The sequence below is a fragment of the Mucilaginibacter sp. UYCu711 genome (genome assembly GCF_050433825.1).
Lineage (GTDB): Bacteria > Bacteroidota > Bacteroidia > Sphingobacteriales > Sphingobacteriaceae > Mucilaginibacter.
Map to the genome: position 1 here is coordinate 57,672 of NZ_JBNPWM010000002.1, position 57,671 is coordinate 115,342.

Annotated in this window: 55 protein-coding genes (2 of these 55 cut by a window edge); 22 read left to right on the top strand and 33 right to left on the bottom strand. The window is 42.6% G+C overall.

Annotation, left to right across the window (positions count from 1 at the left end):
- Window positions 1-832: the 5' portion of an NAD(P)/FAD-dependent oxidoreductase gene (locus tag ABIB50_RS04260; protein WP_429377545.1), read on the bottom strand. The gene continues 311 nt to the left of window position 1, outside the view; 832 of the gene's 1,143 nt are visible here — the first part of the coding sequence; it begins with the start codon at window positions 830-832; its stop codon lies beyond the left edge, outside the window.
- A gap of 136 nt (window positions 833-968) precedes the next feature.
- Here ABIB50_RS04260 and ABIB50_RS04265 point away from each other — a divergent pair, with 136 nt between their 5' ends.
- On the top strand, window positions 969-1,658 hold the full coding sequence (locus ABIB50_RS04265; RefSeq protein ID WP_429377546.1) for a zinc metallopeptidase: 690 nt from the start codon (window positions 969-971) through the stop codon (window positions 1,656-1,658).
- 65 nt (window positions 1,659-1,723) lie between these two features.
- Here ABIB50_RS04265 and ABIB50_RS04270 read toward each other — a convergent pair whose 3' ends face one another.
- The 3 genes from ABIB50_RS04270 to dusB all read right to left on the bottom strand — a co-directional run bounded on the left by ABIB50_RS04270 (window position 1,724) and on the right by dusB (window position 4,051).
- Window positions 1,724-2,428 (bottom strand): hypothetical protein, encoded by a 705-nt coding sequence (locus ABIB50_RS04270; RefSeq protein ID WP_429377548.1) that lies wholly within the window; start codon window positions 2,426-2,428, stop codon window positions 1,724-1,726.
- Between the two features lie 110 nt (window positions 2,429-2,538).
- On the bottom strand, window positions 2,539-2,925 hold the full coding sequence (gene apaG, locus ABIB50_RS04275; RefSeq protein WP_429377550.1) for a Co2+/Mg2+ efflux protein ApaG: 387 nt from the start codon (window positions 2,923-2,925) through the stop codon (window positions 2,539-2,541).
- Between the two features lie 115 nt (window positions 2,926-3,040).
- Window positions 3,041-4,051: a tRNA dihydrouridine synthase DusB gene (gene dusB, locus ABIB50_RS04280; RefSeq protein ID WP_429377551.1), complete on the bottom strand. Its 1,011-nt coding sequence runs from the start codon at window positions 4,049-4,051 to the stop codon at window positions 3,041-3,043.
- Window positions 4,052-4,093: 42 nt separating this feature from the next.
- Between dusB and ABIB50_RS04285 the strand changes: the two genes are divergently transcribed.
- The 4 genes from ABIB50_RS04285 to ABIB50_RS04300 are packed head-to-tail and all read left to right on the top strand — an operon-like array spanning window position 4,094 to window position 6,725.
- The gene (locus ABIB50_RS04285; RefSeq protein WP_429377552.1) at window positions 4,094-5,020 is read left to right on the top strand and encodes a CPBP family intramembrane glutamic endopeptidase; all 927 of its coding nucleotides are present in this window, start codon (window positions 4,094-4,096) and stop codon (window positions 5,018-5,020) included.
- Window positions 5,021-5,227 (top strand): hypothetical protein, encoded by a 207-nt coding sequence (locus ABIB50_RS04290; protein ID WP_429377554.1) that lies wholly within the window; start codon window positions 5,021-5,023, stop codon window positions 5,225-5,227. It abuts the gene before it with no gap.
- A gap of 3 nt (window positions 5,228-5,230) precedes the next feature.
- Window positions 5,231-6,043, top strand: a complete 813-nt coding sequence (locus ABIB50_RS04295; RefSeq protein ID WP_429377556.1) for a phosphatidate cytidylyltransferase — start codon at window positions 5,231-5,233, stop codon at window positions 6,041-6,043.
- Between the two features lie 19 nt (window positions 6,044-6,062).
- A complete protein-coding gene (locus ABIB50_RS04300; protein ID WP_429378461.1) occupies window positions 6,063-6,725 on the top strand; it encodes a phosphatidylserine decarboxylase family protein in 663 nt (220 codons plus the stop codon).
- An 86-nt stretch (window positions 6,726-6,811) separates the two neighbouring features.
- On the opposite strand, the gene ABIB50_RS04305 is transcribed toward ABIB50_RS04300, so the two are convergent.
- The 9 genes from ABIB50_RS04305 to ABIB50_RS04345 form a co-directional block, all read right to left on the bottom strand.
- Entirely contained in the window at window positions 6,812-7,453 is a 642-nt protein-coding gene (locus ABIB50_RS04305; protein WP_429377557.1) for a bactofilin family protein, read from the bottom strand.
- Window positions 7,454-7,481: 28 nt separating this feature from the next.
- Window positions 7,482-8,504, bottom strand: a complete 1,023-nt coding sequence (locus tag ABIB50_RS04310) for a hypothetical protein (protein ID WP_429377559.1) — start codon at window positions 8,502-8,504, stop codon at window positions 7,482-7,484.
- A 265-nt stretch (window positions 8,505-8,769) separates the two neighbouring features.
- Window positions 8,770-9,117, bottom strand: a complete 348-nt coding sequence (gene rplS / locus ABIB50_RS04315) for a 50S ribosomal protein L19 (RefSeq protein WP_175270515.1) — start codon at window positions 9,115-9,117, stop codon at window positions 8,770-8,772.
- Between the two features lie 173 nt (window positions 9,118-9,290).
- Window positions 9,291-9,968, bottom strand: coding sequence for a tRNA (guanosine(37)-N1)-methyltransferase TrmD (trmD, locus tag ABIB50_RS04320; RefSeq protein WP_429377561.1), 678 nt, complete (start codon window positions 9,966-9,968; stop codon window positions 9,291-9,293).
- Window positions 9,969-10,025: 57 nt separating this feature from the next.
- Window positions 10,026-10,484, bottom strand: coding sequence for a VOC family protein (locus tag ABIB50_RS04325; RefSeq protein WP_429377563.1), 459 nt, complete (start codon window positions 10,482-10,484; stop codon window positions 10,026-10,028).
- A gap of 45 nt (window positions 10,485-10,529) precedes the next feature.
- Window positions 10,530-10,730 carry a helix-turn-helix transcriptional regulator gene (locus ABIB50_RS04330; protein ID WP_429377565.1) on the bottom strand — a complete coding sequence of 67 codons (201 nt, stop codon included), beginning with the start codon at window positions 10,728-10,730 and terminating at the stop codon, window positions 10,530-10,532.
- Window positions 10,727-11,161, bottom strand: coding sequence for a hypothetical protein (locus tag ABIB50_RS04335; RefSeq protein ID WP_429377567.1), 435 nt, complete (start codon window positions 11,159-11,161; stop codon window positions 10,727-10,729). Before ABIB50_RS04335 ends, ABIB50_RS04330 begins: the two co-directional genes overlap by 4 nt.
- A 100-nt stretch (window positions 11,162-11,261) precedes the next feature.
- Window positions 11,262-11,786, bottom strand: coding sequence for a ribosome maturation factor RimM (gene rimM / locus ABIB50_RS04340; RefSeq protein ID WP_429377568.1), 525 nt, complete (start codon window positions 11,784-11,786; stop codon window positions 11,262-11,264).
- A gap of 75 nt (window positions 11,787-11,861) precedes the next feature.
- Window positions 11,862-12,521: a 30S ribosomal protein S16 gene (locus ABIB50_RS04345; protein ID WP_429377570.1), complete on the bottom strand. Its 660-nt coding sequence runs from the start codon at window positions 12,519-12,521 to the stop codon at window positions 11,862-11,864.
- Window positions 12,522-12,658: 137 nt separating this feature from the next.
- Between ABIB50_RS04345 and ABIB50_RS04350 the strand changes: the two genes are divergently transcribed.
- Window positions 12,659-13,186: a 5' nucleotidase, NT5C type gene (locus tag ABIB50_RS04350; protein WP_429377572.1), complete on the top strand. Its 528-nt coding sequence runs from the start codon at window positions 12,659-12,661 to the stop codon at window positions 13,184-13,186.
- Window positions 13,187-13,253: 67 nt separating this feature from the next.
- Here ABIB50_RS04350 and ABIB50_RS04355 read toward each other — a convergent pair whose 3' ends face one another.
- From ABIB50_RS04355 to ABIB50_RS04375, 5 genes are all read right to left on the bottom strand, one after another.
- Complete coding sequence (locus tag ABIB50_RS04355; RefSeq protein WP_429377573.1) at window positions 13,254-13,622, bottom strand: VOC family protein; 369 nt, start codon at window positions 13,620-13,622, stop codon at window positions 13,254-13,256.
- A 182-nt stretch (window positions 13,623-13,804) separates the two neighbouring features.
- Window positions 13,805-14,785 (bottom strand): 6-phosphofructokinase, encoded by a 981-nt coding sequence (gene pfkA / locus ABIB50_RS04360; protein WP_429377575.1) that lies wholly within the window; start codon window positions 14,783-14,785, stop codon window positions 13,805-13,807.
- Window positions 14,786-14,870: 85 nt separating this feature from the next.
- Window positions 14,871-16,580 carry a protein-disulfide reductase DsbD family protein gene (locus ABIB50_RS04365; protein WP_429377577.1) on the bottom strand — a complete coding sequence of 570 codons (1,710 nt, stop codon included), beginning with the start codon at window positions 16,578-16,580 and terminating at the stop codon, window positions 14,871-14,873.
- Window positions 16,581-16,588: 8 nt separating this feature from the next.
- Window positions 16,589-17,041 (bottom strand): protein-disulfide reductase DsbD domain-containing protein, encoded by a 453-nt coding sequence (locus tag ABIB50_RS04370; protein WP_429377579.1) that lies wholly within the window; start codon window positions 17,039-17,041, stop codon window positions 16,589-16,591.
- Between the two features lie 9 nt (window positions 17,042-17,050).
- Window positions 17,051-17,824, bottom strand: a complete 774-nt coding sequence (locus ABIB50_RS04375) for a biotin--[acetyl-CoA-carboxylase] ligase (RefSeq protein ID WP_429377580.1) — start codon at window positions 17,822-17,824, stop codon at window positions 17,051-17,053.
- A 60-nt stretch (window positions 17,825-17,884) separates the two neighbouring features.
- Between ABIB50_RS04375 and rsfS the strand changes: the two genes are divergently transcribed.
- The 4 genes from rsfS (at window position 17,885) to ABIB50_RS04395 (ending at window position 22,388) form a co-directional block, all read left to right on the top strand.
- The gene (gene rsfS / locus ABIB50_RS04380; RefSeq protein WP_429377582.1) at window positions 17,885-18,259 is read left to right on the top strand and encodes a ribosome silencing factor; all 375 of its coding nucleotides are present in this window, start codon (window positions 17,885-17,887) and stop codon (window positions 18,257-18,259) included.
- Between the two features lie 46 nt (window positions 18,260-18,305).
- Window positions 18,306-20,414: an ATP-dependent zinc metalloprotease FtsH gene (gene ftsH / locus ABIB50_RS04385; protein ID WP_429377584.1), complete on the top strand. Its 2,109-nt coding sequence runs from the start codon at window positions 18,306-18,308 to the stop codon at window positions 20,412-20,414.
- A gap of 74 nt (window positions 20,415-20,488) precedes the next feature.
- The gene (locus tag ABIB50_RS04390; protein ID WP_429377585.1) at window positions 20,489-21,127 is read left to right on the top strand and encodes a LutC/YkgG family protein; all 639 of its coding nucleotides are present in this window, start codon (window positions 20,489-20,491) and stop codon (window positions 21,125-21,127) included.
- A gap of 148 nt (window positions 21,128-21,275) precedes the next feature.
- Window positions 21,276-22,388 carry an acyltransferase family protein gene (locus tag ABIB50_RS04395; protein ID WP_429377587.1) on the top strand — a complete coding sequence of 371 codons (1,113 nt, stop codon included), beginning with the start codon at window positions 21,276-21,278 and terminating at the stop codon, window positions 22,386-22,388.
- A gap of 100 nt (window positions 22,389-22,488) precedes the next feature.
- On the opposite strand, the gene pafA is transcribed toward ABIB50_RS04395, so the two are convergent.
- The 4 genes from pafA to ABIB50_RS04415 form a co-directional block, all read right to left on the bottom strand.
- Window positions 22,489-24,177 (bottom strand): alkaline phosphatase PafA, encoded by a 1,689-nt coding sequence (gene pafA, locus ABIB50_RS04400; protein WP_429377588.1) that lies wholly within the window; start codon window positions 24,175-24,177, stop codon window positions 22,489-22,491.
- A 79-nt stretch (window positions 24,178-24,256) separates the two neighbouring features.
- Complete coding sequence (locus ABIB50_RS04405) at window positions 24,257-25,366, bottom strand: acyl-CoA dehydrogenase (RefSeq protein ID WP_429377590.1); 1,110 nt, start codon at window positions 25,364-25,366, stop codon at window positions 24,257-24,259.
- Entirely contained in the window at window positions 25,367-25,993 is a 627-nt protein-coding gene (pnuC, locus tag ABIB50_RS04410) for a nicotinamide riboside transporter PnuC (RefSeq protein WP_429377591.1), read from the bottom strand. It abuts the gene before it with no gap.
- A gap of 68 nt (window positions 25,994-26,061) precedes the next feature.
- On the bottom strand, window positions 26,062-28,455 hold the full coding sequence (locus ABIB50_RS04415) for a TonB-dependent receptor (RefSeq protein ID WP_429377593.1): 2,394 nt from the start codon (window positions 28,453-28,455) through the stop codon (window positions 26,062-26,064).
- 447 nt (window positions 28,456-28,902) lie between these two features.
- On the opposite strand from ABIB50_RS04415, the gene aspS reads away from it, so the two are divergent.
- The 3 genes from aspS (at window position 28,903) to ABIB50_RS04430 (ending at window position 31,811) form a co-directional block, all read left to right on the top strand.
- Window positions 28,903-30,648 carry an aspartate--tRNA ligase gene (aspS, locus tag ABIB50_RS04420; RefSeq protein WP_429377594.1) on the top strand — a complete coding sequence of 582 codons (1,746 nt, stop codon included), beginning with the start codon at window positions 28,903-28,905 and terminating at the stop codon, window positions 30,646-30,648.
- 182 nt (window positions 30,649-30,830) lie between these two features.
- Window positions 30,831-31,295 carry an FKBP-type peptidyl-prolyl cis-trans isomerase gene (locus tag ABIB50_RS04425; protein WP_429377595.1) on the top strand — a complete coding sequence of 155 codons (465 nt, stop codon included), beginning with the start codon at window positions 30,831-30,833 and terminating at the stop codon, window positions 31,293-31,295.
- A gap of 42 nt (window positions 31,296-31,337) precedes the next feature.
- Window positions 31,338-31,811, top strand: a complete 474-nt coding sequence (locus tag ABIB50_RS04430) for an FKBP-type peptidyl-prolyl cis-trans isomerase (RefSeq protein ID WP_429377597.1) — start codon at window positions 31,338-31,340, stop codon at window positions 31,809-31,811.
- A 5-nt stretch (window positions 31,812-31,816) separates the two neighbouring features.
- Here ABIB50_RS04430 and ABIB50_RS04435 read toward each other — a convergent pair whose 3' ends face one another.
- The 3 genes from ABIB50_RS04435 to mutY form a co-directional block, all read right to left on the bottom strand.
- A complete protein-coding gene (locus tag ABIB50_RS04435) occupies window positions 31,817-33,349 on the bottom strand; it encodes a serine hydrolase (protein ID WP_429377598.1) in 1,533 nt (510 codons plus the stop codon).
- A gap of 202 nt (window positions 33,350-33,551) precedes the next feature.
- Complete coding sequence (locus ABIB50_RS04440; protein ID WP_429377599.1) at window positions 33,552-33,959, bottom strand: single-stranded DNA-binding protein; 408 nt, start codon at window positions 33,957-33,959, stop codon at window positions 33,552-33,554.
- A gap of 52 nt (window positions 33,960-34,011) precedes the next feature.
- Window positions 34,012-35,055 carry an A/G-specific adenine glycosylase gene (gene mutY, locus ABIB50_RS04445; protein WP_429377601.1) on the bottom strand — a complete coding sequence of 348 codons (1,044 nt, stop codon included), beginning with the start codon at window positions 35,053-35,055 and terminating at the stop codon, window positions 34,012-34,014.
- A gap of 177 nt (window positions 35,056-35,232) precedes the next feature.
- Between mutY and ABIB50_RS04450 the strand changes: the two genes are divergently transcribed.
- From ABIB50_RS04450 to ABIB50_RS04465, 4 genes are all read left to right on the top strand, one after another.
- Window positions 35,233-35,529, top strand: coding sequence for an HU family DNA-binding protein (locus ABIB50_RS04450; protein ID WP_429377602.1), 297 nt, complete (start codon window positions 35,233-35,235; stop codon window positions 35,527-35,529).
- A gap of 8 nt (window positions 35,530-35,537) precedes the next feature.
- Window positions 35,538-36,383, top strand: coding sequence for a tetratricopeptide repeat protein (locus ABIB50_RS04455; RefSeq protein ID WP_429377603.1), 846 nt, complete (start codon window positions 35,538-35,540; stop codon window positions 36,381-36,383).
- A 241-nt stretch (window positions 36,384-36,624) separates the two neighbouring features.
- Window positions 36,625-38,178 (top strand): Rne/Rng family ribonuclease, encoded by a 1,554-nt coding sequence (locus tag ABIB50_RS04460; RefSeq protein ID WP_429377604.1) that lies wholly within the window; start codon window positions 36,625-36,627, stop codon window positions 38,176-38,178.
- A 495-nt stretch (window positions 38,179-38,673) separates the two neighbouring features.
- Entirely contained in the window at window positions 38,674-42,333 is a 3,660-nt protein-coding gene (locus ABIB50_RS04465) for an ABC transporter permease (RefSeq protein WP_429377606.1), read from the top strand.
- Between the two features lie 27 nt (window positions 42,334-42,360).
- Here ABIB50_RS04465 and ABIB50_RS04470 read toward each other — a convergent pair whose 3' ends face one another.
- On the bottom strand, window positions 42,361-42,801 hold the full coding sequence (locus ABIB50_RS04470; RefSeq protein ID WP_429377607.1) for a helix-hairpin-helix domain-containing protein: 441 nt from the start codon (window positions 42,799-42,801) through the stop codon (window positions 42,361-42,363).
- Between the two features lie 100 nt (window positions 42,802-42,901).
- Here ABIB50_RS04470 and radA point away from each other — a divergent pair, with 100 nt between their 5' ends.
- Complete coding sequence (gene radA / locus ABIB50_RS04475) at window positions 42,902-44,347, top strand: DNA repair protein RadA (RefSeq protein ID WP_429377608.1); 1,446 nt, start codon at window positions 42,902-42,904, stop codon at window positions 44,345-44,347.
- Between the two features lie 204 nt (window positions 44,348-44,551).
- On the opposite strand, the gene ABIB50_RS04480 is transcribed toward radA, so the two are convergent.
- A complete protein-coding gene (locus ABIB50_RS04480) occupies window positions 44,552-45,946 on the bottom strand; it encodes a hypothetical protein (RefSeq protein ID WP_429377609.1) in 1,395 nt (464 codons plus the stop codon).
- Between the two features lie 251 nt (window positions 45,947-46,197).
- Between ABIB50_RS04480 and ABIB50_RS04485 the strand changes: the two genes are divergently transcribed.
- Window positions 46,198-46,662 carry a DUF4920 domain-containing protein gene (locus ABIB50_RS04485; protein WP_429377610.1) on the top strand — a complete coding sequence of 155 codons (465 nt, stop codon included), beginning with the start codon at window positions 46,198-46,200 and terminating at the stop codon, window positions 46,660-46,662.
- Between the two features lie 4 nt (window positions 46,663-46,666).
- Here the strand turns inward: ABIB50_RS04485 and ABIB50_RS04490 are convergent, their stop codons facing one another.
- The 6 genes from ABIB50_RS04490 to panC form a co-directional block, all read right to left on the bottom strand.
- Window positions 46,667-47,737: an acyltransferase family protein gene (locus ABIB50_RS04490; RefSeq protein WP_429377611.1), complete on the bottom strand. Its 1,071-nt coding sequence runs from the start codon at window positions 47,735-47,737 to the stop codon at window positions 46,667-46,669.
- Between the two features lie 3 nt (window positions 47,738-47,740).
- Entirely contained in the window at window positions 47,741-50,560 is a 2,820-nt protein-coding gene (gene carB, locus ABIB50_RS04495; protein ID WP_429377613.1) for a carbamoyl-phosphate synthase large subunit, read from the bottom strand.
- A 240-nt stretch (window positions 50,561-50,800) separates the two neighbouring features.
- Complete coding sequence (locus ABIB50_RS04500; protein ID WP_429377615.1) at window positions 50,801-51,460, bottom strand: DUF4397 domain-containing protein; 660 nt, start codon at window positions 51,458-51,460, stop codon at window positions 50,801-50,803.
- Between the two features lie 168 nt (window positions 51,461-51,628).
- Window positions 51,629-52,531, bottom strand: a complete 903-nt coding sequence (locus ABIB50_RS04505) for an energy transducer TonB (protein ID WP_429377617.1) — start codon at window positions 52,529-52,531, stop codon at window positions 51,629-51,631.
- Window positions 52,532-52,594: 63 nt separating this feature from the next.
- Complete coding sequence (gene panD / locus ABIB50_RS04510; RefSeq protein ID WP_429377619.1) at window positions 52,595-52,942, bottom strand: aspartate 1-decarboxylase; 348 nt, start codon at window positions 52,940-52,942, stop codon at window positions 52,595-52,597.
- A gap of 111 nt (window positions 52,943-53,053) precedes the next feature.
- Window positions 53,054-53,893, bottom strand: a complete 840-nt coding sequence (gene panC, locus ABIB50_RS04515) for a pantoate--beta-alanine ligase (RefSeq protein ID WP_429377621.1) — start codon at window positions 53,891-53,893, stop codon at window positions 53,054-53,056.
- 151 nt (window positions 53,894-54,044) lie between these two features.
- Between panC and ABIB50_RS04520 the strand changes: the two genes are divergently transcribed.
- The 3 genes from ABIB50_RS04520 to glmS all read left to right on the top strand — a co-directional run.
- The gene (locus ABIB50_RS04520; protein ID WP_429377623.1) at window positions 54,045-54,869 is read left to right on the top strand and encodes a glycogen/starch synthase; all 825 of its coding nucleotides are present in this window, start codon (window positions 54,045-54,047) and stop codon (window positions 54,867-54,869) included.
- An 18-nt stretch (window positions 54,870-54,887) separates the two neighbouring features.
- Window positions 54,888-56,270, top strand: coding sequence for a DUF4270 family protein (locus ABIB50_RS04525; protein ID WP_429377625.1), 1,383 nt, complete (start codon window positions 54,888-54,890; stop codon window positions 56,268-56,270).
- A 102-nt stretch (window positions 56,271-56,372) separates the two neighbouring features.
- Window positions 56,373-57,671, top strand: the 5' portion of a protein-coding gene (glmS, locus tag ABIB50_RS04530) for a glutamine--fructose-6-phosphate transaminase (isomerizing) (protein WP_429377627.1). It continues 537 nt past the right edge of the window; 1,299 of the gene's 1,836 nt are visible here — the first part of the coding sequence; the start codon lies at window positions 56,373-56,375; its stop codon lies beyond the right edge, outside the window.

Below are 57,671 nucleotides of genomic sequence, written 5' to 3' on the forward strand. Positions count from 1 at the left end.
TATTGCGGAAATAGTAATAGCCTTCGTTAAAATGATAGGTGCCCTTTAGTTTGAGATTGGTGATGGGTTTGGTAACCAGTACCTGCCCACGGCCGGGGATTACTTCCAGCTCAGGATATAATTGCGATGCAAACGCGTTGGTGGCCAGTATAACTTTGCCGGCGTTAAAATGGCCTTGCGAGGTGATGAGTTGAATGTGCCCATCGTCCGGTTTAATTTCATTCACACTGCAATCGTTCAAAACCAGCACACCGGCGTTATAAATTTTTTGCAGCAGCACCCGCATCAGCTTACCGGTATTTAGCTGTCCCTCAAAGCGGTTAACTATCATCCGGCTTACACCTGATAAGCCAAAACCTGCAATTTTATCATCGGCGACTGCATAAATGTCAGGTGCGCCAATAGCTTGTTTTAATAAATTGTTAAAGTATGTTAATCGGTCGAGGGCCTGTTCAGACTGTTTTTGTTCATGGTTGCCGAATAACTCATAGCCGCCGTTTTGCTGAAAATCAATTGCTGCGTCTCCCAGGTTTTGACGCAGGCGTTGCAGTCCGCGCCATTTATAATCAACCATGCGCAGTACGTCTGCTTCTGATGATCGTTTGAGATAGCTTATTTGTTCTGAAATAGTGCCAAAGCAGGCAAATCCGGCATTTTTTGTGCTTGCGCCGCTGGGTAAAAATCCACGTTCCAATACCAATACCTTTAAGGTTGGTTGTTCTTTTTTAAGATGCAGCGCAGCACTTAAACCCACAATACCGCTACCGATGATGGTCACATCGGCATTGTTTACAAATTCGGTTTGTTCCCAGTAGGAATAGTTGTGCGGCATCAAGTCAAAAGTAAAAATTCGAAAGCCAAAACAGCGTCTTTTTAACTTTTGAATTTTTCCTTTTTAATTTACTTGGAATACTTTTTGAAATACATGTTTCATACAATTTCACATTCATTTTAAAATAGATAACAACATGGGATCAGCTTGGTTATTAATGATCATAATATTTATAGTAAGCTTAATTGTGCAATGGCGCTTTAAAAGCAAGTTCAAACAATATTCAGAGATCGGCTTATTGTCTGGCATGTCGGGCCAGGAAGTGGCCGAGCGGATGCTGCGCGATAACGGCATTTTCGATGTGCAGGTTATATCAGTTGAGGGGCAGCTAACCGACCACTATAACCCCGAAAATAAAACGGTAAACTTAAGCCCCGATGTGTTTTACAGCCGCAGTGTTGCTTCGGCGGCGGTAGCGGCGCACGAGTGCGGGCACGCGGTACAACATGCCCGGGCTTACAGTTGGCTAAGTTTACGCAGCACGTTGGTGCCGGTAACTAACGCAGCTTCAACCATCGTGCAGCTTACCCTGTTTATAGGTGTGATGCTGTTGGCGTTCGCGCATAATCCTTTAGTATTGCTTATCGGCGTAGCCGGATTGGCCATAATAACCATATTCGCCTTTATTACACTGCCGGTTGAGTTTGATGCCAGTAACCGCGCCTTAGCCTGGTTAAATAACAACTACACCGTAATGCAAACCAGCGAAGAGCACAAACAAGCTAAAGACGCCCTATGGTGGGCTGCCATGACTTACGTGGTTGCAGCATTAGGCTCATTAGCTACGTTGTTGTATTATGCGTCGATGTTGAACAGGAGGGATTGAGAGTTAAGCAGGTTCAATTAACATAAAGCTAAACTCATTTGCTTTAAAATGGGCTTAGCTTTTTTTCAATTTTTTACAAAGATTTTTTTGTTAACAAGATATCGATTTTGAGAGTCTATGCTGTCAAAAGTATATATCCATGTTTGGTGATTCGCAGTAATCGCTTTAATTATATAACTACTGCCAGATAAGGTAAAATCGCAGTCAATAACTTGTGGCGTATCAAACATCATGCATTCAGATTGCTTATAAGTATTATAATTGTTCTCGAATAACGAATTCGCAAAAATAAGATAGTTTGTCTTATCTATTGTATACGGTGTAAACTGAGTGGCATCTTTTTCTTCAGCAGTATTCATGTGAATAAAACCGTAATAAGGAATTACTACAGCACCCGCTTTTTTGAGGGCGGACTCCACAATAGTTTTTATTTTTTTATCATTAAACCCTAATTCACTCTCTTTATCAAAGCTAAAATCGACACCCAAACCTTTAGTATGCCAATCCAGCAAACCGGATGGTTTATCTTGTATCCCTGGCGCTAAACATTCAAACAATCTAATCCATCCTGCAGGTGTTTTATTTAAAATGATTACGCTTGGGTATTCACGATACGGAACCGATAGTAACAATACTTGAATATTATTTATTGGTGGTAATACTTTCTTTACAGTCGCTTTATATTTTTTCGATATCAATAATTTATTGGCGAAGTTTTGAGCTTGTTCCGGAGTAATCCCTTGAGCAAAAGCAGAAGATATTCCAGTCAAGCAAAAAGCTAACAGAAAAGTCCTGTAAACGTAAGAGCATTTAGCAATCATAATTATTTATAAATAAAAAAGCCAGGCTGTTTAGCCTGGCTTAAATATCTTATATTTTTTTAATTCATCCTATACGGGGCAATCAAATAAAACTCAGGGATCTGCACGTCAAACGTGGCGTTATCCATCAGGCGCATCATTTGGTATTCGCCTTTCATGCTGCCCATATCTGTTTTTAGGTTACAGCCTGATACATACTCGTGCGAGCTGCCCGGCTCAATTACCGGCTGCAGGCCCACCACACCTTCTCCCTCAACTTCGCGCTTGGCGCCGTTCGAATCAAAAATATACCAGTGGCGGCTCATCAGGCGTACTGCATAGCTGCTCATATTTTCAATATTCACTTTATAAGCAAACATAAAATGGTCGTTACCCGGGTTTGAATACTCGGGCTGATAAATGGTTTCGACAGAAACCTTAACCCCTTCTGTTATAAATGTAACCATGTTAATAGTATCGTTTAAGTCAAATATAACCTGCTACTTCAAAAACTAAGCCATATTAATGGCATAATTTTCAGCAATATATATCTTTTAATGAAAAAGAAAAAAAATTGAATTGTTAAATTTCTATAGTAGATACGAAATTTTCGAACCTTGGGTTGTGTTCAATCTCGTGTAATATGTCTTCCAGTTCCTCAAAAGTACCCGCTGTTACCAGCTTCATTCGGTACTCTTTAAAGTTATCAATCCCCTTAAAATAGTTAGAATAATGCCTGCGCATCTCAAAAACGCCTGTTTTAGGGCCTTTCCATTCTATTGATTTTACAAGGTGCGTACGGCAGGCATCAATGCGCTCGGCAAAGGTTGGTTTCTCCAGGTGCTCGCCGGTTTCAAAGTAATGTTTTATCTCGCGGAAAATCCAGGGGTAACCAATAGCGGCCCTGCCAATCATCATGCCATCTACGCCATATTCCATGCGCCAGGCTGCCGCTTTTTCAGGCGAGTCGATATCCCCGTTGCCAAAAATGGGGATCTGGATCTGTGGGTTACGTTTAATTTCACGGATCAGCGACCAATCTGCCGAACCTTTATACATCTGCGCTCGGGTACGGCCGTGAATAGTTAAAGCTTTTATGCCCACATCCTGCAAACGCATAGCAACTTCCTGTACATTCCTGGTATTATCATCCCAGCCTAAACGGGTTTTAACCGTTACGGGTAAGTGGGTAGCCTCCACAACCGCTTTGGTCATGGCTACCATTTTATCAATATCCTGTAATAAACTCGCTCCTGCGCCACGGCAAGCCACGTTTTTAACCGGGCAGCCGTAGTTGATGTCGATCAGATCAGGCCCTGCCTGCGATGAGATCTCGGATGCTTCGCGCATATGCTCGATATCGCTGCCGAAGATCTGGATGCCTATAGGGCGCTCGTATTCAAAAATATCCAGTTTCTTACGGCTTTTAGCGGCATCACGAATCAATCCTTCAGACGAGATAAACTCGGTATACATCATATCCGCCCCATGCTGTTTGCATACGTACCGGAAAGGCGGATCGCTCACATCTTCCATCGGTGCCAGCAGCAGCGGGAATTCTCCTAAATCAATATTTCCTATTTGTACAGACATGGCTTATCTTTAACCGCTGCAAAAATACGCATTTTAAGCCAAATGATAAAAACCACTACTACACAGGCACATCCATCCTTACAATTTTTAATATTTATAGGTATAACCATAGGCATTATTGGTGCCGGTTACTTAGTGGGCGCTGCAGCCGTTATAGGTTTATATGGGATTGATACTTTATCAGATATCTCCAAATTAAACTTTAATAATCCAAACGTGGCTAATGCTTTATGGATAATACAGATACTAAGCACTACCATTCCGCTATTTATCGCTTCGGTTGTTTTTGCAAATCTTATTGTAAAGAATCCCAGGGAATATTTAAAACCAACCGCTAAAATCCCCGGCTTGTTATGGTTAATTGTTTTTTGTGTGATGGTGATATCAACACCCTTAATTGAGTGCGTAAGCAACTTTAACCAAAAGCTGGTGTTGCCCCATTTTTTAGATGGCGTGCAACGATGGATGCGCGAAACCGAGGACCAGGCCCAAAAACTTACGGCCGTATTGCTGCAAATGAAAACCATCACCAGCATGGTATTTAAGCTGATAGTTGTTGGGTTGCTAACCGCTATTGTTGAGGAATTTATGTTTAGGGGATGCATACAAACCATATTTACCAAATGGACAAAAAACTATCACGCTGCTATTTGGGTAACGGCGGCTTTGTTTAGCGCTTTCCATATGGAGTTTTTTGGCTTTTTACCAAGGATGATGCTGGGTGTGCTGTTTGGCTATTTTGTAGTTTGGAGCGGCAGTATCTGGACAGCCGTTTGGGGCCACTTTATAAACAATGGCACCGCGGTTGTAGCAAGTTATATGTATCAGAACAAAATGGTAAAGATAAACCCTGAAGATCAGCATATATTTAATTGGGGCAGCTATCTGTTTAGCCTGATAATTGTTTTATTTTTGTTGTACTTGTACCGTAACATCGCGACGGACAAGGTAAAAATGCCTGTGGCTTAAATGGAGAAGAACTGGATCAAAATTTTTACGTCGGCTGATTTTTACAGATCAGAGATCATTAAACAGGTGCTTTGCGAGCACCAGATTGATGCGGTATTACTAAATAGACAGGCTTCTTCTCATCGCGATTTTGGCGGTGTCGAGGTTTATATACACCAACAGGATTTTAGTCACGCGATAGAATTGATGATCCTGAACCAAATTTAAAGTATGAGGATACGTGCCATAACGGGCTTCTTTTTTATTATTGTGATGCTCGGCTCTTTACTACTGGATCATTATGTATTCGGGGCGTTTTATTTATTGTTAAGCAGCTATTGTTTATGGGAGTTTTACGGGCTGATAAAAAAGGCCGGCTTTAAGCCCAACTTAACAACCGGGCTGTTAAACGGCGCTTTTATTTATGTAGTGTTTGCGCTGGTGACTTACCCGGGCAACAATGATTACCATAAGCTACTGTTCCTGCTGCCTGTTACACTTAGCACTATTTTTATCCAGGAATTGTTTACAAAAAACGCTGCACCTTTTACCAATATTGCATACACTTATTTAGGGCTGATATTTACGATTATTCCTTTTACGTTTTTCCACGCGCTGGCGTATGTTGGCGGTACATTTAATTTTCATTACCCCATGGCGTTTTTATTGATGCTTTGGGCCAATGATACCGGGGCTTATTTGGTAGGCAGCAAACTGGGTAAAACCAAGTTGTTTGAACGCCACTCGCCTAAAAAAACCTGGGAAGGATTAATTGGCGGCATCCTGATCACAGCATTAGCTGCCTGGGGCATCAGCCAGTATTTTGCTGATGTAGCTTTAGCGCACTGGATCTGGATAGGCGTGATCATCAGCTGCTTTGGCACTACCGGCGATTTGATAGAATCCATGTTTAAACGAAGCATTGATGTTAAAGACTCGGGCGGTATATTACCCGGCCATGGTGGCTTGCTTGACAGGTTTGACGGATTATTAATTGCCGCGCCAATTGCATATGCCTATCTATACTTCATTGTAAATTTGTAATTTTGCCCTTATGAAAAAAATGACTTTCCATAAAGAGGGCTATACGTCCCTTGCCTTATGCATCTTATTTATCTTTGTTTTAAACGCTGCCATGCAGTTTTATAAACCAGATGCAACCGCTTTAAAATGGATAGTTTATATACTGTCGTTTGCGCTGTTTGCAATAATTGTGCAGTTTTTCCGCAACCCGCATTTTGATATTACGCAGGATGATAAAGTTGTATTATGCCCTGCCGACGGAAAGGTAGTTGTAATTGAAGAAACAACAGAAACCGAGTTTTTAAAAGATAAGCGCATCCAGATATCTGTTTTTATGTCGCCGGTAAATGTGCATGTTAACCGCCACCCAATAAGCGGGGTTATTAAATATTTTAAATATCATCCGGGTAAATATTTGGTTGCCTGGCATCCTAAATCATCGACCGAGAATGAACGTACAACCGTTGTTACCGAAAACAAAGCCGGCACGCAAGTATTATTCAGGCAAATTGCAGGCGCTTTGGCCCGTCGTATTGTTTGGTATGTAAAAGAGGGTGATAAAGTTGAGCAGGGCGATCAGTTTGGGTTTATTAAATTTGGCTCAAGGGTTGATTTGTTTTTACCATTAGGCTCAAAAATAAACGTAGAAATTGGCGAGGTTGTTAAAGGCGGCCAAACTGTATTGGCAGAGTTGCCTGCGTAATCAGCCATATCATATATAATACTAAGCAAAAATGGTCGGTAGAAAATAAATTCTACCGACCATTTTTTTGTAATCGTTTTATTTGATTACCACCAACGCGAGTTATTAACCTCTTCGTCTTTTTTAGGTGGTGTGGCAGCGGCTAATGTTGGTTTGGCAACAGGCGTTTGCTCTTCAATTTTTCCTTCTTTAGGTGCTGCTGCTACAAGCGGCATAGGCTCGGCTGCTGTTACAACTGGTTCAGTCTTTTGTTCAGTAGCATTTGCTGCGGCGCTTATTTGAGTAAGGGTTGACAGTTCCTGATGTAATCTGGTGGTCAGGTAGTCGTCTGTACTAAACTTGGTTTTGTTCCACTGCTCGGTTAGGGCTTCTATATCCTCACCAACGGTAATATAGCCGTTAATAACAGCACCCGGCTCGATATTTACCTTAGCCGATTGAATGTTGCCCCTAACTACCGCGGTTGCTTTTATGTCCAGCAGATCAAGCGATAAAATATCACCATTTACTGTGCCGGTAACCAGGCAGGTTTTTGAAGTTATGTTACCTTTAAGTATGCCATGCAATTCAACTGCAACCTTTTCGGCACAAAATAAGTTGCCCGTAAGCTTCTCATCCAACACAATAAACTCATCCGAAAAGTAGTCATTACCGTCACGTATCAGGTTTTTGATATTACTAATTGATTCATGTACTGCTGGTGTTTCTTTTTTAAAGATGCTTAACATGGGGGGTATTATTTATTACTGATATATATTATTGATCGCTGCTGAAACGGGTTACAACGGTGGTTGCATTACCGATGTCAATACCGATTGATGATTTTTCTAAGCCGCCTGATACACGTAACGAGTTTAGGGCATAACCTTTACTCGCTAATGAAGCAGGGTCGCTTACAACCTCTAATTGTGCTATCTCACCAAACTCGGCCTTAAAGCAATCTACCAGGTCTTGGTAGTACATACCACCACCGCACAGGTAAATTTTATTAGTTTTCATCAGGTTCTTATCAGTAATAACGTTCCTTAAGTTAGGCGATATCACCTCGGCATAATATGATTTTAAAGCCGCCTTGCGGATCTCTCTGACATCAATGTTCTTCCTGTTAATAAACAAATACCCTTTCTGGAAAGCATCATCTAATGCATTAATGGTGCGCATCTCCAGGTAATGGGTTTTCTGCAACTCATTGGCCATGTAGTTAATTGCGTAACGTAAGCCGTGCGTGCTTATCATACTTTGCTCAACCACGCCCGAGTCCATGCTTAACACAGATTCAAACGTTCCAAAGCCGCAGCTCAGTATAAAGAAACTGCCTTTTGCTGCTTCTTCGCCTTTACGCAAAGCTATGGAGCAGGCAACTATCTCCGGTATCACATCAACATTTTTTACATCAAGTATTGAGGTTCTTTTACCATTACCACCAAAGGTTGACGCATCATACTCAACTATATGCGTCTTCTTTAATTGCTCAATGGCCACATCTTTATAAATGCGATAAGTAGCGTAAGGGAAACCGGTAGTAATTGTTACCGGTTGCTCAACATCATCAGTAACCAATAACATGGCTGCTTTTATTAATAATTGGTAATCCAGGTCTTCCGGAGATGAATTAAGCAGTTTATGGGGTGAAAGGCCTTCGTTTAAAGCTAAATTACCACAGATGTACCATTGGCTGTTGTGGAAAACCTTCAAGCCGTTTAAAAGATCTGAAGATGTGTTATTTAACGCAGAGTTATTGTTTTCAATTAAACTGGAAAAAGATTGAGATAGTAACATGCTGTTGTTTTAGGTTAAAGGTGCTGTATGATATACTAAATTCTAAGTTAAATTTTTCAGTTGCCCGATTTATACAATTTTGTAGTGAAAATCAACCCGTTATAAAAACGAAGGCCCACCAAATTTATAAAATTAAGCTATAAAAAAAAATAATATACGGTTTTTACTGCCCGCTTGTTACAATGATACCTAATTCTTTTATCCACAAGGCAAAAAAAAACCCTCCTGGGTTGTCCGGGAAGGCTTTTTATAAATATTGTTGTAATTAAACTCTTTTTGATTTGATACGAGCTGCTTTACCGGTAAGCGCGCGAAGGTAATAAAGTTTAGAGCGACGTACTTTACCGTGGCTGTTAACTTCTACTTTATCAATATTTGGCGAGTTGGCAGGGAATATACGCTCAACACCTATTCCGTTTGAAACCTTACGTACTGTAAATGTTTCAGACACACCAACACTGTTACGTTGGATAACCACACCCTGATAAACCTGGATACGCTCCTTGGTTCCCTCTTTAATTTTATAATGTACGCTTACAGTATCACCCGCTTTGAATGACGGAAACTTGTTAACAGTTACTGTTTGCTCTTCTACAAATTTTACTAAATCCATGATTTTAAGCTCTAAACGCGATTTTTAACCCGTAAAAATCGGATTGCAATTATAGGGATTATTTTTGATAATAAAAAGTCCATTTTAAAAAATTAACAAATTCTTTTTTATTAACAATTTTTACTTGTTTTTGGTTAATTAAGTTGATTGTGTAAATGGTTGAGTCAACCAAATTAATCATCCAACAAATCCGGTCTGCGTGTCTTTGTGCGCTGTATAGCCTGCTCAAAGCGCCATTTTTCTATTTCGGGGGTGTTGCCGCTTAAAAGGATATCGGGCACCCTGTGGCCGTTCCAGTCGGCCGGGCGGGTATATACCGGGGCATCCAGCAATCCGTCCTGGAAAGAATCAGACAGCGCCGATGTTTCATCAGACAATACACCCGGTATCAGCCTCACTACGGCATCAACCACAATAGCTGCGGGCAGCTCGCCACCCGACAGGACATAATCGCCCACCGAGATCTCGCGGGTAACATAGATATCGCGGATGCGTTGGTCTATCCCCTTATAATGGCCGCAAAGAATAATAATATTTTGTTTAATAGACAGTTGGTTGGCCATAGCCTGGTTAAGCGTCTCGCCATCCGGCGACATAAAGATCACCTCATCATAGTCACGCCCGGCTTTTAAGGCTTCAATACACTTGGCAAAAGGTTCAATGGTCATTACCATACCACTGCCGCCACCGTACGGGTAATCATCAACACTTTTTTGTTTGCCTGAAGCGTAATCGCGCAGGTTATGTACTACAATTTCGGCAATGCCTTTTTTTTGCGCGCGCTGTAAAATAGAATGTGCAAAAGGGCTTTCCAATAAACCGGGCAATACAGTGATGATATCAAAACGCATGGGGCAAATTTAGAGATTAGTGAGCAGACATTAGGGATTAGTTTTGTAATCGACAAATTACCCCTTCCAATCCGGTGATGCCGGAATTTGGCATTGTATTACCCAATGGTGCCCGAAAGGATCTTTTAACTCACCCTGCCGGTAGCCGTATTCATAATCAGTAACCGGCGACAGAACAGTGGCCCCCGCTGCTATGGCTTGATTGAAAACGCTATGCACATCGGCAGTAAATAAACCGATAGTTACAGTACTGGTATTAAACGCATCCGGACTTATCTTTTCGGGGCTTGTCGGCATCCATTCATGCAGGTGGAACATGGCGTCGTCAATTAACAATTCGGCTACGTGTAAGGTTCCATCATCATTATTCAGCCGCCAGTTTTCAACCGCGCCAAAGGCGTTTTTATAAAAATGGATATCGGTTACACCTTTACGGATGGTAAGCAAGGGAGCGAAGGCGGTGCCCCCCGGCCTCCTAAAGGGGGAATTTTTTGAAGTCGAATTATGTTGTTCCATAAATTTTACATTTTTATCATTCCCCCCTTTAGGGGGTTAGGGGGCTTAATCTTCATCCCCCAACTCAAATATTTCCTCAACCGGTTTACCGAAAACGCGGGCAATTTTTATAGCAAGCACTGTTGATGGCACATACCGGTTACTCTCTATAGTATTAATAGTTTGGCGCGATACACCTATCAGGTTAGCCAAATCGGCCTGGGTTATATTTTTTATGGCGCGCTCTATGCGGATGGAGTTTTTCATATGGCGTCTTCTTTTATCATCCTGTTATTACGGTACATTTTCCACCTGAACAAAATAATGAAAAACATTAGCGGTGCCCACATATTTATGCGGATAACATCCCAAAAATCATTTCGCCCGGTAAGTAATAAGCTGATGATCAAAACTCCATAGTTTAAATAAATAGATAATTGCAGGGTGTCCATTCGTAACTGCGTTATCTGCTCGTCCTCTATCTTTTCTTTAGAGAAGGCGATGAGCACCAAACCGCTTAACATGGTTAGCGTGGTAACTACAAAAAACAGGTGGTTTAAACCTACCAAGCTGTAGTCTTCCGGCACGGACTGGAAACCAAAGCCCATTTTTTTCAATATCATAATAGGCAGATGAATAAGAAATAACACTACACCCAAATACTTGCACCAATACGGGAAAAGAAAACGTGTTTTCATAATTTGTAAAGTTTGATTTACCAAATGTAAAACAAAATTTACAAATGTCAAGTATGCTTGACAAATTATTTTATCATTCCTCTTTGGGAGATTAAGAGGGTTAATCCAAATAAATATCCAGCAACCCTTCCGGTAAATCAACAGTAACTATTTCTTTAACCACATCAATGGCAACAATAATTTCTTCGTTAAGCGGGAACAGCACTTCGCAGCCTTTATAGGTAACGGCGGCAATTAATTGCTGCGGATATTCGTGAATTGCGGTGATCTTACCCAACTCGCCTTCGTTTTCGTCAACTGCGGTAAATTCAATCAGATCCTTTAGGGTGAAATCGCTTTTTCTCTTTTTGGGTTTTAGCTTGTTGGGTAAGTAAATGTCTTTACGTACCAATGCCGATGCTTTCTCGATCGTATCCACATCCTCCAGGTACAGGTAGGCCGAGTTTTTAAGATTGTATTTTATCGACTCCACAAAAAATGGCGCCAGCTTACCGCCGATCTCTATAAAAATCGCGTTAAAGTCAATATTATCCAGGTTATCAAAATCGACATACATTTGCATCTCGCCTTTAAGGCCCTTGGTTTTTAATACACTACCTATGCGGAAACAGTCTTCGGTTTTCATTTCAGATCCTTTAAAATAACAATGGCGAAGCACCCGTTGGTTGCTTCGCCATTATATAAATGTTGTTCAGTTAAATTATTCAGCGCTGTCAGCTTTTGCAGCAGGAGTTTCTGCTTCAGCAGCAGGAGCTTCTTCTGTAGCGGCGGCCTCAGCAACCGGAGTTTCTTCGGCAGCAGCTTCAGCAACCGGGGCTTCTTCTGCAACGGCTTCAGCAACCGGGGCTTCTTCTGTTTCAGTTTCAGCAACTGGTGCTTCTTCTTCAACTTCTTCAACAGGCGGAGTATATTTTGCAGCTATCGCAGCAGCTTTATCTTCCTTCTTTTTAGCTTCAGCAAGTAATGCAGCTTTGCGGGCAGCATCTTTAGCAGAAGTTAAATCTGTTTTCTTACCGGTGATCTTGCCATCTTTCTGATCTAACCACTCAGCAAATTTAGTTTCTGCTTGTTCTGTAGTTAAAGCGCCTTTTTTCACGCCACCTTGTAAGTGTTTTTTGTACATAACACCTTTGTATGCCAATATCGCACGACAAGTGTCTGTTGGTTGTGCACCATCATTAACCCAGTTAAGAGTTTTGTCGAAATTAATGTCGATAGTTGCAGGATTAGTGTTTGGGTTGTACGACCCTAAGCGCTCAATAAAGCGACCGTCACGCGGTGCACGAGCGTCTGCTACAACAATGTAATAAAAGGGTTTGCCTTTTTTACCATGTCTTTGCAATCTGATTTTAGTTGCCATTTTTTGTTTTTAATTATGTGTTCAACATTCCCCCGGAGTTTCTTTCAGCGGGGACGCAAAGGTAGAAATTATATCCGGAATAAAAAAACAAACTTCAAAATGAGGTATTTAAGTTCAAAAATTGGACATTTGCGCCTATGAACAAACTAAGCATAGCTATAGATATGGACGAGGTTATTGCCGACCCCATTGATAAATTTATAACAATATACCAGCAAGAGCATGGTTACAATTATACACTCGACCAAATGCACGGCAAAGAGTTTAGAGAACTATTGCCGCCCGAGCTTGACCATACCCTGCGCGAATACATAAACCGCAAAGGTTTCTTTAGAGATTTAAAACTGATACCGGATAGCCAGGAAGTTTTAAAAGCATTGAATGAAAAGTATGACGTATTTATTGTATCGGCCGCTACAGAGTTCCCAAACTCATTGGAAGATAAGCAAGCCTGGCTGGCCGACTATTTCCCTTTTATATCATGGACCAATATTATGTTCTGTGGCTATAAGATTGTGAATACCGATATCATGGTAGACGACCGCACTAAAAACTTTACCCGTTTTAATGGCCGCAAGCTATTGTTTACGTCGCCGCATAATATTAATCTTACCGAATACGAGCGCGTAAATAATTGGAAGGAAGTGGCAGCGAAGTTGCTATAGTTTTGAGTGATGAGTACTGGGTTATGAGTTAAAGGTGAGCCACCCATAACCCAATGCTCAATACCAACTACCTCATAGAATGAAAGGCAACTCTATTTCCTTCAGTATCAATAAAACGAGCCATAAAGCCGTTGGGGCCGATAGATGTTTTATCCATGATAATTTGTCCGCCTGCAGCTTCGACTTTGGCAAGCGGCACGGCAAGATCCTCGCCGCCGTTAAGGTATATTAGCGAGCCGGTTTGTGACGGTTCGAAACCTTCTTCTTCTATCAAACCGCCACCGATTTCCCCGTTTTTCATGTCAGCAGGGAACATAGCATATTTCATTTCCGGAAAAGGAACGATCATCGTTATATCCAATATCGTTTCGTAAAACTTCATAGCCCGCTCAAGGTTTTTTGCGGGAATTTCAAACCAATTTATTGCATGTGCCATCTTTGTTTTTTTATTAAAGCTAAATATATTGAATTGATTAAGAAGCAATTAATTCATAATTATTCAAGCAATTTTTAAACAAGTGTTGATATGACACGCGTCCAAAAAAACAAAAATTGCCTGAGGGATCAGGCAATAGGCATATCATATTTAATCACCGCAACAAAACCATCGACTATGGCCTATAACGACAGCATCTCTACTATCCTGATAAACTCGGCGTTAACTTCGTGATGGTGTTTAACTGATTGCGAGAACGGTGTGTAGGTAATATCGTTATGAATTAACCCTACCATTTCGCCGCTATGGCCCTTTATTAATGCTTCAACAGCAGCCACACCTAATAAGCTGGCTAATACACGGTCCATACAGGTTGGCTTGCCGCCGCGTTGTATGTGGCCCAATATAGATACCCGGGTATCATAATGTGGGAACTTTTCCTGTATAGCTTTACCAATTTCAAACGCTCCGCCCGGCTCGTCGCCCTCGGCAACCATTACAATTTTTGATGTTTTATCTTTACGGCCACGCTCTAATCTTTCAAACAGCGCGTTAATATCTGATTTTGTCTCGGGCACCATTATGGCCTCTGCGCCAACGGCTATTCCCGTACGCAGGGCTATCATGCCCGAGTCGGCACCCATTACCTCAACAATAAACAACCGGTCGTGCGATTCGGCAGTCTCCCTGATCTTATCTACCGCTTCAATAACTGTATTTATGGCGGTATCGTAGCCTATAGTAAAATCGGCGCCACGCAAATCATTATCAATAGTGCACGGCACTGCAATAATGGCAATATCCGGGTATTCTTCGCCAAATTCTTTAACACCTTTAATGGTACCGTTACCACCTAATGCTATAAGGGCATCTATATTATTTTTCTTAAGCTGATTGTATGCTTGTTTGCGGCCTGCGGCAGTTTTAAATTGTTCGCTGCGCCCGGTTTTTAGTATGGTGCCTCCACGCGATATAATGTTTGAAGCCGACTTTGTCGTTAGCGTTTCGATGTCACCATTAATCATACCTTCAAAACCACGGCGAATGCCGGCAATTTCAACATTATTAAAAACAGCGGTACGTATAACAGCTCTTATAGCGGCATTCATTCCGGGCGCGTCGCTACCGGACGTAAAAAGTCCTATTTTTTTTATCGGGATCATTTGTAATTGCTGGCAGATAAATTACTTAGGCAACGCTACTTAGCATAGCGCCCCGTTTGCGCCGCAAATTTACATTATTTTTACCTTATTTTTTGCTTTTGTAGGCTGTGATTCCGCTCTCTAAAAATTTCAGGTAGCTTTCTACATTATAGTTTGCCGGCGAGGGGTCGATTTGTTTGCCGGTGCTGTCAACTAATACGTTGCCATCGCCATCCAACAAAACATATAGCGGTTGCGAATTAGCGTTAAATCGTGATGCCTCAAAGTCGCTCCATTTACCGCCAAGGGTAGTTACTTGTTTACCGCTGTAGGTTGATGTAAATTTTTCTGCGGCAGTCAGCTCTGCTTTATCATCAACAACTAATTGCAATAAAACAAAGTCGTTTTTTAAATGATTAAAAACACGCGGATCGGTCCAAACGTCTGCTTCCATCTTGCGGCAATTAACACAGTTAAAGCCGGTAAAATCTATCATTATGGGTTTATGCAGTTCTTTTGATACCTGCAGGGCCTGCTCGTAATCATACCATGCATCGAGGCCGCGTGTTGCTATGCGGGTATAACTGCCGGCATACTTTTTTACTAATGCTGATTGCTGAGCCGGCGCAGTGGTTGTGTTTCCTCCGGGGATAGGCGACAGGTCAAAATCCTGCGTTGCCATTGGCGGCAAAAACGCACTGATAGATTTTAAAGGCGCACCCCATAATCCGGGTATCATGTAAATAGTAAACGCAAATACAATAACCGAGAGAAAAAACCTTGGTATTGAAACATGGCCCACATCGCTATCATGCGAGAATTTGAGTTTACCTAAAAGATATAAGCCTAATAAAGCTCCTAAAGCTATCCAGATAGATAAAAATATCTCGCGGTCAAACCAGTTCCAGTGGTAGGCCAGGTCTACATTCGACAAGAATTTTAAGGCGAACCCTATCTCTAAAAATCCCAGCACAACTTTTACTGTATTTAACCATCCGCCCGATTTTGGCAGCGATTTTAAGGCAGACGGAAACAAAGCGAACGCAGTAAATGGCAACGCCAATGCCGCCGAAAAACCAAGCATGCCGATGGCCGGTGCTAACCTGTCGCCTTTTGATGCAGCATCTACCAGTAAAGTGCCAATAATTGGCCCGGTACATGAAAACGATACTACTACCAGTGTAGCAGCCATAAAGAAGATGCCCGCTACACCGCCTTTATCTGCATTGGCGTCCAGTTTATTACCTAATGAACTTGGTAAGGTGATCTCAAACGCGCCCAAAAACGAGATGCCAAATATCACCAATAACAGGAAGAAGAAAATATTAAATATACCATTGGTAGCCAATGCATTTAAAGCATCCGACCCAAAAAGAGCGGATATAACAACGCCTAAGCCTACATATATAACAATAATGGACAGGCCATAAAGCAGCGACTGCCCTATTCCCTTGGCCCTCGACCCGGCCTTTTTGGTAAAAAAGCTAACCGTTAACGGCAATAGCGGGTAAATACAAGGCATTATCACCGCAGCGAATCCGCCCAGGAAACCCTCAATAAATATCTCCCAAAGTGATTTGTGCTTTTTTGGGTCTGTAGCAGCAGTATGGGTTATGGCTTTAGTGGCTTTTGCCACCTGGGCCTTTTTGTGCATAGCAATACTATCGGCGGCAGTAGGGATGTTGGTAAAGCTTACCCCGCTGGTGTCGGCGGCTTGTGCTTTGGCTGTATTTATGCCCGCAGCAAAAAAACATATCGCCGTAAGGCAAATAAAAAATGTGGTCTTAACAAAAAAGCTTTTAGCGGCTGCTGTCATGGTTGTATTTATTTACCTACCGGGATAGTAAAGTTAACGTCTTCCGGTGGCAGGCATTTTTGGTTGTTACAAGTCATATACTCCAACTGGCCTTTGATGGTTGCAACATTTGCCGATTTTAGCTTTATTTTTTGCTGGAAAACCACCTCTTTCTCAAAGTAGCTTACATTCATTTTAAAAGCATCTTCGAATTTGGTTATTGGTTTTGGCTCGATGGTTTTACCAACAAGCATATAATCCTTTGATTTAGCAAAAGTGAACGATGTTTTTATAGGTCCGCCTTCTTTAACATTTTGCGAGTAAATATGCCATCCCGCATCTATTGATGCTTTTAAAAGCACCGTAACTTCTGTAGGCCCCGTTTTTTTAGCGGCATAAGCCCATTTAACAGGCGTAACAATTTGTGCGTAAGCGCCAACAGTTAAAAACAGGGCTATTACTATTGCGAATGTTCTTTTCATGGATCTGTGTTATTCTTTATTTAAAAATTCTATCTCTTTAAGGTTGTACGTTGTCTCTTCGCCGCCTTTATTGACTACAAGTAGTCCGTTTTGTTTAACGCCGGTAATAGTGCCTTCAAATATTTCGCCGCCCGCCCTAAAACGTTTCCTTTGGTTAAACCAATATAGTCGGCTTAAATAACCATTCCTTACAAAATCAATTTTACCTGCTTTAAGGGCAAGGTAATAAGCTTCAATGTGGTTGCAAATGTCTGCTAATATATCTCTTATATCGTAATCCTTCTGTAATATCTGTTTTACCGATGTTGCATTAGTTGCGCCTTCGGGAAAGTTTTCCTGGTTTATATTTATGCCTATACCAATTATGGCGCTTTTTATAACGGCGCCCTGCAATAAGTTCTCAATCAGCATCCCGCCAAGTTTTTTATCGCCATAATAAATATCATTAGGCCATTTTATTTTTAACTGATTGCCCAATATCGGACACAGTGTATCATAAACGGCCAAACTTATGGCCCGGGTAAGATCAAACTGATCTGTAACGGCTAAAAAAGATGGTTTTAGTAAAACACTGAAGGTTAGGTTTTTGCCCGGCTCGGCGTGCCATTGGTTGTTTTGCTGGCCACGGCCGGCAAACTGGCTCTCTGCCATAATGACCGTTCCCTCAGGTACTGGCTTAGAATTTGACAATAAAGTTTTAAGGAAATTGTTGGTCGAGTCAACTTCTTTTAGTGTCAGTAAATTTTGTCCAACAAATAATCCTGAAAATATGTTATTTTGCAATGTTATATTATGGTTTATAATAATGCTAAACTAAAAAGCGTTCAAAACTAATTCTTTTTGATGGTAAAAAATAAAGCGACGAGTGAATCAGCTTACATTTCTGAATTAGCCATTCATGGCATACAGGAAAAAAAGGGTAACGACATTGTCAGGTTAGACCTGCGAAACCTTAACAGTTCGGTGACAGATTATTTTGTAATATGTCATGCCGACTCAACCACACAAGTTAAAGCAATTGCCAATAGTATAGAAGATGAGATCTTCAAAGCCGTTAAGCAGGAACCCTGGCGCAAAGAGGGCCTTGAATATGGCGAATGGATATTGTTAGATTATGTAAATGTGGTGATCCACGTTTTCCGTACAGACAAGCGTGAATATTATGGTGTAGAGGAGCTGTGGGGCGATGCCGAAATAAAAAACTATAAAAGCGCTTAAGCGCACGTAGTTTTTTTAATTAATTACAAGTGAGATAAAACAACAGATGGAAGATAAGAAATTGGATAAGCCAAAACCTATAAGAAAGATCCCGAATAAAAGAATAGCCCCCAAACCTCCTAAATTTAACTTTATGTGGTTATATGCTGTCGCTATAGCCGCCTTTGTTGGTGTAGCCCTTTATTCAAATAATGGCGCGTCAACACAAATTGATTTCAGGCAGTTTGACAGCGAAATGCTTAGGCCCGGTGATGTTGATTATGTAGAGGCTTATAAAAACGGCGATTATTTGGTTGCCGAAGTACACATAAAAAAAGACAGCTTAAACAAGCCGCGTTATGCCGATGTTAAAAAAGCGCAGCAACGCTTTGGCTCCACAGGTAACGAGGCACAGTATACTTTTACTGATGCATCTTACGAAAGTTTAAAGCAATCAATAGCTAATGCTCAAAAGGATGTGCCCGAGGCGCAAAAGGTAAGTGTTAAATACGTACCGCATGACAGCCTGTTATCAAACGGTTTGGTACAAAGCGTTATCATGATCATACTTTTTGCTGCTGTGCTGATGTTTATTATGCGCCGCATGAGCGGTGGTGCAGGTGGCGGCCCCGGTGGGCAGATCTTCAACATAGGCAAATCAAAAGCTACTTTATTTGATAAGGAAGCACAAGTATCAGTAACGTTTAATGATGTTGCCGGCCTTGAAGAAGCCAAGCAGGAAGTTATGGAAATTGTTGATTTCCTTAAAAACCCTAAAAAATATACCAACCTGGGTGGTAAAATACCTAAAGGTGCGCTATTGGTTGGCTCGCCGGGTACAGGTAAAACCTTATTGGCCAAAGCCGTTGCCGGCGAGGCGCAGGTGCCTTTCTTCTCACTTTCAGGTTCTGATTTTGTAGAGATGTTTGTGGGTGTCGGTGCATCGCGTGTGCGTGATCTGTTCCGCCAGGCAAAAGACAAAGCGCCATGTATCATATTTATTGATGAGATTGACGCCATTGGCCGTGCCCGTGGCAAAAACAATATTGTTGGTGGTAACGATGAGCGCGAAAACACGCTTAACCAGTTATTGGTTGAGATGGATGGTTTCGGTACCGACTCTGGTATCATTATCCTTGCTGCAACTAACCGCCCGGATGTATTGGATTCGGCCTTATTGCGCCCGGGTCGTTTTGACCGCCAGGTATCAATTGACAAACCCGATTTGATTGGCCGTGAGCAAATTTTTAAAGTACACTTAAAACCGGTTAAACTGGCCGAAGGTGTTGACGCTAAAAAACTATCGGCACAAACGCCTGGCTTTGCCGGTGCAGAGATAGCCAACGTTTGTAACGAAGCAGCGCTTATTGCTGCCCGCCGTAACAAAGAGGCTGTTGATATGCAAGATTTCCAGGACGCTATTGACCGTGTTATTGGTGGTTTAGAGAAAAAGAACAAGATCATATCGCCCGAAGAGAAACGCATTGTAGCTTACCACGAAGCGGGCCATGCTATTGCGGGCTGGTTTTTGGAACATGCTGATCCGTTGGTTAAGGTATCTATCGTTCCGCGTGGTGTTGCAGCCTTAGGGTATGCGCAATACCTGCCTAAAGAGCAGTTCTTATATACAATAGAGCAGTTAGAGGATGGTATGTGTATGACCATGGGTGGCCGCGTTGCCGAAGATATAACTTTTGGTAAGATCTCTACCGGTGCGCAAAACGATTTGGAGCGTATAACCAAATTATCATACGCAATGGTTACCATTTATGGTATGAATGAGAAAGTTGGTAATGTATCCTTCAACGATACACAAGGCGAGTACCAGTTTAACAAACCATACTCTGAAAAAACATCAGAACTGATTGATAACGAAGTGCGTAACCAGATAAACCAGGTTTACGCCCGCACCAAGCAATTGCTGTTGGATAAACAGGAAGGCCTGATAAAACTGGCTGATAAGTTGTTGGAAAAAGAGATCCTTTTCCAATCGGATCTGGAAGAAATATTAGGCAAGCGCCCGTTTGAGCACCGCACCACGTATGATGAATTTGTGAACGGCGCTACCGAATCAAACCAGGAGCCCGCCGCACAAGGCATAGCCCACGAAGGTGTTGTTGACCATTCAGGAACGTTTGAAAGAAACCCTGAAGAAAAAGACGCAACAGGCGAATAAATATTAGCAGAAAAGCTTAAAGCGAAAAGACCAAAGCGGCCTTTAGCTTTAAGCTTTTTGCTTTAAGCTACAAAATGAGGGACATTACCACATCAAAAGAAAAGCTGCTTAAAAAGATCCGCCAGGCATTGCTGGAAAAAAGGGATAACCCTTACCCCAACCTGGAAAACTTGCCGCACTACCCACCTGCGCCCGAGCATTTGGACGTAATGTTTGCCGAAGAGTTTATGGCGGTAAAAGGCCAGTTTGCTTTTTGTGAAGACGAGGTAGGTTTTATTGAAACCCTTTTAGAATTAGCCGAGCAGCGCAACTGGCGCAAAATATACTGCTGGGAGCCCGCCCTGCAGGAAATACTGGCCCGCTACGAATACCCTTATTTTGAGACCGACAAAGACTTTGAACAAGCCGAAGTAGGCTTTACCCTTTGCGAAGCTTTAATTGCCCGCAACGGCAGTATAATGCTGTCAAACGGCAACGCAGCGGGGCGTAGGTTAAGTATTTACCCCGGCGTGCATATTGTGTTGGCCTATACCTCGCAATTAATCCCTGATCTGAAAGACGCATTTGCGCTCATCAAGAAAAAATACGGCGCAGATATCCCATCCATGGTAACCAACGTTACCGGCCCAAGCCGAACTGCCGATATTGAGAAAACACTGGTTTTAGGCGCGCATGGCCCTAAAGAGGTATTTGTGTTTTTGTTAGAAGGATAAATTCTACACCAAACGGTCGCTCGTAATCTGTCCTCCATTCAACCATTTTAATAGCACGATCACACTTAGCATGTGCCGAAAGATTATATATTTGATCTACTATCGGTTTGCATTGATCATTAGTGCGTTATATTAACTTAGTTTGTTCATGGAAAGAGTAATTAAGGCCCCGGCGTATCGTCTGGTATCGCTTGATGTAATGCGTGGCCTTATCATGATCCTCCTTGCCGGCGAAAGCTGTGAGGTTTGGCGCTCATTAAGCGATCTGCAACTTGGTGCTGGTGCAGATGTAGTCATTAATCAGTTTTTCCATCACCCCTGGCATGGTCTGCGGCTATGGGATCTGATACAACCCGCCTTTATGTTAATGGCTGGTTCGGCTATGTATATATCCTATCAATCTAAACTAAAAAAAGGCATAAGCTGGCAGCAAAACCTTAAGCATATTGTAATACGGGCTGTAAAATTGTTTTTGTTAGGCACGGGGCTTCATTGTATTTACGCGGGTAAACTGGTGTTCGAGTTATGGAACGTGCTTACACAGCTCTCTTTTACTACCTTAATAGCCTATTTGATCATCAACCGGTCGTTTTGGTTTCAGATTGGGTTTAGCCTGGGTTTGTTACTTATAACAGAAGCCTTGTATCGCGCCGTTGGGATGCCTGGTTTTGATCAACCGTTTACAGAGTATCACAATTTTGGGGCCTACATGGACACCATCCTGATGGGTAAGATAAATAATGGCGGCTGGGTAGCTATCAATATCGTACCCACTGCGGCGCATACAGTCTGGGGGGTATTGGCAGGCAGATTGTTAACCTCGCCGATACCGGCATCAAAAAAGATATCTTACTTAATAATAGCCGGTATAACCGGGCTGGTTTTGGGCTTTGGCCTTGATGCAGCAAATGTCACCCCAATTATTAAACGAATAAGCACCAGCACGTTTGTACTGGCATCGGGCGGCTGGGTATTACTTTTTATGGCATTTTTATACTGGCTGGTTGATAGTAAGCAGGTAAACAAGCATGCCTGGATATTTACAGTAGTAGGTATGAACGCCATATTTATATACTTATTCTTTGAAACTGTCGGCGGGCAATGGTTCAATGATGCCGTGGCCATATTTGTAAAAGGAGGTTTGAATACATTAGGCATAACTGCTGCGGTAGCGGCATTAATATCCGCAATAGCTACCCTTGTTGCAGAATGGGGGCTTTGCTATTGGCTAAGCCGTAATAAGATATTTATTAAGATATAGTGATTCAGATGGAATAATAGACAGCTATCCCCGGAATTACAAAGTGTTTTAAACAAAAAGCGTCCCGATGTCTCGGAACGCTTTTTTAATTTGTATGCTGTTACTTATTATCAGCTTTCAGCACCTCGCTAACCGATTTACCGATTGAGCCGTTAGGGGCCTGTATGTGCAGTAACGCAGCAACAGTTGGAGCAATGTCTGTTATATGGGTGGGGTTGCTGGTAGCGCCGTGATTAATGCCCCAGCCCATAAATACCATTGGTACGTGGGTATCATAGGGATTCCATGTACCATGCGATGTACCAGTTGGCGAAACGTCGCCTATGCGGCGGCCGCCCAGCCAACCCGGTTTTAAAATTATTTGTACAACACCACTATGCTCAATGTTGTAACCGTTAATTACGCGCATACGTAATTCTTCCGGAATGTTAGCGGTTGCTGCTTTTTGCATATCAATTGCAAAGGCAACACCCGGCAGGTCCTGCAGATATTTAATGCAATCGGCCTTAATAGCGTTTTCATCAAGCCCGGCCCTGTTAATTACCGCATAGTTTAAATTAACCTGGTAATTGGTCATGCCCAATACAATTTTATCTAATTTATATTTATCCAGTAATGCCTTGTTAAGGTCTCTTCCGGCGCTGCTTTCGTCCCATACATCGGCAGGCACGTTATGGTCGCGTAAAAAGCCGGTATTGTGTGCAGCGCCATGGTCGGCAGATAAAAACACAGTGTATTGGCCCCTGCCAATCTTGCCATCTAAATAAGTAAAAAACGCAGCCAGGTCTTTATCTAACCGCAGGTAAGTGTCTTCAACCTCAACCGCGTTAATGCCGTATTGGTGTCCAACATAATCTGTTGATGATAAACTAATCGCAAGAAAATCGGTTACTGTACCCTGGCCCATTTTTTCTGCATTGATAGTGGCAGTGGCCAGGTCAAGCGTCATGGTGTTACCAAACGGCGTGCTGCGGATCATCCCTAAATTACCTTTAAATAATTCGGATGTTTTTACGGGCAGCGTTGCAGTTGCTGCCCCTTTAAACTTGCCTTCGTATTTGCTTTCATCGGGCAGAGTTTGCAAGTAAGTGCTTACAGGATATAGCGGGTTCCAGTCTTGCTTTAAGTACTGCTCAGGTAGTTTCCTTGCATTAAAGTCTTTTAACCATTGCGGCAGGTCCTTCATGTAATAGGTACTGGTTATCCAGTTACCACTAACATCGTCAAACCAATAAGCCGCATTAGCGGTATGGCCTGCCGGTAAAATACCGCCACGGTCCTTTAACGCAATACCAATAACTTTCGAGCGGAAATTAGTAGCCAGTCTTAACTCATCGGTAACCGTGGTAACCAGCAAATTGCGTGGCGACATTTGGCCCGCGTTTGATGTGCTGCCAACCGTTTGTTCTGTGTTATCCTCGGTGCAATACATTGATTTACCGGTTGATTGCACAATAAAATCATTGCCCGCAATACCATGCAGGGCAGGTACAGAGCCAGTATAAATACTGCTGTGGCCTATCGCGGTTACGGTTGGAATATAGTCGATATTAGCATTCTCGCAGCTAAAGCCTTCGTTCAGCATCCTTTTAAAACCGCCTGCGCTGTAACGATCATAAAAGCGGTACAGGTAGTCCCAGCGCATTTGGTCAACCACAATACCTACAACCAATTTTGGGCGCGGTAAAGTTGATGTTGCGGCGGTAACCGTTGATTTCTTTTTAGTTTGGGCGTTAGTGTTAACAACAACGCCGGCACATAGCAGGAGTAACAGGTATTTAAATTTCATGATGTGATATTAAAAGCTCAAATATCAATAATACAATTAAAATTGTACATGAACTTTATATTAAATTAACATCTGCCAATTAACTGCTAAAAGTTAACAAAGCATGCTGACTCGCAGTATGCAGATCGCGCCAGGCACGGTTAATTTCCGTGTCGGTACTTGCAGCAATTAATCCGCATAGCGGATAAAGCTTGTCTACCAACTCACGGGCGGTTATCGCTAGGCGACGGCTGGTTGTACTCACGTTATTTAATAATTCATCTGATACTGTTTGCTCCGCCGTTATCGCTTCCCAAGACGTATCAACCGCTTCAAAAAATGATTTTCGCAAGGTGTTCATTTCTTTATTTGCTATAGCCAGGGTATCAATTAAATACAGTTTTTGCGGAGCGGTAAGCCGTGGATGATTCATCCGGTCGTTAAACACATCGGCACACCGGTCAATAAAATGTATAGCAATACCGGATATGTTAACCGCAAGCGTAGCCTCGGCCAGTTGTAAAAACGGATAGTGATACAACGCCCCATCAACCTTAACTGACGATGGATCAATTTTAAACTGGCGGTTCTTTGGCACTTCCAGGTCTTTAACCTCAAAAGCATCGCTGCCGGTAGCTACCATGCCTATATATTTCCAGGCCGGCAAAACGGTTACATCCTTTTTATCGAAGATAAATGGCAGCACCAGTTGTTCGCCATCGGCATTTAAAACCGGTACGCCATTGCTTTTTATGGCGCAATTGGCGGTGATGTGCGTAGCGTGGTGCGCTCCGCTGGCATATTTCCAGCGGCCGTTAACCCGGTAGCCATTTTCGGTGATCTCGGCAGTGCCGCCTACCGCCCCGCTGCCGGCAAGGCAAACAGTGTCATTATTAAATATCTGTAGCGCAACTTCAGGATCGATAAACCCACCGAACCAACCTGCCCCGCTGCAAAGGGTTACTACCCAGCCGGTGCTACCGTCGGTCCAGCTGATAGCTTCCTGCAGTCGCACTAATTGTGGCAATGCTATTTGCTGACCGGTATAAACACCGGGCACTAATAATTTAAACCAGCGCTGGTTATAAACAACCTGTAGCTGAGCGGGAATTAACATACCCAATGCTTCCGCTTCGGCCGCCCCGGCGCGGATAATAGCTGTATCCTGGCCGGTAATATGTTTTGATGGGTGTGGTGCGCTGTGTTCCATTTAATTTGATGGATTAAGGGTTTGTTCTTTTCGCCAGGTGGCGCGCCAATCGTAAAAACCAAATATGGCAACGATAAACAAAAACACGGTTAATGCCGAAAACAATACCAGTTGCTTTTGCCAAAGCAAGGGTATGGCGAAGATGTTTGAGATATTTAACAAGATCCAGTTTTCCAGCTTGCGCCGGGCCAGCAGCCACATACCCGCCCAGGCAGTAGAAGACACCCACGAATCCCAAACCGGAACAGTTGACCCGGTGAAATTTTTAAGTAACAAGTAAAGTACGGCCCATCCCACAAAAACTATCAGTAAGGTAATTATCCACTCTTTACGTGTGCTCCAGTTTATTTTTACCGGCGGCTCGTCGCGTTTTTTTAGCCAGTACACCCAGCCGTAAATACTCATTACCACATAATAAACACTCAAAGCCGATTCGGCGTACAGGCCTGCCATTACTAAAATATAAATACCTATCAGCGTGCCGGCTATGCCGGTAGGGTATAACCAGATGTTATTGACCTTAGCCAGCAACACTTCGGTAACACCTAATAAAACAGCCGCCCATTCCCACGGGGTGGTGTGCTGCACTTGTTCTTCAAAAAGTTGCAGGATCTGTTGCGCATCCATAAATGAAAAGTTAAAATTGATTAGCCGGATAGTGTTTATCCACCGGCTAATCAGCCTAATTCAATTTATTAAAATTTAACGTTTAATGACGCCAGGAAATTAACCGGCGCCTGCGTAAAGAAGTAGTTGTAATTAACCGTTTTACCGCCTTCAATATCCGGGTAAGTAGCACCATCGCTTTGGTATTTGGCGCTGAACACGTTATTGATCAGCAAGCCAATGCCAACATTTTTAACGCCTTTAACGCTGAAATTATAATTCAGCCTTACATCGTTCACAAAATAATGGGGCAATGCGCGGCTTTGGGTCGAGGTGTTATCTAAATACTGCTGGCCAACATATTTACTGATAAAAGCTATCTCGGTATTTTTTACCGGCTGATAGCTGATAGTGCTTGAGCCTATGAAGCCGGGCGAGTAAGCTATATCTGTTTTAGCATATACTGTAGCATCCATTTTATCGGTATCGTAGTTATACAAAAACTGCTTAAAGTTTTTAACCTTGTTGGCGCTTAAAGTGGCGGTAGCTGCCCAGCTTAATTGTTGGGTTATTTTTACTTTTCCGTTAGCCTCTATACCCGCGCGATAACTATCGTCAATGTTGGTGCGGATGGCTTCGCCTACATCGTTAAGGGCGCCTGTTAACACTAATTGGTCTTTATACAACATGTAGAAACCGTTAACACCTGCGCTAAAGTTACTTTGCGCTGTGCGGTAACCGGCCTCAAAATCGGTAAGCTGCTCTGGTTTAGGGCGGCTTGCCGGCGATGAGTTTGTGTATGCGCTTCGGTTAGGCTCATGATGGCCCACGGCAACTGATGCATAAACATTGCTGTTATCATCAATCTGGTAGGTTATACCTGCTTTAGGGTTAAAAAAGTTTAGCTTAGCTTGTTGCTGTACATTCTTTAAGTTCTGATCGTACCCTAAAAACGAATAGTTGATGCGGCGGTATTGCAGATCGCCGTAAAACAACAAGTTACCTACATGATACTCGGCACGGGCAAACAGGTTAAAATCTGTTTTTTTGGCATAGTTACGGCCATATTCATAGTCCTGCGGAATGTTGGTGCTTTGCTGCGTCCACTCAATATTATTATAATGGCGGCCTTTGTACTCGTTATAGGCTCCGCCCAAAGTGAAGTCTAATTTGGTATTAGGCTTATAATTAAAGTTATAGGTTGCCCCATAAAAATCATTATCCAGCCATAAGCGGCGAATCAAATCGGTATGATCTATAACCACGCCGCCAACTGTAACCGGTGTTACCTGGTAATCGGCCAGGGCCTGGTCGTTTTTAAATTCTTCGTAATAACCATAGCCCCTGGTATAATGCAGCGCGCCGTTAAATGATAATTGCGGATTTATCTGCTGGTAATATAATAGCTGGTAGTAATTCTGGTTATAGTTATCAACCTGGTTGCCATAGTAGGTTCCTGATGAGTTGATATAACCCAATTCGTTATACCTGCGGTTGCCAAATTTCACGCTATCCTCGGGCACGCCGTCCCAGGCCTGGTGCGTTTTTTCATATCCACCAAAAACATTTAAACGCAGTACGCTGGTTTTGCCATAATAGGCGCCGCTTAAAAAGAATGATTTTAAGGTTGATGCCGAGCGCTCAATATACCCGTCAGATGTCATATTCGACAACCTGCCATCAATACTAAAGTGGTTGTTCAATAAGCCTGTGCCCAGGCTTACGGTGTTCTTTAAAGTTCCGTATGATCCGGCCGAGCCGTTATACTCCGCATAAGAACTATCACGCCGGGTAGTAGTTTGGATATTAATGCTCCCACCAAAAGCGCCGGCACCATTGGTTGATGTGCCTACGCCGCGCTGCACCTGGATGTTATCAACGGACGACGCCAGGTCGGGAAGATCCACAAAGTAAACGCCCTGGTCTTCGGCATCATTCATCGGGATACCGTTTAGGGTTACGTTAATACGGGTAGGGTCTGATCCGCGAATGCGGATACTGGTATAACCCACACCTGCGCCCGCATTTGATGTTACTACCGTTGATGGCGTTTGCTCCAGCAAATACTCAAAACCGCGGCCCGAGTTATTTTTCTCGATTTCCTTTTTGTTTAAATTGGTAAAGGCCGTTGGCGAATTTGCTGATGCCCGGGTGGCGTTTACCGTAACTTCCTCGGTTACTGTATTGCTGCGCGATAATGTGAAATCAACAGCTGTACCAGCAGAAACTGTTATTGTTTTTTGCGCGGTTACATAGCCGATATAGTTTACCGATATGGCATAACTACCGCTTTTTAAATTGGCGAAAGTGTATTTGCCGGCAGCGTTACTAATAGTGCTGATAGCTAAATTTTGAATGGTGACCGTTGCGCCGGGCAGTGCGTCGCCGGTTTGCTGGTCAGTAATTTTCCCGGATACCAGGAATTGGGCCGATGCCAGGACAGGCAGCAGCAAGGCAAATAATGCCGTGAATAATTTTTTCAATGTTTGTTAATAAAAAACGTTAAACCATCTGCACACCAGGGTACAATGCACAGTACACTTAACTTATTACCTCTCCCTACGCCGGCATTACCCGGATCAGGTGCAGTTAAGTTGCAGGTTGTGAGTTTTGTGTTGTAAGCTTTTACTTACAACCTTCAACATATAACTTACAACTCAACATGGGTTTGATCTCAGCCTGTCTTTCAGTTTGGTTAAATATGCTGCAGCAATATTTATTCGTTCCAAAGCAAGGCACCCCTTGAGAATTATGAGGCAAATATAGGTTTTGATTTGGGATATTCTAATATTTATCATAGCCATGGGTTTAAAACCCATCATTATGTATTAAACGCGCTGCTATATCCCCTTATCAAAACCTTTCGCCTTTTACCTTTCACCTTTCACCTCAAAAACATTACTTTTGCAAACTTTACAAAAAACGTTACCATGTTAAGAACACATACTTGCGGCGAACTAAATATCAATAATTTAGGCCAAACAGTAACTTTATGCGGATGGGTACAGAAATCGCGCGATTTGGGTGGCACAACTTTTATTGATGTGCGTGACCGTTACGGATTAACCCAATTGGTATTAAATACAGATAGCGACGCTGCCTTACGCGAAACCAGCCGCGAGCTGGGCCGCGAATTTGTTATTAAAGTAGATGGAAAAGTAATTGAGCGTACCAACAAGAACAGCAAGATCCCAACCGGGGAAATTGAGATAGTTGTTGAAGCGATAGAAGTATTAAATTCATCAAAAGTCCCTCCGTTTATGATAGAGGACGAGACTGATGGCGGCGAAGAGCTAAGGGCGAAATATCGTTATTTAGACTTACGCCGTAACCCGATAAGAAACAACCTGGTACTACGTCATAAAATGGCACAGGAAGTGCGCAAATACCTTGATATGCTGGATTTTATAGAGGTAGAAACCCCGGTATTGATCAAATCTACTCCTGAAGGAGCGCGCGATTTTGTGGTGCCAAGCCGTATGAACCCGGGCGAGTTTTACGCCCTGCCGCAGTCGCCGCAAACGTTTAAGCAATTGCTGATGGTTAGCGGGTTCGACCGTTATTTCCAAATCGTAAAATGTTTTAGGGATGAGGATTTGCGTGCCGATCGCCAGCCTGAGTTTACGCAGATTGATTGCGAGATGGCTTTTATTACCCAGGAAGACATCCTTAATATATTTGAAGGCTTAACCCGCCACTTGTTTAAAGCGATAAAAGGTATTGAGTTTAGTAATTTCCCGCGGATGCAATATGCTGACGCGATGCGTTTATATGGATCAGACAAACCGGATATCCGTTTCGGGATGGAGTTTGTGGAGTTGAATGATATTGTAAAAGGCAAAGGGTTGGGCATATTTGACAATGCCGAACTGGTTGTAGGCATTAACGCCAAAGGCTGCGCCGATTACACCCGCAAGCAAATTGATGAGTTGACCGAATGGTTAAAACGCCCGCAAATTGGCGCTACCGGCATGATCTATTGCCGTTATAATACCGATGGCACTTTAAAATCATCAGTAGATAAATTTTATAGTGAGGACGATTTGACCAACTGGGCCGCAGCATTTGAAGCCGAGCCGGGCGACTTAATATTAGTATTAGCCGGCAATGCCGATAAAGCACGCAAACAGTTAAACGAGCTGCGCTTAGAAATGGGCTCGCGCCTTGGCCTACGCGATAAGAATACTTTCGCGCCGCTTTGGGTATTGGATTTCCCGCTGTTAGAGTGGGACGAAGAAACCGAGCGCTATCACGCCATGCACCACCCATTCACCTCGCCAAAGCCCGAAGATATTGCCATGCTGGATACCAACCCGGGCGATGTACGCGCTAATGCCTATGATTTGGTTATTAACGGTACCGAAATAGGTGGCGGCTCTATCCGGATCCATGATCGCGCCTTACAGGCTTTAATGTTTAAGCATTTAGGCTTTAGTACAGCCGAGGCTCAAAAACAATTTGGCTTCCTGATGGACGCGTTCGAATATGGCGCGCCGCCACATGGTGGTATAGCTTTCGGGTTTGATAGGTTATGTTCTATTTTCGCCGGATTAGATTCTATCCGCGACGTCATAGCTTTCCCTAAAAACAACTCGGGCCGCGATGTGATGATCGATTCGCCATCAACCATTGCCGAGGCGCAGTTAAATGAATTAAAAATTAAAACAGCGCTTTAAAATTATAATAGTTTTTAGCGTTTAACGTTAATTGTTGCTGTCAATTTAATAAGCATAAACTAACCGGCATTAGCAAAAAGCAATGCCCGATAATATTTTGTAGTTTTGCGCAAATGCTAAAAAATGTTAAATTTTTAAGTCATCCTGTTTTTTTAGGTATAGTTGCAAAGAAAAAATCCCGAATGAAAAGATATTTTATATTAGTTACCCTGTTAATTGTTGGTTTATCGTCATGCCAAAAATATACTGTTTCCGGCTTGGCTACCACGCAGGCCAGTACCGATGATGCCAAAATACAGGCTTATATAGCGGCCAATAAACTTACATTTACAAAGGACGCTTCGGGAATTTATTATCAAATAGTTACACCCGGCACAACACCACACCCAACAACCAGCTCATCAGTAAAAGTTACTTATACCAGCATGTATCTTAGTTCTGTTTCTGTTGGTAAACTTGATGGTTACACCGCCCAATTAAGTTCGCATGTAAAGGCGTTACAAATTGCTATAGCTAAAATAGGTACCGGCGGCCGTATCCTTGTAATAGCGCCATCAGGGCTTGTGTACGGTAGCGTCGCCTCTGGCGATGTTCCTCCTAATTCGGTACTTTATTATACTGTAGATTTAAACGGTTTTTCTAACTAAACAAAGTTATTGCGTTTATATTCTGAAATGAAAATCATGAACATGAAAAAATATTTTTTATTTATTTGCCTTTTTACCATTGCTTTATCCTCATGCCGTAAAATAGTTGATGATACCGTATTTGATGCTGCCAAACAGGCCGTAATTGACGATCAGGCAATACATGATTATTTTTTAATAAGGGGCCTTCCACTTCCTGCTAAAGACCCATCGGGCCTATACTATGAGATCACTAACCCGGGTACAGGCGCGCATCCAACTATAAACTCGAACATAAGCGTTGGTTATACTGTTTATAGCCTTGATGATGTAGCGTTGGATTCGTTTCCAAGTTTTTATTCCGCGCTTAAAGACCGTATAGATGCCTGGCAAATTGGCGTCCCTAAAATTGGAAAAGGGGGCTCAATAACTTTATATGTGCCTTCGGGGTTGGGTTATGCCAACACCGGAAATGGCGTTGTAGCAGCCAATACTGTAGTTATATACAAGATAAGTTTACAGGGTTTTAATAATTAATCCCGTTAATTAACCTTTTTAAACTCGTACGGGTCAGCCTCCACGAAATCGGCTACTTTAACTTTTACACCGGTAATTTTCCCATTTTGAAAACTGAACGGGAAAACCGTTTTGCCATATATCGGGTCTGAAAAAGTTGCAAAAAACCGGTGCCCTCCAATAGGTTGTAGTTTCACAAACATTTTAGGGTGATGTTCAAACCGCGCTTCCAGGTCGTTGTTTTCGCCCTGGCTAATAACCATACTGCCATAAAACTCATTAACATACTTGCCGGTATAATTAGCTATTGGCGCCGCGGGCTGCAGGTTTAAAGCAACCGAATCGCGCCAGGTTTTATACACTTTCTGCTCGGCCGCCATATTGCTTTTAAAAGAGCTTAAATAAGCTTCGCTGTAATTGCGGTAGGGTAGTTTAAAATAAGCGTCCATAATTTCCCATCGCAACGCTTCATAAAATGCATTTTGGTCTGTATTGGTTAAAATGATAATACCAAGGTGCTCTTGGGGCACTAAAGTAACCGACGATACATAGCCACTTACGCCGCCATCATGCATCACAATGCGGTGGCCCGCATAATCCTGCAAAAACCAGCCCAGTCCATAAAGTTCATAATTAGTTTCGCCGTTTAAGTGGCGTATGCTTCCCACAATATCCTGTGGTGCACGGGTCGCTAATATTGCCGCATCCGGTATTACCTGTCGTACACCCACCTTACCATTATTTAACAAGGCCAATACCCATTTACTCATATCATTTACAGATGATGAGATACTTGCCGCGGGGGCCAATCCATCCAACTGGCCGTATGGTATGGCGCTAAGGCGCTCATCAACTAACGTATGCGCTACCGTTCTGTTATATGATTTCGGCATATCGGCTGTTAGCGCAAGTGTATTCATCATCCCCAACGGTGCAAAAATGTTTTGCTTTAGATACATTTCCCAGGTTTGCCCGGTAACCCGCTGGATAATTTCTCCCGCCGTTAAAAAAGCCGCATTGGTATAACCCCATTTTGTCCTGAACGGATAGGCCGCTTTCATGCGCCCCAGGCGATCGATGATCTGCGCCCGGGTAAGATCAGTGTTATAGAAAGTAAAGTCGCCCTGGAAGGTTTTAAAGCCCAAACGGTGGCATAACAGGTCGCGGATGGTAGTCATCTCGCCTGCCGGTTTGTTTTCAAGCCTGAAAGTGGGGATATATTTAGTTACATAATCGTCCAGCGATAGTTTTTTCTGATCCTGCAGCATAGCCAGCGCGGTAGCGGTAAATGCTTTGGTATTGCTACCTATCATAAACAAGGTATTCTCATCAACTTTTTCGGGCAGGCCAAGCTCTTTAATGCCGTAACCCTTCATCAGCACCACATTATTGTCTTTTACAATACAAACAGCAACGCCGGGGATACGCCAGTTGGTTAGTGCCCGGTTTATATAAACATCAATGCTATCTTTTATAAACGATGTCCTGCCGGCAACCTGGGCATGGGTTATGGTTATAAATGAAACACAAATAAGCAGTAAAACAAGTTTCTTTTTCATATAGACAGCAGATTGCAGGTGTATGGAAGCACCCGGTATATTCCTTTAAAAATACTAATTTAACGCAAATTTAGCCGGCTCATTTTATTTATCTGAACATTCGGTTAATGTAATGCAGATTTAGCCGGGATAGCTTTAAATTATATTGCAAACAAAAACCCCCGATAAATCGGGGGCTTTGTATTAAATTTATAATTAGGGGCTAAAAATTTATCTCATCACTTGCCGCTGTCTCTTCACTTTTAATCCCGTTACGGGGGAATGTTTCTTGCTCAAAGTCTGTTTTACGACCCAGCATGGTAAAGTTTTCGGCAACTACCTCGGTAGTATATTTTTTAACGCCTTCTTTATCCTCGAAACTTCGGGTGCGCAATTTGCCTTCAATATAAACCAATTTGCCTTTTTGCAAAAACTTAGCAGCTACATCAGCAAGGCTGCGCCACAGTACTATATTATGCCACTCCGTTTGCTCCACCTTCTTACCATCCTTGTTAAAGGTTTCAGATGTAGCTAAAGGGAAACTTGCAACAGATACACCACCTTCTAATTGGCGCACTTCCGGGTCTTTGCCCAAATGGCCAACTAATATTACTTTATTTATTCCAGACATAGGTTAAATCAACGGGATTATTATAGTCGGGTATAAAAGTAAATATTTATTTCTAATTTAAAAAATTATCTAAAAATATAAAAATGGGCTTTGGCATTGGCAGTTTTCTTAAATTTTCTACTTTTATGAAAACCCAATTTGGCATTACTGCTGTAGATTGTATAGCTAAATTTATAAAACGTATATACAAGTGCTGGTGGGTTAACACGTGCTTTTTAAATTCAGAAACGCCGGTTATTTTAATATCCTTTCCAAAATATTTAACAGCATCCGGAATAATTAATAGTTCGGCAACCGTAAAAGGCGCTGGTGTTTCAATCATTGGCAGGTCATACATATTGGCCCATATATCGTTCTCTGCGCGTTTATTCATTAAAATGGTATCTCCATCAGTAATTAAAAAGTAATTAAAATAGCGCTGTTTTATTTTAACCTTGTTAATTTTTACCGGCAGGGCTGTGGTTGCATTATGTGTAAATGCATAACATCCTGTCCGCACCGGGCAAATTCCGCAAGCCGGGTTTTTGGGCTTACATAACATTGCCCCAAACTCCATCATGGCCTGGTTATGCAATGCCGGATTTTTCCTATTAAGCAAATCATTTGCTGTGGTTTGGAAGATCTTTTTACCTGTTGTACTATTAATAGGCTCGCCAATACCAAAATACCGGGCAATAACCCGGTTAACGTTACCATCTACAACCGCCCGCGCCTCGTTGGCAGCAAACGACGCTATCGCGGCTGCGGTATACTCGCCAATACCGGTTAATTTTATCAGTTCGTCGTACTTTGTCGGGAATTTACCACCATATTCCCGCTGCACAATGCGGGCGGTCTTTAACATATTTCGCCCCCGCGAATAATAGCCCAGGCCCTGCCATAATCTTAACACCTCGGTTTCATCAGCCGCGGCAAAATCATTTACAGTAGGGTATGCTTCAACAAAGCGGTTAAAATAAGGCAGGCCCTGCTCAACCCGTGTTTGTTGTAATATCACTTCAGACAGCCAAATAATATAGACATTAGTGGTATGGCGCCAGGGCAGGTCGCGCTTGTTTTCACTATACCATTTTACAAGCTCAGCAGAAAAATCCATGTGTCGCAAAAATATAGGATTAAGTAGTTAAATGTGTGACGATTGTAAAGATTATGTAGTACTTTTTACGCTGCAGAAAAAAAATATGTTAATTATTTCGATCTTTAGTAATAAAGCAATACTTTTGCAACCCCAAATAAGTTAAGTAATTACAAATAAAGTAAAGTAAAATCAGATATGACTAAAGCAGAAATTATAACTGAAATCTCATCTAAAACAGGAATTGAGAAGGTTGATGTACAAGAAACAGTTGAGGCATTTTTTAAGGTTATTAAAAACTCAATGGTTGGTGGTGAAAATGTTTATGTGAGAGGGTTTGGTAGTTTTGTTGTTAAGAAAAGAGCTAAAAAAACTGCGCGTAACATTTCAAAAAACACTGCTATAATCATCCCTGAGCATTTTGTACCGAGCTTTAAACCAGCTAAAACTTTTGTTGAGAAAGTAAAAACAGGTAACAAAGCAGCTAAAGCATAATTTATCAAATGAATAAAAAACAAATAGTTGTAGGTGTAGCCATAGTGGCTATTATGGGCTATTTGTATTCATTACCGGTAAAAGGTTTAATAAAAGCAAGCCAAACACATGATACCGCTCAGGCTGTCCCGGCAGGTAAAGCAGTATCAAATGTTACTGTGGCTACTGTATCAGAACCGGCTAAGACGGCCATAGGCCCGGCTTTATCGGCTAAGATAAATGAACTGGAGGGCCAGTTAGCAAATGCATCAGATGATGCAGCGAAACTTCCGCTTGAAAAACAGTTAGCTACCCGTTGGGATGATGTAAATCAACCGGCGCCGGCAGCATTTTACTACCAGGCCGTTGCCCAAAAGGAAAACAGCTTTGATACATGGTTAAAAGCGGGCAACCGTTTTAACGATGCTTTTAAAATAACGCAGGACACCGCGGTAACACCGGCACTTATTACAGGTGCTGTCGAGGCGTTTACAAACGCATTAAAACTTAAACCAGAAAGCCTTGAAGGCAAAACCGGTTTAGGTGTTGCTTATGTAAACGGCGGGGCAAGCCCGATGCAGGGTATAGCCCTATTACGCGAGGTTATTGCACAAGACCCTGAAAACATTAACGCGAACCTTAATTTGGGTTTGTTTTCGATGAAATCAGGCCAGTATGACAAGGCGGTACAACGCTTTAAGACGGTTATTTCAAAAAAACCTGATTTTGAGTCATACTTTTATCTGGCAGAAACGTATAAGCAGTTAGGCCAGAAACCAGAAGCTATTGCAGCTTATCAAAAATGCAAGGAATTGATGCCCGACCCGGTTTTTGGTCAGCGCATTGACCAGTATATTAAGGAATTAAAAAATTAACACATTAAAAAATTATCATTATGCCCAGCGGTAAAAAACGTAAAAGACACAAAATGGCTACCCACAAACGCAAAAAGCGTCTAAGAAAAAACAGGCATAAGAAAAAATAGGCTCTGCTTTTTAGCACCTTATTTTTCTGAGTTTTAGCGTTTTAAAGGCGCTTACAGTATGTTTTTTACCCCTATAGTAAAAATTCAGTTCCCGTATATATCGGGATACTGTTAAAGAAATGGAGTAGCAGTTGATAAAAGAATTAATTATCGATTCATCCCCTAACGGGGCTACTATAGCATTATTACAGGATAAACAGCTTGTAGAACTACATAAAGAGCAGATCAGCAACAATTATACTGTTGGTGATATATACCTGGGCCGGATCAAAAAGATCATGCCCGGGTTAAATGCTGCTTTTGTTGATGTAGGCTATGAGAAGGATGCATTTTTGCATTATCTTGATCTTGGCCCGCAGGTGCAAACGCTCCTTAAGCTGGCTAAGCAAGTGCGTGGTGGAAGTTACCAGTCTAAGCTTTTAGACAATTTTAAGTTGGAGGAAGATATAAACAAGGGAGGAAAGATCTCTGATTTATTAACCAAAAACCAGCTTATACCTGTACAGATAGCCAAAGAGCCTATATCAACAAAGGGCCCCCGCTTAAGTTCAGACCTGTCTATAGCCGGAAGGTATGTAGTTTTAGTGCCTTTCTCTGATGTTATATCGATATCTAAAAAGATAAAGAGCAACACGGAGCGCAATCGCTTGCGCAAAATTATCGAGAGTATTAAGCCCAAAAACTTTGGTGTTATTATCCGTACCGTATCAGAAGGTAAGGGCGTTGCAGAAATGCAAAAGGACCTGCTTGACCTGATATCGAAATGGGAAGCCTTCATGACCCGCCTGCCTTCGGTAGAGCCGGCTAAGAAAGTTTTAGGCGAAATTGGCCGTACTTCAACTATCCTCAGGGATATATTGAATCCCGATTTCCAGAATATCTACCTTAATGATAATACCTTGTATGAAGAGGTTAAGCAATATGTCAGAGACATTTCGCCCGACCTGGAAAGCATCGTAAAGCTGCATAAGCATAAAGAACCTTTGTTTGAACACTTTGGTGTAGACAAGCAAATAAAAGGCGCTTTTGGTAAAACAGTAAACCTTGCCGGCGGTGCCTACCTGGTTATTGAGCATACAGAGGCCCTGCACGTTATTGACGTAAACAGCGGTAACCGTACAGCCAATAAAGAAAACCAGGAAGAGAACGCCTACCAGGTAAACCGCGAAGCAGCTAAAGAAATTGCCCGTCAGCTACGTTTGCGCGATATGGGCGGTATTGTGGTGATCGATTTTATCGATATGCACAAACCAACCAACCGTAAGGACCTGTTTGATTACCTGCGTGCCGAAATGCTGCTGGACCGTGCCAAGCATACCATCTTACCTCCAAGTAAATTTGGCCTGGTACAGATTACCCGCCAGCGTGTGCGCCCCGAAATGAACATTGTTACTACCGAGGTTTGCCCTGCTTGCCATGGCACCGGTACTATCCGCCCAAGCATTTTATTGCTGGATGATATAGAGAACAATTTCAATTACGTGCTAACCGAGCAAAACGAAAAAGGAATTACCCTTTGTGTGCATCCATATATCGAAGCTTACATTCGCCAGGGTTTTATTATGACCAAACAGGTTAAATGGTTCTTCAAATATGGCCAGTGGATAAAAGTGAAAAGCAACCCTGCTTACCAGATAACCGAGTTCCACTTTTTCTCATCAAAGGACGAAGAGATCAAATTATAATTATTCGCTAAACGCGATTGGGAAGAGCAGTTGTTTTAATTAACAGCTGCTCTTTTTGTTTTAACCAAGTTGTTATGAGAAACAATGTGGCAATCGCAATGACAAAACTTTTATTTAGGCTTTTTACCGCCTTTATTTTTCGATCTTACAATAAGATATTTGCTATCGCGATTTTCCGATATGTCCTTTTTAGGCACTACATTTTCGCTCGCGGAATAAGCCTCAGGTATCCATTCTAAATTAAGTTTTTTATTGCCTGCCATCTTACTTATTTACCCAAATCTACACCATTATTACCCGGATAGATACCAATATTTCCTAAAAATGTAACCAAGCATTCTGCCTTGTTCTATTTTAACCCTATCAGCGGCTGTCCACCATCCAAAACCGTACGTTATCCGTACGGTTTTGACACACTATTCATTTAACATATCCGTTAATCTTTTATCTGTTAATGTTTTATAGATTTGGAATAATGCTTGTCTACATAATTGCTTGAAATCCTATACACTTCATATTAGCCTTTATGATATCGCATTCTTTGGGATGCTATGCGTTGGCATTACTTTTATTTTGCTGCTCTGGTTCGCCCGGAAAGCCAACCGGTCGGCCAATCATTACCTGGCCCTGGCAATGGCTGTTGCTGTTTTATGGATAAGCCGGATAGTGGCAATTGATATTGGGCTGAACGCCTATATCCCTTTATGGGGCCACCTTCCTTTTCAATTCTCGCTGGCGTTTGGTCCGTTTATTTTCTTGTATGTGTTTAAAATAACCCGGCCTGATTACACGTTCCGGCGCAGGGGCCTGTTGCATTTCAGCCCATTGGTATTGGAGCTAAGCACATATATCTTAGCGACCGCCGAAAGTATAAAAACGGGCACTGCAACTTACGATACGCCGGTATATCAGTCATTAAACCCGGTATTGCACCTGTTGGCATTTATTTCGGTAGCGTTTTACCTGTACCGGTGCCGCTTATTGATAGCAGAATTTTACGAACAGCAAAAATTTACCAGCGGCGACCGTTACCGGCACGGCTTGCGCCAGCTGCAGAATTTACTTTCAGGTTTCGGGCTTGTATGGCTGATGTGGATCCCACTTACCACTGCAGCTTATTTTTATCAATCGGACTCAGGAGTCTACTACCCCTTATATCTCCTGTTGCTATCATTACTCATGCTGATGGCGGCAAGGGCTTTATTAAAGCCTGAAATTGGCGCGGTAGCAGGTGCCCTGCCGGTTTTAAAACCATTACTACCAACAGCACTTAGGGAAAAGGGGACCTGGTTAAAAAAAGTTGTTAAAGAAAACCATTATTATGATGATCCGGAATTAACGCTGAGTTCGCTCGCCGCGAAGCTTGGCCTGCATACCCATGAATTATCACGCATAATTAATACGGTGCTTAAAAAAAGCTTTACCGATTTTATAAATGAATACCGCGTACAGGCAGCGGCCCGCAAAATGCAGGACCCTGGCTATGACCATATTACGCTTCTTGGCATTGCGTTCGAATCGGGGTTCAATTCACAAAGCAGTTTTAACCGCATTTTCAGGCAGGTAACCGGGAAAAGCCCGGTGGAATATAAAAATGATTTAAAAAAACAGCACCCATCTTATAACTTGGGCAGTCCTGCCTTATTAACGCCGGTAAGTTTGAATGATGAAACCACCCCCAGGTGGCCTCATTACAAATTTAACCGTAATAGTATGCTTAAAAATTATTTCAAAATAGCACGGCGCAACCTGATGCGTAATAAAGGCTATGCTGCCATTAATATTACCGGCCTGGCCGTGGGTATTGCTGTTTGTATGGTGATATTTATCATTATACAATTTCAAACAAGCTATGATAATTTTCACGCGAAGAAAGACCGCGCCTATCGTATTTTAACCGAGTTTCATTATGCAGAATCAGGAGATATTGCATATAAGACAGGCGTTCCTTTCCCGCTGCCGGTAGGGTTAAAAAGTTCTTTCCCCCAGATAGAGCAGGTAGCGCCAATTTTTGCCAGCCATGATGATCAGCTCCTGATCCTTGATAATAATGGCCGTACCGAAAAAGCATTTAAAGAACAGCACGGCGTATTTTACATGGGCTCTGCTTTCTTTAAAATATTTGATTTTCCTTTGCTTGCAGGCTCATATACGTCGTTGAATGATCCGGACAACGTGATCCTTACCAAAGAGACCGCTGAAAAATATTTCGGCGACTGGAAAACAGCAATGGGCAAAACCATTAAACTGGAAATGGGTGGCTATATGTTCGAGCATGGCACCAACGTATTAAAGGTGTCAGGCATCCTGGCAACCATACCAGCAAATACAGATTTTCAGCTAAAAGTTGTGGTGTCCTATGGAACAGGTTTTACCGGGGATTACCTGTCAAAATCAACCGATTGGGATGGGAATGTGGCTGGTTTTGGCTGTTATATTTTGCTGCCGGCAGGTACTTCTGCGGCTAATTTTAATCAGCAGTTAAAAACCTATTGCCGCAAGGTGGAATCTCCCGGCAATACCGATAATCATTTTATACAGCCCTTAAACGCGGTACATTATGACACCCGGGTTAGTAATTACAGTAACAAAATTATCAGCCACCAGCTGCTTAGTGTATTGTGGCTCATCGCCGCGTTCATCCTGTTAATTGCCTGTGTAAACTTTGTCAACCTATCTACCGCGCAAGCCGTTAACCGCGCAAAGGAGGTAGGCGTCAGGAAGGTTTTGGGGAGTAATAAAGCGCAATTGCAGCTTCAGTTCATCGTCGAAACATTTTTAATAGTTGCCGGGGCCATCCTATTTGCAATAGTTATTACCCTCCTTGCATTGCCTTATGTTAACCAGCTTTTAGAACTTTCGCTTTCATTTAACCTGCTTACCGATCCGGCCCTGATTTTATTTCTTCTGGCTGTAGCCGTTGGGGTAACCGCACTCGCCGGGTTGTATCCTGCTATTGTTTTATCCCGGTTTAACCCGGTTAATGCTTTAAAAAGCAAGCTCACTTCAAACACACAAGGCATTTCATTAAGGCGGGGATTGGTTGTCTTTCAATTTATCATCGCGCAGGCGCTCATCATCGGTACGCTCATCATCGTCAGGCAAATGGATTATTTTATGAACCAGCCGCTGGGCTTTGATAAAGACGCCATCATTAATGTTCCTTTCCGTGTAGATAGCCTTCGCCTAAGCAGGGTAGATTATTTAAAGAAACAGCTAATGTTGGTAAACGGGGTGCAGGCGGTTAGCTGTAGTTCAAATACCCCCATTGAGAATGGCACCGATTTGTGGAGCATTATCAAATACAACAACGCAATAAAACAAACTGATTTCCAGGTTATTACCAAATTTGCCGACCCCGAGTACCTGTCCGTATACAAATTGCAGCTTGTAGCCGGCAGAAACCTGAGACCATCTGATACATCGGGCGAGTTCCTGGTAAACGAGTCGCTGGTGAAAACTTTGGGCATAAAAAACCCGGAGGATATCTTGAACAAGCCCATGACCACCTGGCATGACCAGATTAAAGGACCCGTTGTTGGCGTATTAAAAGATTTCCACGACCGGTCCTTCCGCAGCGAACTTGCACCATTACTCATCACCACTAATAATACCATGTACAACCAGGTGGGCATAAAACTGACAACTGCAAACCTTACAGCTACACTACCATTGGTTAAAAAGATATTTGATAAAACATTCCCCGATTTTGTTTACGAGTACAAGTTCCTGGATGAAAAGATCGCGAACTTTTATAAACAGGAAACCCAGCTGGCAACCCTGTATAAAATTTTTGCGGCCATTGCCATATTCCTGAGCTGCCTTGGCCTGTATGGCTTAGCCTCATTTATGGCCGTGCAGCGGGTAAAAGAAGTTGGTATCCGTAAAGTACTTGGTGCAAGCGTTGCAAATATTGTTTACTTGTTTTCAAAAGAATTTATGGCGCTTATTGCAATAGCCTTTGCCATTGCCGCGCCTATTGCCTGGTATTATATGCACCAATGGCTGCAGGCTTACGTTTATCGCATCAATATTAGCTTGTGGCTATTTGCTGCCGGCGGCATGGCTTCAATCATAATTGCGCTGGCAACCATAAGTTTTAAGGCGATAAAAGCCGCGATAGCCAACCCGGTAAAGAGTTTGAGGAGTGAATAGCGGATTTGGCGAGGATTTTACAGCGCTTTATTTAGGCCGCGTATTTGGATACCCATATTTATTACGATAAGCTTTACGCGCTGCAGTAAAATCCCACCATTGGTTTTTGCTTTGTGGATGATTGGCGTGATAAACCACCAGCCAAAACTGATCTTCAACACATGGGTCTACCTTATATCCGATCTTATGCTCATATTCGTTTAACATATCCGGGCCATTTTTATCTTTGACATGAGCCAGTTGATAATACCCTAAAAATATAAGATCATGCGCAAACCTTATCCCTATTGATGGTATGGATTGAAACTCATACAAAGCCTGTATTATTCTAGCACGTTGCGGTTCGGGATTTAGTACAGCAATAATTTCATCAACAGCCAAATCAGCAAAACTCTTTTGGGTAATATTGCTTTTTTTAAGTATCTGCTTTTCAGGTGATGTTAGCTCCAGGTCTATTTTCTTTTTCATATTTAACAAAACAATATTACTAATTATTTTAGCAAAACACTTTGTCAATCCCAATTAAATCTGCACATTTGCACATCAGCATATCTGCAAATCTAAAACAATGGCTAAATCTAAGATCGCGTATTTCTGTCAAAGCTGTGGGTTCGAGTCGGCAAAGTGGCTGGGTAAATGCCCGTCGTGCCAGCAATGGAACACTTTTGTTGAGGAGGTTATTGAAAAGGATAACAAAGCCATACCCACCTGGAAGGTAAGCAACGGCACTACGCAGCAGCGCGCCAATAAACCGGTGGAGGTTGCAAATATCACTTTTAGTGAGGAGGAAAGGCTACTTACTCCAGACAAAGAATTTAACCGTGTGCTGGGTGGTGGTATCGTTCCGGGATCGCTTGTGCTTATCGGCGGAGAGCCGGGAATAGGTAAATCAACCTTAATGCTACAGATCGCATTAAATATGCCTAATCTGAAAGTATTGTATATATCCGGCGAGGAAAGCGAAAAGCAAATTAAAATGCGGGCGGAACGATTGAGCGAGCTATCAAGTCAAAAGTCAAAATTAAAAAGTCAAAATGAGCTTGATGGTCACAAGGGATGCTTTATCCTTACGGAGACATCAACCCAAAACATATTTAAACAGATAGAAGAGCTGGAGCCCGACCTGGTGGTGGTCGACTCGATACAGACCCTGCATTCATCACATATAGAATCAACACCCGGCAGCGTGTCGCAAGTGCGTGAGTGTACCGCCGAGCTTTTGCGTTTTGCCAAAGAGAGCGCTACCCCGGTATTTTTGATTGGTCATATCACCAAGGACGGCATGATAGCCGGCCCAAAAATACTGGAGCATATGGTTGATACCGTTTTACAGTTTGAGGGCGACAGGCACCATGTTTACCGCATATTACGCACAGTAAAGAACAGGTTCGGCTCGGCATCTGAACTGGGAATTTATGAAATGCTGGGCGAGGGTTTGCGCGAGGTGTCTAATCCGTCGGAGATCTTATTATCGCAACGCGATGAGCCTTTGAGCGGTATCACCATATCAGCCACTTTAGAGGGCATGAGACCAATGCTGATAGAAACCCAGGCGCTGGTAAGCCCATCGGTATACGGAACGCCTCAGCGTAACGCAAATGGCTTTGACGCCAAACGCATGAGCATGCTGCTTGCCGTGTTAGAGAAACGCTGCGGCTTTAAGCTGGGCGCGCAGGATGTTTTCCTGAACATTACCGGCGGCATAAAGGTGGAGGACCCGGCGATTGACCTGGGGCTGGCCGCTGCAATAATATCATCGTACCAAAATATTCCCATCCCGTTTAAAACATGTTTCGCAGGCGAGATCGGTTTATCAGGCGAGATCCGCGCGGTTAACCGGGTGGAGCAGCGCATTGCCGAAGCGCAAAAATTAGGGTTCGAGCAGATCTATATCTCCAAATACAATATGCCATCGGCAGCCCAAGATAAAAAACGCATGGACCTGTCCCGCTATACCATCGACATAAAAATGGTAGCTAATATTGAGGAGGTTTTTGAGCTGTTGTTTGGGTAATAATAACACAACAGGACTGTCATTTCGAAACGAGGAACGAGTGAGAAATCTTAGACTAGCTATTATTAGTGTGGCGTATAAGATTTCTCGTCGCCTCTCTCGCGCAATGCCCAAACTGGCTCGCTCGAAATGACATTATTATATAAAACAAAAGAGCCGCCCCACATATGTCGGGACGGCTCTTTTGTTTTAATGCGGATTCGATTATTGTACTGCTATGGTAATTTTGCGGATAACGTTATTATTAACATCGGCTACATATAAATTGCCCTGCCCGTCAAGCGTTAACGACTGTGGGTTGTTGAAACGCGCCGTGGCGCCAACGCCGTTTACATAGCCATCGCTTTTTGCCGCTCCGGCCAATACATACAATACTTTGTTGGCTGTAATTTCGATGATACGGCCGCTGGCTTCTGATATAAACATATTGCCCTGCGCATCTAACACCACACCTGTAGGGTTGCCTAACATTGCAGGGAAGTATATACCACCTGCATAGGTTGTAACAGTACCGGTAGGGGTAACTTTGCGGATAGCGTTGTTTTTATAATCGGCTACATAAATATTACCTGTAGCATCCATAGTTAAAGCTATCGGGGTTCTAAATAATGAATTAGCAGCATCGCTATCGTAGTATCCCGGTACGGTTGTTTGCGAATAGCCGCCAGTTGCTCTATAACCTGTCAATGTACTTACCACCCCTGCGGTGGTAATTTTGCGGATCAGGTTATTAGTCCGGTCTGCAACATAAATGTTTCCCGACGCATCAATAGCTGTAGCGCTCGGGTCATAAAACTCGGCTTTAGTACCAGCACCGTCAATAAAACCAGGTATGGTGTTACCGGCTATAGTAGTTACTGTGCCCGTTGTTGCAATCTTGCGGATAATGTTATTACCAAGATCGGCAAGGTAAGTGTTCCCGGCCGCGTCAAACGACAGGCCTTTGGGCCCGTAAAACTGTGCTGTAGCTAAGTTGCCGTCGGCATAGCCAATGGCTAATTTTGAAACTACACTTGTTGCACCGGTAGTTGTAATTGTTCGTATACTATTATTAAATGATTCTGTAACATATAACTTGCCTGTGGCAGCGTTAAACGCGATGCTTTGCGGGCCATCAAACAAAGCATTTGTTCCGGTGCCTTCTGCATAACCTGCGGTACCGGCTGCGCTGCCGGCAAAAGTGGTTACTGTGCCGGTTGGCACAGCAGCTGTAGCATTGGTTTTAAATGTTAAAACATCGCTATAACCAACGCCCAATTCGCCTTTGGCATATGCCCTTACATAATAAGTTGTATTTGGGCTTAAACCCGTTATCTTATTTTCCCAGCGTGCCGCAAGCGTATCGCTTATAAATATATCATTTACGGTAGGCGTTGCATTGGTAGCGCTAAAGCAAATTCCGTCCTCTGTCACCAAATTTGGCGACCCCAGGCGGCCGCCCACAATAGCCGTTGTAGCTGTTACGTTTGTAACTATAGGATTAATTATAGGCACCGGGATGGGTACCGTTTGATCATTCTTTTTGTTACAGCCGGTTATAGCTGCAATAGCCGCGATAAAAAGTATAGTTAAAAAAGTGCCTTGTAGCGATTTTTTCATGCTGGTATATTATTTCAAATTTATTCGTTCGTCCCGCCTTTCCGTTCAGGCCGCATGGTATTTAATGCGGCTGCAAAGATAGCTTATTATATAATTTTTAAATATAATTTATTCGTGGTTAATTAAGTACAGACAGCGCCTTTAAGCCCTGTTTTTAACAATTATTAACATAATAACCCTGTTAAAACGGCTTAAGCCGGCCCGTTAGTGTGCTGTTTAAAACCAAGCCGGCAATTTCTTGTTTAATCAATATGAAATACCGGCTGCTGCTGTTTTGTGCTTGCTTTATCCTGACTGCCACCGCGCAGCAACACACCCCTATGCCGCATGGTATGGTTTACGGAGCCAGGCCCGATACCACCCAGGTAATACCCGCCTGGCGCGTAGAGGCTTTTATGGATAAGAAAGTACGCATCAGCACCACCATACGCGGGTGTATTATAAAAGTGACCAAACCTAAGGGCGGCTGGTTCGAGCTGGATGCCGGCAAAGGCAAGATCATTGCCGCGCATTTTAAAAATTATGGTATTAACATCCCCGCTGGCCTAACCGGCAAAATAGTATATGTTGAAGGCGTGGCCCAAAAACAATTTATAGCCGATGATTTGCAGCATTTTGCGGGTGATACGGTGCGGGGCAAGAAGCAGCATACAGTTAAGACGGATCCGAAACGCAGGTTAACTTTTGAGGTTAAAGGGTTAATGGTGGATAGGTAGAATGTTATTCCAATGGGATCGCAGCTGGTATTTGGGTATGATTTGAATGCAGCTTTTTCCGTAAATATTTTGTAGCAGGCACCTCAATTAACCTGTTAATAAAATAGGCTAATAAGATTACCAGCAACATTGCGATCGCGAAGGCCAAACTCCAATGAATATATTGTCGTAAAAAAACAATAATGGCCCATCCAATGGTTTGATGGATCAGATAAAGACTAAAAGACAGGTTTCCGAAAAAAAGAGTTACCCGGTTTACTATAAAATTTAATTTGTTGACGGCGAATAAATAAACCAGGCCGAAGTATATTGCCAGTATAGCTACATATTCATAAATAGTCACAAAATAGTGGCTTCTTCCCCCTGCGTTAAACACAGATAGTTGTGCAATAAAGCATATGGCCAAATAAAGATATCGCCTTTTTGTAGCCCCTGTAAATTTGATGTTGTAGAAAACTATTCCGGCGCAAAACAATGGATAATGATTAACAATAGGAATATAGTAAGACACGTCGTTTTGCAAATGTGCGTGTGGGTAAAGGGCAGAAAGCAAAGCATAAACAAACACCAGGAACAGTAACCCTACAGATATTGGTTCTATACGATCTAATTCTTTTATCAGGAAAATAAAAAGCATATACATGTAAAATAGCATTTCAATTATCATGGTCCAATAGGGTGGATCAAGGTTTGACTGTAAAAAGAACAGTTGAAACATCGTCATATTGGTAAGGTAAAGCGTGAGCAGCTTTAACTTGATACCATCGCCAAAAAATAAAAGAAAAGTAGCTGTAATGGTTACACAGGTCCAATAAGTAGGGTACAGGCGCGAAAACCGGTTAACTACGAAAATTTTCCAGGTTTTGGTGTGTTTTAACGTAAGCAGTATCACAAACCCGCTTATCATAAAAAACAAATCTACACCAGTTATGCCCCAGTGAAAATCAATCTTATCGCTTACTTTAAAGCTGAAATGAAATACCACTACCACCAATGCGGCAATGCCCCGTAACGCATCCAACTCTAATATTCTACCAGGGTTGGAAGCTTTATTATGAGATGGGGTTGTTACCATTTATTACTTGCTCAAATACATCGATTTCTCTTTGTACAAATGCCTGAAGTATGGGTCCTGCAAGTCAGGGATAAAGCGGATAGCTTCACCGGTTGACTTCATTTCGGGGCCCAGTTGTTTTTCAACTTCGGGGAACTTATCGTAAGAGAAAACAGGTTCTTTTATAGCGTAGCCTTTAAGCTTGCGCTCGATGGTAAAATCTTTTAGCTTATTAGCGCCCAGCATAATTTTGGCAGCTATGTTAATGTAAGGCACATCGTATGCTTTCGCGATGAAAGGGACAGTACGCGATGCACGCGGGTTAGCCTCAATCACATATACCTCGTCATCCTTAATGGCAAACTGTATGTTAAGCAAACCGATAACATTTAAAGCTTTGGCTATTTTTTTGGTGTACAGCTCCATTTTATTGATCACATTGGCCGACAGATCAAAAGGCGGTAATACGGCAAACGAGTCGCCCGAGTGGATACCGGCAGGCTCGATGTGTTCCATCAAACCAACTATATGCACATCATCGCCATCGCTGATAGAGTCAGACTCCGCCTCGGATGCACGATCAAGGAAGTGGTCAATCAATACGCGGTTGCCCGGCAGATTTTTTAACAAGCTAACTACAGCTTTTTCCAGGTCCTCATCATTAATTACAATGCTCATGCCCTGCCCGCCTAATACGTAGCTTGGGCGAACCAGTACGGGGTAGCCTACATGGTGCGCAACTTCAATTGCCTCTTCGGCACTTTCAGCAACACCATATTTAGGGTATGGGATCTCCAGTTCTTTCAACAGATCAGAGAAACGGCCGCGGTCTTCGGCAATGTCCATGTTATCAAACGATGTACCGATGATCTTGATACCATGCTCGTGCATTTTCTGCGCCATCTTTAAAGCGGTTTGCCCGCCAAGCTGAACGATAACGCCTACAGGTTTTTCAAGCTCGATGATCTCGCGCACATGCTCCCAGAATACCGGCTCGAAGTAAAGCTTATCGGCCATGTTAAAATCGGTCGATACTGTCTCGGGGTTACAGTTAACCATGATGGCTTCAAAACCGGCCTCTTTGGCGGCTAATAAACCGTGTACGCAGCTATAATCAAACTCAATACCCTGGCCAATACGGTTAGGGCCCGAGCCTAATACAATAATCTTTTTCTTATCAGACGAAATTGATTCGTTCTCGCCATCGTAAGTAGAGTAGTAGTAAGGTGTTTTTGCAGGGAACTCGGCAGCGCAGGTATCAACCATTTTATAAACACGCTTAATGCCTAACTCCTTGCGGCGCTGGTAAACATCCTCTTCGGTGGTATTATTATGGAGGATGTAGGCTATCTGCGCGTCAGAAAATCCTTTTTGTTTTAAAGTGTAAAAGAAATCTTCGGGGATATTACCAATCGAATAGCGGCGCAGTTCCGTCTCCATGTTAACGATATCCTGGATCTGGTTCAGGAACCAACGATCTATCTTGGTTGCTTTACGGATAGATTCCATTGGCACCCCTAAACTCATGGCGTCATAAATATGGAACAACCTGTCCCAGCTTGGGTGCTCCAGGCTGTGCATAATTTCGTCGAGGTGGCGGCTTTGCTTGCCATCCGCACCTAAACCTGCACGGCCTATCTCTAAACTCTGACAGGCTTTTTGCAATGCTTCAATAAAGCTGCGGCCAATACCCATAACCTCGCCTACCGATTTCATTTGCAAGCCTAACTCGCGGTTAGCGCCTTTAAATTTATCAAAGTTCCAGCGTGGGATTTTTACGATCACGTAGTCAAGCGTAGGCTCAAAATAAGCCGAGGTTGTTTTGGTGATCTGATTTTCTATTTCGTCAAGATTGTAACCAATAGCCAGCTTAGCCGCTATTTTAGCAATAGGGTAACCGGTTGCTTTTGATGCCAATGCTGATGAACGAGATACCCGCGGGTTAATCTCGATAGCTATAATGGCCTCATCGGCAGGGTTAACAGAGAACTGTACGTTACAACCGCCGGCAAAATTACCAATGGCGCGCATCATTTTGATGGCCTGGTTACGCATTTCCTGGTAGCAGCGGTCGCTAAGCGTCATGGCCGGGGCCACGGTTATCGAGTCGCCGGTATGGATCCCCATCGGGTCAAAATTCTCTATCGAGCAGATGATGATCACGTTATCATTACTATCGCGCAGCAGCTCCAGCTCGTATTCTTTCCAGCCCAAAACTGCCTGCTCTACCAATACCTCGTGGGTTGGCGATGCCTGCAGGCCGCGGCTCAGGGCGGCGTCAAAATCTTCTTTTTTGTGTACAAAGCCGGCGCCTTTACCACCAAGCGTATAGCTTGGGCGTATAACCAACGGGAAACCAATTTCCTGCGCAGCTTCTTTACCTTCAAGAAAAGAGTTGGCTATTTTTGAAGTAGCCACACCCACACCAATATCAACCATTAACTGGCGGAAGGCTTCGCGGTTTTCTGTTTTTTCTATCGCGGCAATATCAACCCCAATAATTTTAACCCCGTATTTTTTCCATAAGCCCTGCTCATCAGCCTCAATACAAAGGTTTAAAGCGGTTTGGCCGCCCATGGTTGGCAATACGGCATCAATTTTCTGTTCGATCAGTATTTTTTCAAGGCTTTCGGTCGTAAGCGGCAGCAGGTATACGTGGTCAGCAATAACCTTATCCGTCATGATGGTGGCGGGGTTACTGTTGATGATTGATACGGTAATACCTTCGTCTTTTAAGGATAATGCAGCTTGCGATCCGGCATAATCAAACTCGCAGGCCTGGCCAATAATAATAGGGCCTGAGCCGATGATCAGTACTGATTTAATGGAGGTGTCTTTGGGCATAGGGCTTTTTTTTAATTCAAAAGTTCTAAGTCAAAAGTCAAAAGCCGGGTAACGGCAATAACGATTTTTCCTATGCGCTGATAGCGGGAATCCCGACCTCAGCGTCGGGGTGCAAAGATAGAATTTATATAGCTACTTTTTGATCTTTTTTTAAAAAAATACGCAGGCTTTTGTCAAAGTTTACAGATAGCTGAAGCTATGGCTTCAACCTATCTGTAAAACGGCTATATATAAATACCCTTATTGGTTTTGAAGGATAGCGTTACCGTAAATTTCGGTTGCCGAAGCGCCGCTTAGCCATACTGTATAAATTTTGCCGGCCTGCAGGTTAAAATCCATAACCGGCGCGGTAGTTACACCTGCCGCAGACGCCTGAAATTTAGTCCCGGGGTCAACCTCATAATAAGTAGATGCTGTAGCAAATTGTAATGAAGTAAACAGATTGTTACCGCCCACAACGGCCACAATCATTGCGTTTGTTAAGTTATAATCAAGGTTAATAAACCTAACTCTTGCTTTGCCGGTAGCCGGCGGGGTCATGTTATCTTTTATGCCACCTGCTGATAAGGTGCCCTGCATATTGCCGTAAAAATAAAAGGTTGCATAATCGCCGATATCCGAGCCGTAATCTTCCGACGCCTGGCTTATGTGTGTAATACCATCAACAAATACTATTTGGTTGATACCCGCCGTATACGTCATGTACGATGTTACCCCACCGTAAGGCAGTTTACCGCTGCTTACCAATACGCTGTTAATGTATACATCCTGCGATGGCGAACCCACAACCGCGTTTATAAACCTGATATGGGCATCGCCGGTAGGTGTATCTTTAGGTTTTACACATGATGATGCTAACAATACAACCGCACTAAGGCCCGCTAATAAAAATCTTTTCATGATCTATTTTTTTATTATAATGATTACAATTGGAAATGGCTCTGCCGTGAACCAAAACGCTAAAATATCTATTAAAATATATAATAGTAAAATTTTAACATTTCGTTAACGTTTTTGGGTGGTCAGTTATTATCCGTGCAGTTCCATCGCGGCTGATAGTGGAAATATTCAGCCAAAAGCTACAGGCAAGGTATAGGAAATATTAACAGGATGCCCATACTGTATTCCCGGAGTTATTCCCTTCAGATATCTTAAGGCGTTTTTTACTGCCTGGACAGCTTTCCGATCAAGCTCATCGTTTAAAGATCGTTTTACTTTGAAATCTGTGGCCTCGCCGTCTTTATTTATTATAAATGTTATCAGAACCCTCCCGTGTTCGTACCCCTTTTCTACACGAATGCCGTTGGTAATCATGCCCATGAGGTTATCTATATCTCCCAAATTGGGTGGCGTTTCTAAAGATTTATACGTGAATTTTTTCTTATTAGCAGTTACGCATTCGCCAGAAACGAGCCTTCCACTTTTATATTCTTCAATAAATGTGGTTTTTTCCTTTGGATACTCTCCTGTCCATATACCGTCTTTAAACCCGTTAACTATATTTCCTGTATTATATCTATCAAATGCAGTTTCATCGTAGCCGGAGTACTGCCCATTTCCGTTTACGACTAATTCTTTACCAGTACTGTCATTGTACATTATTAGTTTATACTTTTGATAGTTATCCTGATTGGCTAATGACTCCGGATACTCTATTGCTGATTTTAGTTTACCATTATTATAATACTTGTTAGCCTGGATACAAAGGCCTTTATTATAAACAGCAAGCACATCACGTTTACCGTTTTCATAAAAGCTGATTAACTGCCCTTCATAAAACTGCGGCTCAATAGTAGTTGATTTAGCTATTAATTTAACTTTGCCACTTTTATAATATTCTTTAACATTATAAAGGTTAGAACCCGAGTCTGGCTCGCTTACCATCCGGAAATAATCGGCGCTGTCTTTAATATCAACTAACCGCCCGTTATTTTTCACATAGTAAACATTTTGCGCCTGGGCAAAGCACATTATGTTAAAAAACAGAAGGGTTATTGATAAAATTAGCCGCATTGTTTTGCACGCAACAAGATACTAAATTAATTTATTATCCGTATCGGGGAAAACTAATATAGGCTCATAAGCACGCGCTTCGTCCATCTCCATATAAGCGTATGATACAATGATCACAATATCGCCCACCTGCACCAGCCGTGCGGCGGCGCCGTTTAAGCATACGGTACCGCTGCCGCGCTCTCCCTTAATAACATAGGTTTCAAATCTCGACCCATTGTTATTATTTACAATCTGCACTTTCTCATTGGCAATAATATTTGCCGCATCCATCAAATCCTCATCAATAGTAATACTGCCAACATAGTTTAACTCGGCCTGTGTTACTTTAACGCGATGAAGCTTTGATTTTAATACTTCAATAATCATGGTGCAAAATTAAGTTAATTAGTGATTAGTTGATTAGAGATTAGTAAATGATTACAGGCGATTAACAATTTCATGGTGTTCTGCCAACAACTAATCCCTACTCTCCAATCACTAATCTCTAACAATCACATTATCAATCAGCCTTGTTTTACCAACGGTTGCGGCTACAAGTGCAACAACTTTTTTGGTGTTATTGCCGGCGGGGCGCAGGGTATTGCCATCGGCGATTTCAAAATAACCAAGGGTTACGCCAGGCTCGGCATTAATAGCGGCCCTTGCATTTTGTACCAGTTGCTCAATATGGTTACGGTCAAACTTAGTCTTTACATTGTTTAAGGTTTTTGAAAGGATGAGCGCGTGTTGCCTGTCATCGGCTGTTAAATGGATATTGCGCGAACTCATGGCCAGGCCGTCTGCCTCACGCTCAATAGGGCACATCACCAGCTTAACCGGCATATTTAAAAGCTTAACCATTTGGGTTATTACCAACACCTGCTGGTAATCTTTTTGGCCAAAGAAAGCAACATCAGGTTTTACGATATCAAACAATTTAAACACCACTTGCGTAACGCCCTGGTAATGGCCCGGGCGAAACTTTCCTTCCAGCAACGCCTCCAGCTCGCCAATATCTAAATGCCATTTTTCATTATCGGCATACATTTCGGCAACATCAGGGTTAAAAAGCAAATCGCAACCGGCCTGCGTTAATTTAGCTATATCATCCTGTATAGGGCGGGGGTAGATCTCCAGATCTTTTGGGTCGTTAAACTGTGTCGGGTTAACAAAAATGCTGCATACTACTATGTCACATTGTTGCTGTGCCTGTTCTATTAGCGACAGGTGCCCGGCATGTAAAGCGCCCATAGTAGGCACAAAGCCAATAACAGCACCGCCGGCCCTTAGGCTTTGCAGGTGTTGCTGCAATTGCGCTTTTTTAGTAAAGTTTTTCAATATTATAGCTTACAAAAAGTGGGCGAAGTTGCACAATTGATACAAAATTACCAAAACTACTTGCATAATTGATTGATACTTCATATATAATGCTTATATTTGCACACTCAAATTTTTTGAGGTGTTACAAAATTTAAATTCTGATTTGGAGATGGGTAAATCTAAGCTTTTGTTTATAACTCATGAAATGTCACCTTTCCTTGAACTCTCTAAAATTTCTGAAATAACGCGCCAGCTTCCGCAGGCTATGCAGGAAAAAGGTTACGAGATCCGTATCCTTATGCCGCGTTTTGGAAATATTAATGAGCGCAGGAACAGACTTCATGAAGTGATCAGGTTATCGGGTATGAACATTATTATTAATGATAACGATAATCCGTTGATCATAAAAGTTGCATCTATCCCGGCAGCGCGTATGCAGGTGTATTTTTTAGATAATGAAGAATATTTCCAACGCAAGCATGTGTTTGAGGATAAGGACGGCAAATTTTACGCTGATAACGATGAGCGTATGATCTTCTTTTGCAAAGGAGCATTAGAAACAGTTAAAAAATTAGGCTGGGCGCCTGATGTGATCCACTGCCACGGCTGGATGAGCGCTTTAGTTCCTGCTTATTTAAAAACAACTTATAAGGACGACCCTACTTTTAAAAACTCGAAAGTAGTTTACTCTGTTTATGAGAATGATTTTAAAGGCGATATGGGTGCCGAATTTGCGCAAAAAGCAGTTATGGGCGATATGACCGAAAAACATACCGAAGTATATAAAAACGGTACAAATACTGCCTTATATGAGGGCGCTATTCATTATAGCGACGCTATCGTATTAGGCAGCGAGAACATTGATGAGGATGTGTTAAATAATGTTAAAAACAGCCAAAAATCGGTGTTAGAATTTAATTCGACCGCAGATTTCGAAAATTATTACAATTTTTACGACGAAATTGCCAATGAGGAATTGGTGAACGTTGTATAAGCTTTGAGAGATCGATATATGAAATTTTATAGATTAGACTTATTAACGCTGTTGATAAGTCTTTTTATTTTGAACAGTTGTAAGAACCAGGATATTATTGGTTTGGGTGTAATAAATTCAAACCAGGTAAATGGCAGCCTTATAGACACGGCTACCATTGTTGTCAATACTGTGCCCGAAGATAGTGTACAAACCAATGCCCTTGGCCATAGCGCGTTGTCTTACTTTAAAGACCCTGTTTTTGGCACAACCGAATCAAACCTGGCTATGGACCTTAATTTGCCGGGCCTTGGTTCTTATGCGCTCCCTGTGGGCACAATAACTGTCGATTCGGCTTTACTTGTTATAAAATACGCCCGTAATAGTTTTTACGGCGACTCGCTTACATCAAGGTATAAAGCAAACGTATACCAGCTTAAGGAGCGCGTACTTTCGCAGTTGTATTATAATACAAAAACCTGGAGTGTGGATAAGTCGACCTTACTGGGCAGCAAATCTTTTGTTGCAAGAACAAGCGATAGTGTAAAAATAATAAACCCTGTTGCCAACGGGCCCGATACGCTTGTAAAACTGTCGCCGCAATTAAGGATCCCTATTAGCACAGCTTTTATTAATAAAATAATTTATAACGCGCCTGCAGATCAGCTTAAATCAAACCTTGTTTTTAAAAATAATGTAAAAGGCTTGTATGTAACGCTTGATCAAAATCAAACCGGCCCGGGTGGTACGGTTATGTTCGCGCTTGACTCTGCCGCTTCTATACAAATTTATTATAAACATAGTGATGGAACCGTTATTGATACCGGCGTATTAGCTTTGCCAAGCGTAACACATGCTATCGAGATAAAACACACCCGTTCTGCGGCTGTACAAACCGAGCTTGCCAACACAACTACGGGCCGCAAAACCTTTTATATCCAGGGCCTTGGCGGGTTAAGAACTAAAATAAGTTTCCCTTATATTAAAAATATCATTAAAACTATTGGCGGGGATGTTGTTATAAACCGTGCCGAGCTTGTTGTTACGCCGATGCCTGGTTCAACTGTACCGTTTGCCCCATTACCAAAGTTATCCTTATACCGGTTAGACCTTGCTAAGCAGCGACAATATGTTCAGGATGCTTCGCCTGCCGACGCACGCTCATTTGGTCAAACCATCCTGGGCGGCTTTTATGACAAGCAACAACAGCAATACCATTTTGTAATTACCGCTTATATACAGGACCTTATGACCGGCAAAAGCCAGGATTATGGCACTTATTTAGGCGCTTCAGTACTTACGCAACAACCAACTATCGCACCAACTGCCGAATTAGACGGGCGTACGCTGGCCGTAGGCTTTGATACCGCCTCTCCGTATCGTATAAAACTAAATCTTTTCTATACAAAAGTGGTTAAATAATACTCCGGACAACCCATAATTAATTTTGAATATTAATTATGGGTTGCTCTTGTTATTACCATATACCTCATTATTTTTGTTAATTACTTATTTACTTGTTTTATGTGTGGAATTGTAGGTTACATCGGCTATAGAGAAGCTTATCCGATAATCATTAAAGGATTACACCGATTGGAGTACCGCGGATATGACAGCGCAGGTATAGCCCTTTATGATAAAGAGCTTAAGGTCTATAAAAAAGCCGGAAAAGTTAGTGACCTTGAAAACTTTGTTAAAGAGGTAAACCTTTCAGGCTCGGTTGGCATGGGCCATACCCGCTGGGCCACCCACGGCGCGCCAAGCGACAGGAACTCACACCCACACTCATCAGGCGACAGGAAATTAACAGTTATACATAACGGGATCATTGAAAACTACGGCATCATTAAAGAAACCCTGTTAGCCAAGGGCCATGTATTTAAAAGCGATACCGATACCGAGGTGTTAATACACCTGGTTGAGGATATCCAAAAAGAAACCGGCCTTGATTTGTTAGAGGCTGTCAGGATCACCCTAACAAAAGTAATAGGTGCTTACGCCATCGTTATTATGAGTGCCGACGAGCCCGATACACTGATAGCTGCACGCAAAGGCAGCCCGATGGTAATAGGCGTTGGCAAAGGCGAATACTTTGTGGCATCAGATGCCACACCAATTGTTGAATACACCAAAAACGTTATCTACTTAAATGATAACGAAATTGCTTACATACACCGCGATGAGTTGCTGATTAAAAACATCGACAACACCATCCAAACCCCATACATCCAGGAGCTGGATATGAAGCTGGAAGCCCTTGAAAAAGGCGGCTACGATCACTTTATGTTAAAAGAGATCTATGAGCAGGCCCGCTCTATCCGCGATTGTTTACGCGGGCGCATTTACCCGGCACAGGGCAATGTACAGCTGGGCGGGATAAAAGAGTATAAAGAAAAGCTAAAGATGGTGGACCGCATCATCATTGTTGCCTGCGGCACCTCATGGCACGCCGGCCTGGTTGGCGAATACCTGATTGAAGAATACGGACGCGTACCGGTTGAGGTTGAATATGCCTCGGAGTTTAGGTACCGCAACCCTATTGTCACGCATAAAGATATTGTTATTGCCATCTCACAATCGGGCGAAACTGCCGATACCATGGCTGCTTTAGAAATAGCCAAAGAGCGCGGCGCCACTATTTTTGGCATTTGCAACGTGGTTGGCGCGTCCATCCCGCGGATTACGGATGCCGGGGTTTATACCCACGCCGGCCCCGAAATTGGTGTGGCATCAACCAAGGCGTTTACTGCCCAGGTTACTGTTTTAACGCTGATAGCATTTTATATAGCCCAGCTTCGTGGCACACTTACCCAAAGCAAACTG

Excerpts from the sequence above, each read along its gene's own strand:
- pfkA (WP_429377575.1), bottom strand. The coding sequence starts at position 14,785 with ATGATCCCGATAAAAAAAATAGGACTTTTTACGTCCGGTAGCGACGCG.
- ABIB50_RS04390 (WP_429377585.1), top strand. The coding sequence starts at position 20,489 with ATGAGGGACATTACCACATCAAAAGAAAAGCTGCTTAAAAAGATCCGC.
- ABIB50_RS04300 (WP_429378461.1), top strand. The coding sequence starts at position 6,063 with ATGACTTTCCATAAAGAGGGCTATACGTCCCTTGCCTTATGCATCTTA.
- rsfS (WP_429377582.1), top strand. The coding sequence starts at position 17,885 with ATGGTAAAAAATAAAGCGACGAGTGAATCAGCTTACATTTCTGAATTA.
- ABIB50_RS04470 (WP_429377607.1), bottom strand. The coding sequence starts at position 42,801 with ATGAAAAAGAAAATAGACCTGGAGCTAACATCACCTGAAAAGCAGATA.
- ABIB50_RS04405 (WP_429377590.1), bottom strand. The coding sequence starts at position 25,366 with ATGGAACACAGCGCACCACACCCATCAAAACATATTACCGGCCAGGAT.
- ABIB50_RS04325 (WP_429377563.1), bottom strand. The coding sequence starts at position 10,484 with ATGGAACAACATAATTCGACTTCAAAAAATTCCCCCTTTAGGAGGCCG.
- ABIB50_RS04310 (WP_429377559.1), bottom strand. The coding sequence starts at position 8,504 with ATGTTACTATCTCAATCTTTTTCCAGTTTAATTGAAAACAATAACTCT.
- ftsH (WP_429377584.1), top strand. The coding sequence starts at position 18,306 with ATGGAAGATAAGAAATTGGATAAGCCAAAACCTATAAGAAAGATCCCG.
- ABIB50_RS04525 (WP_429377625.1), top strand. The coding sequence starts at position 54,888 with ATGAAATTTTATAGATTAGACTTATTAACGCTGTTGATAAGTCTTTTT.
- ABIB50_RS04290 (WP_429377554.1), top strand. The coding sequence starts at position 5,021 with ATGGAGAAGAACTGGATCAAAATTTTTACGTCGGCTGATTTTTACAGA.
- ABIB50_RS04305 (WP_429377557.1), bottom strand. The coding sequence starts at position 7,453 with ATGTTAAGCATCTTTAAAAAAGAAACACCAGCAGTACATGAATCAATT.
- pafA (WP_429377588.1), bottom strand. The coding sequence starts at position 24,177 with ATGAAATTTAAATACCTGTTACTCCTGCTATGTGCCGGCGTTGTTGTT.
- ABIB50_RS04295 (WP_429377556.1), top strand. The coding sequence starts at position 5,231 with ATGAGGATACGTGCCATAACGGGCTTCTTTTTTATTATTGTGATGCTC.
- ABIB50_RS04355 (WP_429377573.1), bottom strand. The coding sequence starts at position 13,622 with ATGGCACATGCAATAAATTGGTTTGAAATTCCCGCAAAAAACCTTGAG.
- ABIB50_RS04370 (WP_429377579.1), bottom strand. The coding sequence starts at position 17,041 with ATGAAAAGAACATTCGCAATAGTAATAGCCCTGTTTTTAACTGTTGGC.
- ABIB50_RS04455 (WP_429377603.1), top strand. The coding sequence starts at position 35,538 with ATGAATAAAAAACAAATAGTTGTAGGTGTAGCCATAGTGGCTATTATG.
- rplS (WP_175270515.1), bottom strand. The coding sequence starts at position 9,117 with ATGGATTTAGTAAAATTTGTAGAAGAGCAAACAGTAACTGTTAACAAG.
- ABIB50_RS04440 (WP_429377599.1), bottom strand. The coding sequence starts at position 33,959 with ATGTCTGGAATAAATAAAGTAATATTAGTTGGCCATTTGGGCAAAGAC.
- apaG (WP_429377550.1), bottom strand. The coding sequence starts at position 2,925 with ATGGTTACATTTATAACAGAAGGGGTTAAGGTTTCTGTCGAAACCATT.
- ABIB50_RS04350 (WP_429377572.1), top strand. The coding sequence starts at position 12,659 with ATGAACAAACTAAGCATAGCTATAGATATGGACGAGGTTATTGCCGAC.
- ABIB50_RS04265 (WP_429377546.1), top strand. The coding sequence starts at position 969 with ATGGGATCAGCTTGGTTATTAATGATCATAATATTTATAGTAAGCTTA.
- rimM (WP_429377568.1), bottom strand. The coding sequence starts at position 11,786 with ATGAAAACCGAAGACTGTTTCCGCATAGGTAGTGTATTAAAAACCAAG.
- ABIB50_RS04425 (WP_429377595.1), top strand. The coding sequence starts at position 30,831 with ATGAAAAGATATTTTATATTAGTTACCCTGTTAATTGTTGGTTTATCG.
- ABIB50_RS04330 (WP_429377565.1), bottom strand. The coding sequence starts at position 10,730 with ATGAAAAACTCCATCCGCATAGAGCGCGCCATAAAAAATATAACCCAG.
- trmD (WP_429377561.1), bottom strand. The coding sequence starts at position 9,968 with ATGCGTTTTGATATCATCACTGTATTGCCCGGTTTATTGGAAAGCCCT.
- ABIB50_RS04485 (WP_429377610.1), top strand. The coding sequence starts at position 46,198 with ATGAAATACCGGCTGCTGCTGTTTTGTGCTTGCTTTATCCTGACTGCC.
- panD (WP_429377619.1), bottom strand. The coding sequence starts at position 52,942 with ATGATTATTGAAGTATTAAAATCAAAGCTTCATCGCGTTAAAGTAACA.
- ABIB50_RS04285 (WP_429377552.1), top strand. The coding sequence starts at position 4,094 with ATGATAAAAACCACTACTACACAGGCACATCCATCCTTACAATTTTTA.
- aspS (WP_429377594.1), top strand. The coding sequence starts at position 28,903 with ATGTTAAGAACACATACTTGCGGCGAACTAAATATCAATAATTTAGGC.
- ABIB50_RS04490 (WP_429377611.1), bottom strand. The coding sequence starts at position 47,737 with ATGGTAACAACCCCATCTCATAATAAAGCTTCCAACCCTGGTAGAATA.
- ABIB50_RS04345 (WP_429377570.1), bottom strand. The coding sequence starts at position 12,521 with ATGGCAACTAAAATCAGATTGCAAAGACATGGTAAAAAAGGCAAACCC.
- ABIB50_RS04505 (WP_429377617.1), bottom strand. The coding sequence starts at position 52,531 with ATGTGCTTTGCCCAGGCGCAAAATGTTTACTATGTGAAAAATAACGGG.
- radA (WP_429377608.1), top strand. The coding sequence starts at position 42,902 with ATGGCTAAATCTAAGATCGCGTATTTCTGTCAAAGCTGTGGGTTCGAG.
- ABIB50_RS04500 (WP_429377615.1), bottom strand. The coding sequence starts at position 51,460 with ATGAAAAGATTTTTATTAGCGGGCCTTAGTGCGGTTGTATTGTTAGCA.
- ABIB50_RS04450 (WP_429377602.1), top strand. The coding sequence starts at position 35,233 with ATGACTAAAGCAGAAATTATAACTGAAATCTCATCTAAAACAGGAATT.
- ABIB50_RS04430 (WP_429377597.1), top strand. The coding sequence starts at position 31,338 with ATGAAAAAATATTTTTTATTTATTTGCCTTTTTACCATTGCTTTATCC.
- ABIB50_RS04335 (WP_429377567.1), bottom strand. The coding sequence starts at position 11,161 with ATGAAAACACGTTTTCTTTTCCCGTATTGGTGCAAGTATTTGGGTGTA.
- ABIB50_RS04435 (WP_429377598.1), bottom strand. The coding sequence starts at position 33,349 with ATGAAAAAGAAACTTGTTTTACTGCTTATTTGTGTTTCATTTATAACC.
- carB (WP_429377613.1), bottom strand. The coding sequence starts at position 50,560 with ATGCCCAAAGACACCTCCATTAAATCAGTACTGATCATCGGCTCAGGC.
- mutY (WP_429377601.1), bottom strand. The coding sequence starts at position 35,055 with ATGGATTTTTCTGCTGAGCTTGTAAAATGGTATAGTGAAAACAAGCGC.
- ABIB50_RS04480 (WP_429377609.1), bottom strand. The coding sequence starts at position 45,946 with ATGAAAAAATCGCTACAAGGCACTTTTTTAACTATACTTTTTATCGCG.
- ABIB50_RS04520 (WP_429377623.1), top strand. The coding sequence starts at position 54,045 with ATGGGTAAATCTAAGCTTTTGTTTATAACTCATGAAATGTCACCTTTC.
- dusB (WP_429377551.1), bottom strand. The coding sequence starts at position 4,051 with ATGTCTGTACAAATAGGAAATATTGATTTAGGAGAATTCCCGCTGCTG.
- ABIB50_RS04395 (WP_429377587.1), top strand. The coding sequence starts at position 21,276 with ATGGAAAGAGTAATTAAGGCCCCGGCGTATCGTCTGGTATCGCTTGAT.
- ABIB50_RS04365 (WP_429377577.1), bottom strand. The coding sequence starts at position 16,580 with ATGACAGCAGCCGCTAAAAGCTTTTTTGTTAAGACCACATTTTTTATT.
- pnuC (WP_429377591.1), bottom strand. The coding sequence starts at position 25,993 with ATGGATGCGCAACAGATCCTGCAACTTTTTGAAGAACAAGTGCAGCAC.